Below are 47,022 nucleotides of genomic sequence, written 5' to 3'. Positions count from 1 at the left end.
ACCGCCAAAATGGCCACCCTGCTCACCTTCCAATCCAAACTCGACGCCACCCGCATCCAACGCGTCCCCGACCTCATGCTCGAGTTCGACGTCATCAAACAACCCATCGACGTCAAAAAGATGATCATCCCAACCGCACCGCTCAGCTGAGCGGCTGCGCAGACGGAACGACAACTGACCGGGCCGGTGGTCCCTTCCTTGACCAGGACGGAGCCACCGGTCCGTTCTTCAATAACGACCGGGGGAAGCCGATGAAGGTTCTCATCGCGGGTGCGGGCATAGGTGGTCTCACCACCGCGCTGCGGCTGCACCACGAAGGAATCGACTGCGCGGTATACGAGCAGGCCGACCAGATCAGGGAACTGGGCGTCGGCATCAACCTCCTACCGCAAGCGGTCGCCGAGCTCGCGGAGCTCGGCCTGCTCGAAGAGCTGGCCGACGCCGGGATCCGCACGCACGAGCTGATCTACGCCCACCGGCTGGGCGCGGAGATCAGCCGCATGCCGTGTGGCACGGCCGCGGGCTTCACGATGCCGCAGATCAGCGTGCACCGCGGGCGCCTGCAAGGTCTGCTGTACCGGGCGGTGGAGGCGCGGCTCGGCGCGGGCACGGTGCGCACCGGGCGCCGGCTCACGGAGTTCGACCAGGACGGAGACGGCGTGTGTGCCGTGTTCGGTGGCGAGTCCGTGCTCGGCGAGGTGCTCGTCGGCGCGGACGGCATACACTCCGCCGTCCGCGAGACGTTCTTCCCCGCCGAGGGTCCGCCGCGGTGGAACGGCGTGATGCTGTGGCGGGGCGTCACCGACTGGCCGGAGTTCGGCACCGGCCGGAGCGAGATCATCGCCGGCGGCCTGCTGAAGCTGGTGATCTACCCGATCGCGGCGGGTCGCATGCCGGGCACGAAGCTGACCAACTGGGCGATGTGCATCACGTCCGGAGACGCGGGCGGCCCGCCGCCGGTCCGTCAGGAGTGGGCGAAGCTCGCGAACCCCGCCGACCTGCGGCAGTACTTCGACCACTTCCACGTGCCGGACGTCGACCACCGCGAGCTGATCCTGGCAACCGAGCAGATCTTCGAGTTCCCGATGTGCGATCGGGACCCGGCACCGTACTGGACGCGGCACCGGGTGACCCTGCTCGGCGACGCCGCGCACCCGATGTACCCGATGGGCAGCAACGGCGCGGGCCAGGCGATCCTCGACGCGCGGAGCCTCGCCGACCACCTCGCCCGGCACGCGGACCCCGCGTCGGCGTTGCGCGCGTACGAGCTCGAACGGCTGCCGGCCACGAGCGAGGTGGTCCTCCGCAACCGCGTCGGCGGCCCGGAGCAGGTCATCGACGTGGTCGAGGACCTGGCTCCGGACGGGTTCGACCGGCTTGAGGACGTCGTCGACCCGGCGCGGCTGGAGGAGATCGTCGCCGAGTACCTCTCGTTGTCGGGCGCGAACCGGGCACGCTGAGCACCGCACGTCGGTCACATCCCCTCGTCGCGAGCCGTCATCGTCAATGACGGGCCCACCGCGACCGAGGTGACGAGGAGGAGCCATGGCGCCCATTGTGTCCACAATCGACATCGCCCGGCCGCCGGCCGAGGTGTTCGCGTACGTCACCGACCCGGCACGCTTCCCCGAGTGGCAGCGGGATGTCGTGCGCGTCGACGTGGCCGGGGACGGCCGCTTCACGACGATCCGCCGGTTCGCCCGCGCGGAGCGGACCACGACGCAGGTCGTGTCGTCGAACGATCCACCGCGATCGTGGTCGGCCCGCGGCGTGGACGGCCCGATCCGGCCCAGCGCGTCGGTCACCGTGGCACCGGCTGAGGGCGGGTCACGGGTGACGTTCGCGCTGGACTTCGAGGCGCACGGGCTCGGGGTAGCGCTCTTGCCCCTCGTCCGGCGGCAGGCCCGGCTCGGCGCACCGGTGAGCTACCGGAACCTCAAGCGCCTGCTGGAAGGTTCCCGCCAGGCCGACTGAGGTCAGGCGATCGTTGCCGTGATCGGGGTGCCGCGTTCGACCGTGCGGCTCACCGTGCAGAGCTTGTCGTGGGACAAGGCCACCGTGCGGGGTAGGACGGCTCGGGCCGCGTCGCCGGCGTCGCCTTCCGGGAAGAGGATCTCGAAGGTCACGGCGAGGTTTTCGATTCGGTTGCCGGTGTCGCGGTCGGAAACCTTGTCGCCGGTGACCGTGACCGTGAAGGAGGCCGGCTCGACGCGGCGGCTCGTCACCACGTCCGTGTCCGTCGCGGTGCAGGTGCCGATCGCCGCCAGCAGCAGCTCCACCGGCGTGAACGCGTCGCCGCCCACCGGCAGCGTGCCGCCCCGCGCGTTGTGCACGGTGTACTGCCCGACCGCGGTCCGCTCGATCCGTACCGATCTCTTCGTGTCCTCCGCCATGCCCGCCACGGTAGTCACGGCTCGATCACCGTGATGCCCGCCCCGGCGGCCGGCCGGTCCATGGCCGACAGCGCGTCCGGCGCCTCGGCCAGGCCGATCACCGAGCTCACCAGCCGGTCCGGCCGCAGGGCACCGGACGCGACGAGGCCGAGCATCGGCGGGTAGTCGCGCGCCGCCATCCCGTGCGTGCCGTGGATCGACAGCTCCCGCGCGACGACGAGGTCCATCGGCAGCGGCGGGGTCGACTCCGCGCCGAGCAGCAGCCCCGCCTGCACGTGCCGGCCGCGCCGGCGCAGGCAGCGCACCGACGCCACGGCGACAGCCGGCACACCGACCGCGTCGAGCGACACGTGCGCGCCACCGGAAGTCAACGACGGGATCGCCGCGGGATCGTCCACGGCGACAGCGCCCAGCGAGCGGGCCCGCGCGAGCGCCGCCGGCGCGACGTCGACCGCCACCACCCGGGCACCCAGCGCCACGCCGATCATCACCGCCGACAGGCCGAGACCGCCGCATCCGTGCACCGCGAGCCAGTCGCCGGGACGCAGCCCGCCGTGGGCGGTCAGCGCGCGGTACGCCGTCGCGAACCGGCAGCCGAGCGACGCGGCGGTCACGAAGTCGACCTCGGCCGGCAGCGCGACCAGGTTGAAGTCCGCCGCGTGGATCGCGACCCGCTCGGCGAACGAGCCGGGCCCGGTGAAGCCCGGCTGCGTCTGATGTGGACAGACCTGCGCGTCGCCGGCGCGGCAGAACGGGCATCGCCCGCAGCCGCACACGAACGGCACGGTCACCCGGTCCCCGGGGTGCCACCGCGTCACGCCCGCACCGACCGACGCGACGACACCGGCGAGCTCGTGCCCGGGCACGTGCGGCAGCGGCACCTGCTCGTGCCCGCGCCACGCATGCCAGTCCGACCGGCACACCCCCGTCGCGCGGACCTCGAGCACGGCGCCGCCCGACGGGCAGGCGGGCGCCGGCACGTCGGCGACGACCGGTGGCTCGCCGTAGTCCGCGTAGACGACGGCCCTCACCTGTCGATCACCAGGTCACGGTATGCCGGTGAGGTGCCGTGAGCGCTGGTCGACGCCGGGGCCGCCGTACGGGTAGTCGGCCACCAGCGGGGCGCTCGCGTCGGTGAGGAACTCCGTTTCCTTGGCGGTCAGGTGCAGGTCCGCGGCGCCGAGGTTGTCGTCGAGCTGCTCGAGGGTGCGGGCGCCGAGGATGACCGACGTGACGGCCGGGCGGCCGGCGACCCACGCGAGCGCAACCTGCGACATCGGCACGCCGCGGTCGTCCGCGACGTGGCGGACCGCGTCGATGATCCGCCACGTCCGCTCCTGCGCGTTGCGCGGGCCGTAGGCCTCCATGCCCCGCGCCGGGTCCTCGCCCAGCCGCGTCGCGCCGGACGGGGTCTCGTCACGGGTGTACTTGCCGGTCAGCCAGCCGCCGGCGAGCGGGGACCACGGCAGGATGCCGATGCCCTCGTTGACGCACACGTCCACGAGCTCGAACTCGATGTCGCGCACGAGCAGATTGTACTGCGGCTGCAGCGTCACGATCGGCGCCGCGCCGCCGGCGAGCAGCGCCGCCTTCTGCAGCTGCCAGCCGGTGAAGTTGCTGACGCCCGCGTAGCGGATCTTGCCGGTGCGCACGGCGTCGTCGAGGAAGCCGAGCGTCTCCTCGAGCGGGGTCAGCGGGTCCCACGCGTGCGCCTGGTACAGGTCGACGTGGTCCACGCCGAGGCGGCGCAGGCTCGCGTCGAGCGCGCGGCCGAGGTGGGTGCGCGACAGGCCCGCGTCGTTCGGCCCGTCGCCCATCGGGAAGCGGCCCTTGGTGGCGAGGACGACCTGGTCGCGCGCGCCCGGGCGGCCCGCGAACCACCGCCCGACGATCTCCTCGGAGCGCCCGGCCGAGTACACGTCCGCGGTGTCGACGAAGTTGCCGCCGCGTTCGAGGTACCGGTCGAGCTGCGCGTGCGCGACGGCCTCGTCGCTCTCCTTGCCGAACGTCATCGTGCCGAGGCACTGCGCGGACACGACCGTGCCGGTGCTGCCGAGGGTGCGGTACTCCATGACAGCGAAACTACCCGCAGGCGATGCCGTCCTTGTCCGGGTCGAGGTTGTAGACGTCCTCGCCGACCACCCGGATCGGCCCGGTCACGAACACGGGGCCGGTGCCCTCGCCGGCACAGTCCACATCGTCCGCGCGCGGCACGCAGGCGCCGCGGTAGTTCGGGTCGCACATGCGCGCCGTCAGCGGGTCCGTCGTGGACGAGGACGTCGCGGTCACCGACACGCCGCCGTCCGTCCGCGGCGTCCTGTTCGCGTCGAGCACCGCGAGCAGGGATGCCATCGCGACGACCACCACCGCGGCCGCCGCGAACCACGCCAGCCCGGAGCCACGCCGGCGCCGCTCGGCCGGCGGTGCGGCGGGCGGCGTCCACCGGGGCAGCTGCAGCATCACCCCGAGCCCGGCCGGCGTCTGCTGGACGACCGCCACGCAGCCTGGGCGCCCGCCGGTCTGGCTCACGCCCCGCAGCAACGACGCGTACCGCTGCGAGATCAGCTCGGTGAGCTCGCCGATCCGGCGGCCGTCGAGCCGGACCTCGATCACGCGGTGGCCGGAGTGATTGACGCACCACGCCAGCTCGACGGCGATGTGCCGCCGTTCGCCGGGGTCCACGTGGTAGCGGGCCAGCGCGTACTGGTGGTGTTTCTCGTGGCTGACGGCGACGAACACCTCGCCAGGCAGCATGGCGAGGCCGGCCGCCGAGTTCTCGACTGACACTTCGTCCCCCGATCCCCGAACTACTCGCAGGCGACGCCGTCGCCATCCCGGTCGAGGTCGTACACATCGGTGCCGACCACCTCGACCGGACCGTCCACATAGGCGGGACCGTTGCCGCTTCCGCCCGCGCAGTCGACGTCGCTGGCCACGGGGACACAGCCCGTGTAGTTCGGGTTGCAGTTGGGTTGCGGAGCAGGTTTCGGCGTCGCCGGCGGGGGCACGACCGGCTTCGGAGTGGTCACCTGCGGCTTGGGCTTCGGTTTCGGTTTCGGTTTCGGTTTCGGCGCGACGGTCGTGGTGGTCGTCGTGGTGGTGGTCGTCGGCGCATGCTCGGTGGTCGGCACCGGCTCGGTCGTGGTGACCTGGGTGGATCCGCTCGTCGCGGCCGGATCGTCGATGTTGCTGCCGATGATCCCGAGCACGACGATCACGGCCGCCACGCTCGCCGTGATCCAGGCGAACCGGTGGCCGCGCTTGGGCTGCTGCCCGGGCGGCACCGGCGCGGCGGGTGCCATGACGAACGTCTGCGCGTCCGCGCGGGGCAGGCGGAGCACGATCTCCAGGCCCTTGGCGGAGCGCCGGACGTACGCCTCGCAGCCGGGCCGGCCGGTGACCTGCCGCAGCAACGGGGCGTACCGCTGGGACATCGCGTAGGTCAGCTCGCCGACCCGCCGCCCGTCGAGGCGGACCTCGATCACGCGCTCGCCGCGGTACTTGCCGGACGGCACGGTGGACCAGCCGAGCTCGACGGCGACGTGCCGCTGCTGACCAGGCGCGACGTCGTACCGGGCGAGCGTGACCTGGTGCTGCTCCTCCCGGGTGACCGTCACGGTGACATCGCCGGGGAACATGCTCAGACCCGCAGCCGAGTTCTCGATCACGACGCACTCCCCAGAACGGCGAACGATGCCACCGCCTCAATCGGCGTGCCGAGAATTCCGTTACTTCTACTTCACCCCGGCCACCCGCCGGGGCCAGCTCGCCGCGCGAGCGGACGCCGAGCGCGGTGAAGAAATCGCGCAGGTGGTGGTCGACGGTGCGGCGGCTGATGACCACGGCGCGGGAGGCGCGGAGGTAGCCGCTCAGGCGGCGGACCTCGCCGGTCAGCAGTAGGGCTTGGGACGGGTCCGCCGGGTGTGCGGCGGCGTCGTCAGCTCGTGGGTGGCCACCGACGGTTCGCCGTCTCGCAGTTCCATCTCACCGTGCGGCAGGGCCACCTCGCCCGGGTCGGCGCCGGACGCCCGCGACGGCAGGGCCCGGGCCCAGCCCGGGCGTCCCGCCTGCCACGCCTGGCGGGCGGCGACGAGCAGACGGGACACCCGGAGTCCTGTATGGATGGTCAGCGCCGCGGCGCGTTCGAGGATCGCCGCCGCGGTCAGCTGGTCGGCGGCCGGCGATGCGGCGAGCTCGTCGGCCAGGGTGGCGCTCGAGCCGGGCAGCAGGCCGATGCCGGGAAGCAGGGTGTCCAGCGAGCGCCTCGAAGCCGGTCTTGTCCAAGGCGTCCAGCAGCGCCGTCTCGCCCATCCCGGCCTCGCCGTGGACCACCACGCAGCCGCCCGAACCGGCCCGGGCGGCGGACAGCAGTGAGCGCGGCCGGCGAAGCTCGGCGCCCCGGCCGTGCGGCACCGCACCGCCGGTCACGACAACCGGCTCCGCAGCTCGCGCTTGAGGATCTTGCCGGCGGCCGACACCGGGATCGAGTCCACCAGGTACACGTCCCGCAGCTGCTTGTACGGCACGACCTGGTCGTTCACCGCCGACATCAGGGCCGACGCGGACACCGACGGGCCGGCCGGCACGACGAACGCCACCGGCAGCTCGCCCACCGACTCGTCCGGCTTGCCCACCACCGCCGCCACCACGACGCCGGACTGCGCGGCCAGCAGCTCCTCCAGCTCGCGCGGATACACGTTGTACCCCTTGTACAGCAGCATGTCCTTCATGCGATCCACAATGGACAGATAGCCGTCCTCATCGAGGACGCCGATGTCGCCCGTGTGCAGCCAGCCGTCGACGAGCACCTCGGCCGTCGCGTCCGGACGGTTGTGGTAGCCGGCCATCACCTGCGGGCCGCGCACGCACACCTCGCCGCGCTCCCCCGGCGCCGACGCCCCGTCGATGCGCACCTCGGTGTCGAACACCGGCACGCCGACGGTCCCGACCTTCCGCACGCCGGACCGGTGCGCCGGCCCGGCGGTCGCGCCCATCGTGACCTCGGTCAGCCCGTAGCCCTCGCTCACGGTCGCGTCCGGCGCCAGCGCCTTGAGCCGCTTGATCATCTCCAACGGCATCGGCGCCGCTCCCGAGGAGATCGCGCGCACCGACGACAGGTCGCGCGTGTGTACGTCCGGACACGCCAGCAGCGCCGCGAAGAGCGCGGGCGCACCACCGATCGACGTGACGCGCAGCCGTTCGGCGTCCGCCAGGTACGCCGCCGGGTCGAGGCGGTCGTGCAGATGTGCCGTGAACCCGGCGAGCACCAGCGCGTTCAGGCCGGCGATCGTGCCCATGGCGTGGAACCACGGCGTCAGGTTGATCGCGACCGCCGTGCCCAGCCGGGTCGGCCACTCCGCCTCGCTGCCGACCTGGTCGATGACGAGGCCGCCCTCGCCGTCCAGCGCGGGCAGCGCACCCGCGCCCCAGCATGCGTATTGCAACGAGTTGATCACGACGTTGCGATGCGGGAGGCGCACGCCCTTCGACTCGCCGGTCGTCCCGCCGGTGTACGCGAGGTGCGCGAGGTTCGTCTCGAGGTCCAGGTCGACCGCGGGCGGCACGACCGGCTGCCCGGCGCAGATGCCCGGCACGTCGGCGGCGGTCACGGTCAGCACCGCGCCGGCGTCGGCGACCTGCCGGGCGGCGACCGGCTCCGGCAGCAACGGGTTGACGGGCACGAACACCGCGCCGGCGAGCAGCGTGCCGTAGTAGGCCACCGGGTACTCGAGGCAGTTCGGCATCCGCAGCGCCACGCGGTCCCCTGTGGACAGTCCGCGGGCGAGCAGGCCGTGCGCGAACTGGGCCGCACGCTCGCCCAGCTCGGCGTAGGTCATCGATTCCGCGCCCCGCGCGAAGGCCACCCGGTCGCCGTACCGGCGCGCCGAGCCGGCGATGATCGCGCCTGCCGGAACCTGGGGGTAGTCGAGGGAGTCGGGCAGGCCCGGGGGCCAGTTCCCGGCGGTGCGAACCGACATCGGGCCTCCTCAGTGAGCGCCCTGTCGATGGAACACCACCGCGAAGTGTTTCACAAGAGCTGCTGCTCGTGCGCGGGCACGCGTCCTTCCACGAGGGCCGCGAGCAGCGTCGAGGCCGCGGCCAGGTCCGGTGCGCGAGAAGCGAGAACGTCGGAGTAAAGGAACGCCTCGCCGAGTCTCACGATCGCGTAACAGAGACTGTCCAGGCTGACGGCCGGGACGAACCCGCCGTCGTCCACGTCGCGGCGCAGCAGCTCGATGTGCGCGGCCATGACCCGCGGCTGCACGCGGCCGTGCGGGTCGGTGAGCACCCGGATCGCGAGCGTCGGCTCGTCGTCGAGCAGCCGCCGGAACCCCTCGTTGCCGGCGATGGCCTCCCGGTACTGGCGCATCACCGCGAGGCAGCGCAGCTCGCCGGCGGGGTCGCGGACGGCGTCGCCGTGCGCGGCGGCCCAGTCGCGGATGGCGGCGGCCATCGTGCGGTCGGCCATGTACCAGAGCGCGTCGCCCATCAGGTCCTCGCGGTTGCCGACCCGGCGGAACAGCGTGCTGCGGGAGATCCCCACCTCGGCGGCCAGCGTGCGGGTGTCCAGGCGGATGCCGCGGCCGATCCAGTGCGCGGCGGTCCGCACGATCTCCTCGGGGGTTGGACTCACAAAGCCAGAGCGTACGTCCGCAACGCCCGGCTCGGGCTCCCCGCGCGGCTCGAGACCGGCGATTCCACCGATGCGCGAGCACCGCCACACTGAGCCGATGGACGGGCAGAACATCGTCGTCGGGTGGCCCCTGGCCGTCGTGCTCGTGCTGCTCGCCGCCGTCGGCACGCTCGTCGTCCGGCTCGGGCGCATCGACGGTTGGCGGCCGGTGGCCACGGCGGCCGTCCGCGCGGCGGTGCAGCTCGCGGTGGTGTCGCTGCTGATCACGGCCGTGCTCGCCTCCGGGTGGCGTACCGCGGGATTCGTGCTGCTGATGTTCGCCATCGCCGCGTTCACCTCCGCCGGGCGGATCGCGCGGGCCGGGCTGCGCGCCACGATCCGGCACATGCCGGGGCCGGCCGCCTCGATCGCCGCCGGGGTGGCGCCGGTGCTTGCCATGCTGCTCGGTGCCGGGATCGTCCCCGCGAAGCCCGTCGCGGTCATTCCGATCGCCGGGATCCTCATCGGGGGCGCCATGTCCGCCACCTCGCTCGCCGGCCGCCGCGCCCGCGACGAGCTGCACGCCCGCCGCGGCGAGTACGAGGCCGCGCTCGCCCTCGGGTTCCCCACCCGCGACGCCGCACTGCTGGTCACCCGGCCGTCGGCGAACCAGGCGCTCGTCCCCGTGCTCGACCAGACCCGCACGGTCGGGCTCGTCACGCTGCCCGGCGCGTTCGTGGGTGTCCTGCTCGGCGGCGGCGACCCCGTCCAGGCCGGCGTCACCCAGCTCGTCGTCCTCGTCTCGCTCCTCGCCATCGAGGCCGTCGCCGTCCTGGTGACCATCGAGCTCGTCGCACGCACACCTTGATTGGTCCAGACCTTGTGGTGCCCGCTGGTCTAGACCACACTGCTCCTAGCGAGGTGGATGTTCACGGGGACCCTGCAACCCTGCGCGAGGAGACCGATGTCCACGATCCGAAGACGCGTACCCGTACTGCTGATCGCGCTCGCCACGGCGATCCTCGGCCTGAGCGTGGTGCCGGCGGCCGCCGCGCCAGGGCTGACCGCGACCTTCACGAAGGTGTCCGACTGGGGCACCGGCTTCGAGGGCAAGGTCACCGTCGCCAACGCCTCGTCCACCGCGCTCAACGGGTGGACCGTCGAGTTCGACATGCCGTCCGGGTTCGCCGTCGGCACCTTCTGGGACGCCCAGCACACGGCATCCGGCCAGCACCACACGTTCCGCAACCCGAGCTGGGCGCCGGCCCTGGCCGCCGGCGCGTCGACGACGTTCGGCTTCAACGGCAGCCCCGGCAACTTCCCGGGCATCCAGAACTGCCGGTTCAACGGCGACCCGTGCGACGGGACCGGCGGGAACCCGGGCGCACCCGCTACGCCGGCGAACCTCCACGTCACCGGGACGACGAACGCGTCGATCTCGCTGGCGTGGAACGCCTCGGGCGGCACGGTCACCGGCTACCGCGTGTACGAGGGCTCGACCGTGCGCGCCACGGTCACCGGCACCAGCGCGACGGTCGGCGGGCTCGGCAGCTGCACCTCGCACAGCTACACGGTCGCCGCGTACAACGGCAACGGCGAGTCCGGCCGCAGCGGGGCGGTCTCCGCGACGACGACCGGCTGCACCCAGCCGTCCGGCGGCCGCGGCGCGCCGTACCTGTACCTCGGCTGGGGTAACCCACCCGCGCCGGGCACGGTGATGTCCGCGACCGGCATCCGCTGGTTCACGATGGCGTTCGTGCTCTCCGGCGGCGGCTGCTCGCCGGCGTGGGACTCGGCCCGGCCGCTCACCGGCGGTGTCGACCAGCAGACGATCAACGCGATCCGGGCGGCCGGCGGTGACGTCGTGCCGTCGTTCGGCGGCTGGCAGGGCAACAAGCTCGGCCCGAACTGCTCGACCCCGCAGGCGCTCGCCGGCGCGTACCAGCAGGTGATCAACGCCTACGGGCTCCGGGCGATCGACATCGACATCGAGAACACCGACGAGTTCGAGAACGACACCGTGCGGAACCGGATCCTCGACGCGCTGAAGATCGTCAAGCAGAACAACCCCGGCCTCCAGACGATCGTCACCTTCGGCACGACCACGACCGGGCCGAACTTCTACGGCAACCAGCTGATCGACCGGGCTGCGGCGATCGGGGCCAACATCGACGTGTTCACGATCATGCCGTTCGACTTCGGCAGCTCGAACGTCTACAACGACACGGTCAACGCGTCGGAGGCGCTCAAGAACAAGCTGAAGTCCGCGTTCGGCTGGTCCGACGCGACGGCCTACCAGCACATGGGCATCTCCGGCATGAACGGCCTGTCCGACCAGCAGGAGCTGACCAGCACGGCGACCTGGACACAGATCCGCGACTGGGCCAAGAGCCACGGCCTCGCGCGGCTCGCGTTCTGGTCGGTGAACCGCGACCGCGGCTGCCCGGGCGGCGGCGTGGTGTCCAACTGCAGCGGGATCGCCCAGTCCGACTGGGATTTCACCCGCATCACCGCCGGCTTCTGAGCCGGCCGGACGAGCCCGGGGCGGCCTTCCCTGCGGGTCGCCCCGGCGCTTGTCCATTGAGGACCGTATGCGGAACACCGCATCCTTCCAAAGCAGTTACATGTTGTCAATGGTCAGCTACAAGTGGTAATTCACCAACCTTTCGACCCTACGAAAGTTGGTGCCGTCGCGCCCGTGAGCCCTCCTAACGTCGCCTTCGAGCCCATCACTCTGGGCTTTCCTGCAATTACTCGTGAGGGCGAAGGAGTGCTTGATGTTGAAGAAGACATTCCTGTCCGTCGCCGTCGGGGCCGCGATGATCTTTGCGCCGCTGACTGCCGGGCAGGCCGCCGCCGAAACCAGTAGCGCCGGCGACGTCCACGCCGCCGCGACGACGGTCTGCTACGAGACCTCCGGAGCGCCGAGCTTCGTGAGCGCCATCAACCAGGGCGCGGCGAACTGGAACGCCTCGGTCAGCAACGTGCGGCTCGTGAACAACCCGTCGTGTGCGACGCTGTCGTACTACGAGGGCAACGACCCCCAGGGTTCGTACGCCTACACCGACGGCCACGGCAGCGGCTACATCTTCATCGACTACACGCAGGCCCAGCAGTACTACATCGTGCGGATCACCGCGCACGAGACCGGTCACGCGCTCGGCCTGCCGGACCACTACTCCGGGCCGTGCTCGGAGCTGATGTCGGGTGGCGGCCCCGGCCCGTCGTGCACCAACGCGTACCCGAACGGCGACGAGATCGGGCGCGTCAACAGCCTGTGGGCCAACGGCTTCAAGGCGGCGCGTGGCGAGATGAAGAAGGTCTACTGATTCACTGAGCGGACGAACGGCGGTCGCCTCCGGGCGGCCGCCGTTCCTTCGGTCCCATTGACAAAATCTGTTTTTACGTACAAAAATGTTCTCTCGTGAAGGACGTGCTCTACCTCGACGACATCGAGCAGGCCGAGGCCCTGCTCAAGCCGGCGCGCGTCGACGTGCTGCGCAGGCTCGCCGAGCCACGGTCGTGCACCGAGGTCGCCACCGAGCTCGACCAGACCCCGCAGCGGGTCTACTACCACGTGAAACGGCTGGTGGACGCCGGTCTCGTGGAGCAGGTGTCGGAACGGCGGATCCGCGGCATCAACGAGGGCCTCTACCAGGCCACCGCGCACGCTTACTGGCTCTCGCCCCGCCTCGTCGGCCGCATCGGCACGCGGCAGACGCGAGACCAGCTCAGCCTCGGCTACCTGCTCGACCTCATGGAGGAGGTGCAGGGCGAGGTGGCCGCACTCGACGAGACGGCGGGCACGGGGCTCGCCGGCGACCTGCCTTCGATCGGGGTGTCCGGCGAGATCCGGGTCGCCCCGCGACGTCGCCAGGAGTTCCTCGACGACCTGCGCGACACGCTCCAGAACCTGTTCGCCCGCTACGGCGGGGACGAGGGTGACGCCTTCCGCGTCGCGCTCGCCTGCTACCCGACCTACCCGAAGGAGACACCATGACCGAGCCACTGCGCCTGCGGGCCCGCGTCGACGCGCCGCTCGACGAGGTGCGCCGCGCGCTCACCGACGCCGCCGCGCTGCGGGTCTGGCTCGCCGAGCACGCCGAGACGGACCTGCCCGACCGCTACGAGTTCTGGGGCCGGTACACGCCCGACGGCGCGGCGCCGCACCAGCGCGTGCTGCACGCCGACGACCGCACCATCCGTCTGGAGTGGACGGTCAACGGGACGGCCACCACGGCGGAGCTCGCGATCGAGCCGGAGACCGACACCAGCACGCTGATCTCGGTGTCGCAGAGCCATGTCGACTGGCGCGAGGCCGTCCAGGAGACCGGGCTCGCGGTGCTCAGCACGTTCTGGTCGCTCGCGATCGCGAACCTCGTCGCCTACCTCGAAGGCCGCGAGCTGCCGCCGCGGTGCGACTACTCCACACGGGAGATGGACGCACACATCGACATCGCCGCCACACCCGCGCGGGTGTGGGAGGCGCTGATGGACCCGGACATCTTCCAGCGCTGGTTCGGCGCGCGCATGGAAGTCGAGCCACACGTCGGCGGGCGGTGGGCCATGGGTGGCTTCGACAGCGGCGCGGAGCACGCGAAGATCGTCGAGCTGACGCCGGAACGCCGGGTGACCATGGAGTTTCACGACATGGTGTCCACCTGGGAGCTCGAGGGCGCCGCGGGAAAGACCCGGCTGACGTTCGTGCAGAGCGGGTTCGACGAGCCGCCGTACGCGGGCTGGGCCGGCTGGCTGGGCGGCGTCGCGGAGCTGCGCCGCTTCCTCGAGATGCCGGACTGGCGGCCGATGTGGCTGCACGTCGAGATGCCCGGCGTCCCCGCCGACATGATCACCATCGAACGAGGGCCGGAACACTAGCGCGCCGCGCGGCGCGGTCCGCGCCGGACCGCGCCGTGCCGGCGTTCGCGTGCCGCGATGACTCAGCTGACTCATTGGCTGAGCACATCGCCCGCGGCCGTGCGCCGGGTCCGCCACAATGGCCGGATGATCCGCCCGGCGCGCCCCGACGACCTGCCCGAGTTGCAAGACGTGGAGCGCGCCGCGGGCCTGCCGTTCCGCGGCATCGGCATGGACGCGGTGGCGGAGGACGACCCGCCGGCGGTCGACGAGCTGGCGGCATACCAGGCGGCCGGCCGCGCGTGGGTGTTCGCGGACCCGGATGACCGCCCGGTGGCGTACCTGCTGGTGGCAATCGTGGACGGGCACGCGCACATCGAGCAGGTGTCGGTCCGCCCCGAACACGCACGACGCGGCATCGGCCGGCAGCTCGTCGAGGTCGCGCGCGAGTGGGCGCAGGCGCGGGACCTGCCGTCGCTGAGCCTGACCACGTACGCCGACGTCCCGTGGAACGGCCCGTACTACGAGCGCCTCGGCTTCTCGGTCGTCCCCGAGGACGAGCTGTCCCCGGGGCTGCGCGCGATCCGAGCCGCGGAAGCGGCCAAGGGCCTCGACGCGTGGCCCCGGGTCGTCATGCGGCTGCGCCTAGGATCCGGCGCATGAGCTGCCGAATCACCGAACTGGTGCTCGAGTGCGTGGACGTGGAGAAGCAGGCCGCCTTCTGGGCGGCGGTGCTCGGCTACGTCGAGGTCGATCGCGAGGAAGGCGCCATCGAGATCGGGCCGCCCGGGATCGGCTTCGGAGGGCCGCAGCCGACCATCATCCTCAGTCCCAATTCCGAGCCCAAGCACGCGAAGCCGCGGCTGCACATCGACGTGAACGCGACCGACCGCGACCAGGACGCGGAGCTCGCGCGGCTCCTCGAGCTGGGCGCGCGGCCGGCCGACGTGGGACAGACGGGCGAGGAGAGCTGGCACGTGCTCGCGGACCCGGAGGGCAACGAGTTCTGCCTGCTGCGCCGCCGCGTGGATCCGGTCTAAGCGGCGGCCTCCGTCCAGGCGCGGGTCAGGGCCGCGCCGAAGATCTCCACCGACTGCGCGCCCGACACCAGATACCGGCCGACGAAGACGAACGCGGGCACCGCGCGGATGCCGAGCTGCCGGGCGAGCGCCTCGTCCTCGCGGACCTCCGCCGCGAAGTCGTCGCGGGCGAGCAGGCCCGCGACGGCGTCCGGGGCGAGGCCCGCGTCGGCGGCGAGATCCAGCAGGACCTCGGGGTCCGACAGGTCCGCCGCCTCCGACGTGTACGCGCGCATCAGGCCCTCGCGCATGGCGTCGCCCGCGTCGATGCTGTCCGCGAGGTGCATCAGGCGGTGCACGTCGAACGTGTTGACCGGCCGGGCCTCGGCGAGCCGGTAGGCCAGGCCGTCGGCCGCGGCGAGCGACGTGACGTGCTCGAGCGACTCCTCGACTTGTGCCTCGGAGAGCCCCATCTTGGCGCGCAACATGTCGGGCACGAGCACGTCGCTGCGCGCGGGAGTGCCCGGATCGAGCTCGAAGCTGCGCCAGCGGACGCGAACCGCGTCCCGGTGGTCGAACTTCGCGAGCGCCACCTCGAACCGCCGCTTGCCGAGGTAGCACCAGGGGCAGACGACATCGGACCAGATGTCGACGGCGATCTCGTTCACGCTTCAACAATAAGGCAGCGTCTCCCCCGCGGGGGTGGGATCCGCCGCTTCGTGTTTGGGTGCTGTGACCTGTGGCTATCCAGATCTTGAGCGGTATCGGCCGTCTCGCGTTTGAAGGGTGCGCTCAAGTGGTATCTCCGTGGCCATGTGGCTTCTGACGTGCATGTCCAACGGCAAGGCGGTGAGACGGTGAGTGCTGCTGCTCGTGCGGAGAGTGCGGTACCGGAAGGGTTCTCGGTGCAGGCCGAGGACGTCGGCGACGCGGTCGTGTTGAGCGTGATCGGTGAGGTCGACATGGGGACCGCGCCCGTGCTGGAGGAGTCGATCAAGGAAGCGCTCAAGCGTGACCCGGGAGTGCTGGTCGTGGACCTGAGCAGGGTCGACTTCCTGGCGTCGGCGGGGATGAGCGTGCTCATCGGCGGCAATCAGCAGGCCGGCGAGGCGACGAGCTTCCGACTGGTGGCGGCCGGCAGTGCGACGCTGCGCCCGATGGAGCTCACCGGCATCGCCTCGGAGTTCGCCATCCATCCCACCCGCGACCAGGCTCTCGCCGGGGGATGAGTCGTGAACCAGGGGCGGACACAACTCGACGACGTTCAGGAGGGCGATTTGCACATCCGTGTACCGGCCGTCGCCGGCCGGCTCACGGGACTGCGGCACGCGCTCGCCGAGTGGGCCGAGCGGTGCGGGCTCGCACCGGAGGACCGTGAGGCGTTGACGCTCGCCAGCTACGAGGCCATGGCCAACTCCGTCGAGCACGCCTATGCGGGGCAACTGCAGGGCGTGCTCGACCTTCGTGCGGAACGCGATCCCGCGGAGCGGCGCGTGATCGTCACCGTCACGGACTACGGGCAGTGGAAGCCGCCGCCGAGCGACCCGGGCACCCGCGGGCGCGGGCTCCCGCTCATCCGCGGGCTGACTCCGGACTCGGCGATCCGGCCGTCCGCGAACGGCACCACGGTCAGCCTGTCCTGGCCGCTGCCGGGCGACTGAGTCCGGTTCGCCGCGCCGTCGCCGGGTAACCGGGCGGCATGGCTGAGACCGAGCAACCACCGCAGACCCAGGAACCGCCGGGCCGTACCGGTGAGATGGCACCCGAGCCGCACGACGAGATGGCCGGCTACGAGGGCCGTGACCTGCTCAAGCACCGCCGTGCGCTGATCACCGGCGGTGACTCCGGCATCGGCCGAGCGGTCGCGATCGCGTTCGCCAAGGAAGGCGCGGACGTCGCGGTGGCCTACCTCGAAGAGCACGACGACGCCAAGCACACCGCCGAGCTCGTACGTGCCGAGGGCCGGATGTGCGAGCTGATCCCCGGCGACCTCGCCGACCGCGCCCACTGCGCGGAGGTCGTCGAGCGGGCCGTCGCCGCGCTCGGCGGCCTCGACATCCTCGTCAACAACGTCGCCACCCAGCAGCCGGTCGACTCGCCCGGCGACCTCACCGAGGAGCAGTGGACGCACACGTTCGACGTCAATATCCACAGCTACTTCCGGGTCACCGCGGCCGCCCTCCCGCACCTGTCCGAGGGCGACGTCATCGTCAACACCGGCTCGGTCAACGGGCTGCGCGGCAACAAGACGCTGATCGACTACTCGGCCGCCAAGGGCGCGGTGCACGCCTGGACCTACTCGATGGCCCAGGCCCTCGTCGACCGCGGGATCCGGGTCAACTGCGTCGCGCCGGGTCCGGTGTGGACACCGCTCATCCCGGCCACGTTCCCGCCCGAGAAGGTCGCGAAGTTCGGCGAGAGCGTGCCCTACGGCCGCCCGGCGCACCCGGACGAGATCGCGCCGTCCTATGTGTTCTTCGCGGCGAACCAGCTTTCGTCGTACTACACCGGCGAGGTGCTGGCCCCGCTCGGCGGCGAGACGACCCCCGGCTGAGCGGAGGCAGCAGATGACCACCACGACGAGAACGGCACAGCTGCTCGAGGTCTACCTCAACGACCACCTGGCCGGCGCCACGGCCGGGGCCGGGCTCGCGCGGCGGCTCGCGGACTCGGAGTCCGGCTGGGCGCCCGGGCTCGGCCGGATCGCCGGCGAGATCCACGACGACCGCTCGGCACTGCTGGAGCTCATGCGGCTCCTGGACGTGCGGCTGCAGCGCTACAAGTCGGCGATCGCGTGGGTCGGCGAGAAGGCCGGGCGGTTCAAGCCCAACCGGCACCTGTTCACCCGCTCGCCGCTCAGCCGGGTCATCGAGCTGGAGATGCTGCGGCTCGGCGTCGAGGGCAAGGCGGCCGCGTGGCGCACGCTGCGCGAGGTCGCGGAGACCGAGCCTCGGCTGCCGGTCGCGCGGCTGGAGGCGCTGGACGCGCGGGCACGAGCGCAGATCGAGGAGCTGGAGGCACTGCGGGTGCGGGCGGTCGCCGAGGCGCTGGCTCCCTGAGCCGGCCCCGGCAGCCGCACGATCACCTCAGTCGTCGGGCCACTCGCCGGTCACCTTCTTGTAGCCGGTCGCGCCGCCGCGGTCGACGGCCGCCTTGACCAACCCGAAGATGGCCCCTTGCACGGTCGCGGCGAGGAGGACCTGACCCCAGCTGCGGTTGCGGTCGGTCGGGTCCGGTGCCTCCTTCTCGCCGGAGACGAGCGTCCAGACCTTGCGGAACACCGCCGTGGCGGCGACCCCACCCAGCGCGCCGACGAGCATGCCGACGGGCTTGTAGACCACCTTGTTGACGTTCATGAGCTCCTCCGATCCTTGTCCGGAAAGTACCCGCCCCCGGTGCGCGCAACCCACGTTTCGCCGTTTCGCGGTCCGGGTAGGCAGCCCACATGAGCGCACCGGACGACGACGAGCTGTGGCAGGACTTTCACCGGGTCGTGAACATGACCTCGCGTGAGCTGGCGGACTGGCTGCGTACCCGCGATGCCGGCGAGGACACCGAGGCGATGCCGGACCAGGCCGGGCAGCCGACCGGCCGGCAGGTGCTGCACGTGCTCGGCAAGCGCCACGTCGACCTCACCGACGACGACCGGCGGATCATGCGCAAGGTCGTGGACCGCGTGCGCGCCGAGCGGCGGGAGGACCTGGAGCCGGTCGCGGGGCAGGCGAACTGGCGGCACCGGCTCATGTCGATGGGGCACGACCCGCTGAAGCCGGCCTGACGCTCTCAGCGCGATGCGGGCAACCGGGACGCGGACCTGATCGTGGACCGGATCGGGGTCAGCTCGCCCGCGGCCGCGGTGAGCCGGGGGGTGGCGCGCAGGCGCAGCATCGTGGCGAGCCGCTCGGGGTCGCCGACCGTCGAGACGAGTTCGGCCGTCACCTCGTAGGCGGTGCGCTCGACCGGTCTCGCGCCGCTCGCCGGGCTGCCGGGCGCACACCGCGTCGACCGTGGCGGCCATGACCGCCACGACGACGTCCGGCGGCACGGCCCTCGTCCTCGCGTCGTGGCGCATGTCCGCCCCTCCGTACCGATTCAGAGTACCGACCGCAACGCCCCGACACCACCCGTGACCAGCGGTTTTCACCTTTTCGGCCCGCTACTCTCCGCAGCCGGGCCACGCCGGGTCCGGAGCCCACTCGCGCCCGCGCGCCACGCGGTTCTCGTCGCGAGGTCGGGGTAGCGTCCGGAATATCGCGGGCCCATGCGAATGCGGTTGCCGCGGAATGGCTTTTCGCGCGGTGAACATCATTTCCAACAGGCGTCCTATCCGGACCGTCGCATGGCTCCGTTCGGCCGATTCGCAGAGGCCATAGCGGGGAGTAGGGTCGACCGCCGAGCGGGTTTGGCCAGAAAGGTGCGGGCTATGGGCGACCGGGGCGAGGACAAAGCCTTGCGGGTAAATCTTTACCCAATTCTCTGAAGCAAATTTTCTCGAACAGTATGACAGGGGTTTCCCCCTGCGCTCATTCGTTTCCGATCGGCTTAGGACAGTCGTGAACCCGACAGCGCCGGACGACGTGTTCTTCTTCCCCACCTCCTCGGGCCAGCGCAGGCTCTGGCTGCAGGAGCAGCTCATGCCGCCCAGCTCCGCGTTCAACAACGCCTGGCGGGTACGCCTGAGCGGGCCGCTCGACCCCGGGCGCCTCGCCGAGTCGCTGCGCGTGGTGGTCGGCCGGCACGAGGCGCTGCGCACCCGGTTCGCCGAGGCGGACGGGCTGCCGACCCAGGTCGTCGCGACGCGGGCGCGGCTGCCGCTCGTCGCCGTCCGCGCGTCCGATGTGGACAAGCTGGTGCGCGCGCCGTTCGACCTCGCCAAGGGACCGTTGCTGCGCGCGGGCCTGCTCCGCCGCTCCCCCGACGAACACATCCTCGTGCTCGTCGTGCACCAGGCGGTCGCCGACTCGTGGTCGTGCGCGGTGCTCTTCGACGAGCTGGCCCGGCTCTACGGCGGCGAACGGCTGCCACCGCCGGAGGTGCAGTACCCGGACTACGCGGTGTGGCAACGGGAACAGGCCGATGCGAACAGCTTCCTCGAGGCGCGCAACTTCTGGACCGAGACGCTCGCCGGCATCCCGACCGTGCTGTCGCTGCCCACCGACCGGCCGCACGTGGCCGCCCGCGGGCGGGGTGCCGAGCACATCGGCGAGCTGGACCCGTTGCCCCGCGCGTCCTTCGGCACGCTGCTCGCGGTGTACCAGTCGGTGCTGCACCGGCTGTCCGGGCAGGCCGACTTCCTCGTCGGCACGCTGGTGCCCGGGCGCACCGGACCGGGCACCGAACGGCTCGTCGGGTTCCTCGCCAACACGCTCGCGCTGCCCGCGCGCATCGCGCCGGAGACCGTGTTCGCCGAGCTGGCCGCGCGCAACGAGGACGCCGTCGAGGGCGCGCTCGCCCACCAGGACCTGCCGTTCGACCAACTCGTCGGGCTGCTCGCGCCGCGGCGGACGATGGCACACGGGCCGGTGGTGCAGACGATGTTCGTCGTGGACCCGCCGATCGAACCGACCACTGTGGACGGCGTGACGTTCGCGCCGGAGCCGATCAGCGCGGGCGGCGCGCCCGCCGAGCTCATGCTCACGGTCGTGCCCGGCCGAGACCGCTGGCTCGCCCGGTGGAGCTACGACACCGACCTCTTCGACCGCGCGACCGTGGCCGGCTTCGCCGACATCTTCGCGGTGGCGCTGCGATCCGCGATGGCCGAGCCGGGCCGCCCGATCGCCGAGCTGGCGTTGACCACCGCCATGCCGCCGGCCTCCCCGGCCCGGCCGGGACGGGTGCGCCTGCCGGACCTGCGGCGGTTCGGCGACGCGCCCGCGGTGGCCGGCCCCGGGAGCACGCTGACCTACCGGGAGCTCGACGCCGCGGCGAACCGGCTCGCGCACCTGCTGCGCGAGTGCGGCGTCGGCCCGGACGTGCCGGTCGCGCTGTGCCTGGCGCGCGGCCCGGCCGTGGTCGTCGGCATCCTCGCGGCGTGGCGCGCGGGCGGCGGGTACGTGCCGCTCGACCCGGGCTGGCCGGCCGAGCGGCTCGCCACGATGGCCGCGGACTCGGGCGCGCCGGTGCTCGTCACGCACGGCGCGGCCGGGGTGGACCTACCCGGCGACTGGCAGGTGATCGACCTCGACCGGACGAGCCTCGCGCAGTGGCCGTCGACCCCGCCGGACGTGCCCCCGCCCGACCCGGGCTCGCTCGCGTACCTGCTCTACACGTCCGGCTCCACGGGCCGGCCGAAGGGGGTGGCGATCACCCACGGGAACGTCGGGAACCTGCTGTCCCACATGGACTCCCTGCTGCGGCTCCGCGCGGCCGACCGGGTGGCGGCGGTCAGCAGCCCGTCGTTCGACATGTCGATCGTCGAGCTGCTCGTGCCCCTGCTGCGCGGTGCGACCGTGGTCGTCGTGCCTGGCGCGGAGGTCGCCGACGGGCACCGGCTGCGGGAGCGGCTGTCCCGGCTCCGGGCGACGGTCGTGCAGGCGACCCCGTCGGTGTGGCGCACGCTGGTCGCGGCCGGCGGCGTGCCGGTGTCGGTGCGGCTGCGGATCTCCGGCGGCGAGGAGCTGACCCGCGACCTCGCGGACGCGTTGCTGACCGGCGGCGCGCGGTTGATCAACGGGTACGGGCCGACGGAGACGACCGTGTACTCGACGGCCGGCGAGGTGTTCGCCGGCCCGATCCGGCTGGGCGAGCCGGTCGCCGGTACGACGCTGCATGTGCTCGACCCGGCGATGCGGCCGGTGCCCGACGGCGTGGTCGGCGAGCTGTACGTCGGTGGTGCCGGGGTGGCGCGCGGGTACCACAACCGGTCCGTGCCGACGTCCGAGCGGTTCCGGCCCGATCCGTTCAGCGCCGACGAGGGCGCGCGCCTGTACGCGACCGGCGACCTGGTCCGGCGACGGCGGGACGGGCTGGAGTTCCTGGGGCGTGCCGACCTGCAGGTGAAGGTGCGCGGGTTCCGCATCGAGCTGGGCGAGATCGAGGCGGTGCTGCGCGCGCACGAGTCCATCCGGAACGCCGCGGTGGCCGTGTGGCGGGTGCGGAGCACGGACGTGCGGCTGGTCGCCTACCTGGTGCCGCGGCGGCGGATCGCGATGGCGGAGCTGCGGCCGTGGCTCGCCGCGCGGCTGCCGGACTACATGCAGCCGAACCGGTTCGTCACGCTGAACACGCTGCCGGTCACGCCGACCGGGAAGCTCGACCGAGCGGCGTTGCCGGAACCCGTGTGGAGCCGCCGGAAGGCGACGACGGTCGCGCCGCGCACGGACGTCGAGCGCCGGCTGGCCGCGATCTGGCGCGAGGTGCTGCACATCCCGGCGGAGGTGCCGCTGGGCGTGCACGACGACTTCTTCGCGCTGGGCGGCCACTCGCTGACCGCGACGCAGCTCATCTCCCGCATCCGCGGCGGCCTGGCGGCCGAGGTGTCACTGTCCACTGTGATCGCCACCCCGACGATCGCGGGCCTGGCGGCGTCCCTGTTCCCCGTTCCGGACCACCGAACGGTGACGATCCAGGTGGACGACGGCCCGGGCGGCCTGCTGCCCCGCGCACCGAACGGCGACGACGCCAAGGCCTGACCAGGGCACGCCCCACCCCAACGATTCGTCGCCCCGTGGATGGCGGCCCCACCCTCTCCGGGGGCACCCCTCAGGACCAAGTCTATCGAGGATGTGGGCTGGACAAAGGGGTCGCGCGGGCTTGTGGACAGGTTGGGCGAGCGAACGGAAGATTCGGACCGAGTGGAGCGCCGAGGCGCTGCGCGGCCGGGTCCCGAGTGCACAATCGGCCTGTGCGAGCTGAGCGGTTGGTGACCCTGCTGTTCCTGTTGCAGCAGCGGCGGCGGGCCACGGCGGCCGAGTTGGCGGAGGCGCTCGCGGTGTCCGAGCGCACGGTCTACCGCGACGTCGCCTCGCTCGAGGCGGCCGGGGTTCCACTGTGGACTGAACAGGGCCGCGCGGGTGGCATCCGGTTGATGGACGGCTGGCGGACGCGCCTGGACGGGTTGACGGGCAAGGAGGCCGCGGCGATCTTCGCGCTCGGGGTGCCCGAGGTGCTCGGCGAGCTCGGGCTCGGCGCGGCGCTCACCGGGGCGCGGGCGAAGGTGCTCGCGACCTTGCCGGCCGGGCTGCGGGAGTACGCGTCCCGCGTGAGCGACCGGTTCCACCTCGACGCGCCGGGCTGGTTCCACCGGCCCGAGGAGGTCACGCAGCTCGCGACGGTCGCGGCGGCGGTGGCCGCCACCCGACGGCTCGCGGTGCGCTACGGCCGGCGGGACCGGACCGTCGAGCGCACGCTGGAGCCGCTCGGTCTCGTGGTGAAGGCCGGCGTCTGGTACCTGATCGCGCAACCCGTGCCCGGCGACGGGCCACGGACGTACCGGGTGGCGCGGATCGAGTACGCCGAGGCCGGCGACGAGTTCGAGCGGCCGCCGTTCGACCTCGTGTCGTGGTGGTCGCAGACCTCGGCCCGCTTCGAACGTTCCCTGCTGCGGGAATCCGTCCGGCTGCGATTGAGCCCGCGGGCCCAGCGCGCGCTGCCGGAGGTCACCGACCGCGAAGCGGCCGCCGAGGCACTCGCGTCGGGCGGGCCGCCGGACGGCGACGGGTGGCGGGAGGTCACGCTCGACGTGGAGAGCGAGCGGGTGGCGCTGACTCAGCTCACGGCCTTGGGCGTCGGCGTGGAGATCCTCTCCCCCGCGTCCTTGCGTGCCGCGATGGCCGAGGTCGGCGAGACGATCGCCGCCAACCACGCCGCTCAGCGGTAGCCGGTCGCGTCCGCCGGCTTGCCCTGGCTCTCGACCTCCGCGATGTAGCGCCACGCGTCCGGGCGGCTGCCGTCCACGTCCGTGAAGTCGTAGACGTTCGCGAGCTGACCGGACGACAGGGACCGGCCCGACCACCGCGCCACGTCCGGGTCCGCGGCCAGTGCCGCCGCCGCGCGGCCGACGTAGACCGGGGACTCCGAGATGACGAAGTGCGGCTGGAACTTCGTCGCGTCGCGCCAGTTGGCCTCCGTGACACCGAACGCCTCCAGCATCGCCTCCGAGCGAAGCCAGCCCGGGGTCAGCGCGACCGCCGTGCCGCCGTATTCGCGCAGCTCCTCCGATTGAGCGAGCGCCATGCGCAACACCGACGACTTCACCAGGTCGTAGAAGTACCCCGCCTCCTTGCGGTAGTCGACGTTGTACTCCGCCGTCCCGTCCGTCATCTCGATCACCAGGCCACCCGGGCGCCGGATCAGCAGCGGCAGCGCGAAATGGCTGGTGATCGCGTGCGTTTCGATGCCGAGGCGCAGCATCCGCAGCCCGCCGGACAGGTCGTGCTCCCACAGCTTCCTGCCGAACGTCAGGTAGACGTCGCCGCCCCAGACGTCGTTCACCAGCACGTCCAGCCGGCCCTGCTCGTCGTCGATCCGCGATACGAGCGCGGCGACCTCGGACGGCTCGAGGTGGTCGACGCGGACCGCGATCCCCGTGCCACCGGCCGCGTCGACCAGCTCGGCCGTCTCCTCGATCGTCTCCGGCCGGTTCATCTCCGACCGCTGCCCGCGAGTCGTCCGGCCCGTCACGTAGACGGTCATCCCCAGCCGGCCCAGCTCGACGGCCACCGCGCGGCCCGCCGCCCGCGAGCCACCGGCGACCAGCGCCACCTTCTCGTTGTTCATGCCGCCACCATGCCGGGCAAACCTGACAGCCGCCGACCGGATTCACGGTCCGACTTCGGCGTGCCCGCGCGCCCATCCTTTGCCGTGCTGACAACGACTTCCGCGGAAATCAAGGGCCTAAGGTTACTTTCTTCCCGGCCGATCGCAACTACGCTTGGTTATCCCGTTCGGCCATTTGGGTGGACACGCGCTACGGCCGTGATCTCCCGCTGTGGTGGCTCTAATGTCACATTTACAGGTCGTGCGGGGCACGGCCTGTTGGTGTCGGGAGCGAGGCGGGCGATGGGGCGTCGGACAGGGTTTCGCGAGGTGCTCGCCGTGCGGGAGTTCCGCGCGCTCTGGGCCGCCGAACTACTGTCCGTCGCCGGCGACCAGCTCGCCCGCATCGGCCTCGCCGTCCTCGTCTACACGCGGACCGGGTCGGCCGGCTGGACCGCGCTGACCTACGCCCTGACCTTCCTGCCGGCGCTGGTCGGCGGCGCGCTGCTCGGCGGGCTCGCCGACCGGTACCCGCGGCGCGAGCTGATGATCGTCGTCGACGTGCTGCGCGCGGTGCTCGCCGGGCTGATGGCGGTACCGGCCCTGCCGCTGCCAGTGCTCCTCGTTCTCGTCTTCCTGCTGACCCTCGGCGGAGCGCCGGTCAAGGCCGCGCAGCAGGCACTGCTGCCGACCGTCCTGCACGGCGACCGGTACGTCTCGGGCCTCGCGCTGCGCACGGTCACCAACCAGCTCGCGCAGGTCGCCGGCTTCCTCGGCGGCGGCGCGCTGCTCGTCGTGCTCCAACCGCACGTCGCGCTCGGGCTGAACGCGGTGAGCTTCCTGCTGGGTGCCGCCGTTCTGCGGCTCGGCGTCGCCAGGCGGCCGGCCGCGCACGAGGGCCACCCACCGCGCACGACCGGCGCCGCGCGGCTGATCTGGCGCGACCGCCGGCTCCGGGCGCTCGTCGCCCTGTCCTGGCTGGTCGGCCTGTTCGTCGTGCCCGAGGCGCTGGCCGCGCCGTACGCGGCCGGGCTCGGCGCGACGGCCGTCGTCGTCGGCGTCCTGATGGCCGCGGACCCGGTGGGCAGCATCGCGGGCGCATGGCTCGTGGCCCGCATCCCGCCGCTTCGCCGGGAAGCGGCGATGACCGCGTTCGCGGTCGGGGCCGGCGTGCCGCTCCTGCTGTGCCTGGTGAACCCGCCGCTGGCCGTGGTCGTCGTGTTGTGGGCGCTCTCCGGGGCGTGCTCGACCAGCTACCTCATCCTCGCCCAGGCGTCGTTCATCCTGGGCATCCCGGATCACCACCGGGGCGCCGCGTCCGGTCTGGCGGCAGCCGGAGTGCTGTCCTCGCAGGGTGTCGCGGTCCTCTGTGCAGGCGTGCTTGCCGACTTGACCAGCCCGGTGATCGCAGTCGCCACCGGCGGTGCGGCCGGTGTCCTACTCACCGGTGTGGTGGGAACGTCGTGGCTTCGCGCCCGCTCCCGGCAGGTACGCGTGCGGACCGTGGCGGGCGGACGCGAAGACGACGACGATTATGACGATTCGATCACCAGTCCTTGTTCGACATGGTGGTTTCCTCCTCCCATGGCGCTCGCCGCCGAGCACGGCGTCGGAGCTGTCGGCCGATTGGGTGCGATAGCCGGTCCACCTCTTCGGCTGGTGTCCTCCACCAATGGGTTCGGGGCCGGGAACAGCGTTGGCGAAGTCGGGAAAAACGGCGCGAGCCTCACCAGTCCTTATTCGTCATCACTGGCACCTCCTCCCGGTGCTGCTGCCGACGAGCACGGCGATAAGGATGCTGATCAGGTGGTTTTCGCCCGATCAGCGCAACCAGGATCCCTTTCGACTGATCAGCGGTCCAGGGCACCGCTACGCTGGGCGCTCTGGCGGGAACCGCGCGCCGTGCTCTCCCTGATCCTCACCGTGGAGGCGGCCGCCGTCGCGGCGACGGTGCTGATCGCCTGGCAGCGGCCGGTCCGGCCGCACGATCTGCTCGTGCTCGGCGTCGTCCTGGGGCTCGGCCTCGCGATGGGTGAGGCGACCCGCCACGTGGAGCGAGTGCGGCGGCGGTTCAACGACACCCCGCACGTCAACCTCACCTCGGTGTGGACGTTCTCCGCCGCGCTGGTGCTGCCGCCGGCACTGACCCCGATCGTGGTCGTCGTGCTCTACGTGCACCTCTTCTGGCGCAGCTGGTACCGGGTGCGTGGCGTGCACGCCTACCGGCTCGTCTTCACCGCGTCGACGGTCGTGCTCGCGGCGTACACCGCGTGGGCCGTCCTCGGCCTGTTCGCGCCGGTGCGCTGGGACCAGCTCACGATGGTCGTCGCCGTGGCCCTGTCCGTACTCGCGTACTCGGCTGTGAACTCGGGTCTGGTGGCGGCCGCGATCACGGTCCACGAGCGTCGGCTGGACCTGCGCAGGGCGCTGGGCACCGGCAAGGAGAACGCACTCGAGTACGGCACCCTCGGCCTGGGCGCGATCACGGCGCTGCTGATCTCGATCAACCCGGGCTGGGCGCTGATGATCGTGCCGGCGCTGCTCGTGCTGCACCGCAGCGTGCTGATGCGCCAACTCGAGGAGGCGGCCTCGACCGACCAGAAGACCGGTCTGGCGAACGCGACGGCGTGGACGAACATCGCGAGCGCGGAGATCCAGCGCGCCCGCCACGACGACACGCAGGTCGGCGTCCTGATGGTCGACCTGGACCACTTCAAACAGGTCAACGACGCGCACGGGCACCTCGTCGGCGACCAGGTACTGCAGGCGGTCGCGGACGTGCTGACCGCCTGCGCGCGGCGCTACGACGTGGTCGGCCGCTGGGGCGGCGAGGAGTTCGTGATGCTGTGCCCGGAGGTGTCGGCCGAGACGCTGCGGCAGATCGGCGAGTGCGTCTGCCAGCGGGTGCGCGACCTGCGGGTGCCGCTGGACGCCGGGCCGGGTGCGGTGGACGGCCTCTCGGTGTCGGTCGGCGTGGCCCTGTTCCCGGAGTTCGGCCCGGAGCTGCAGGACGTCCTGCTGGCCGCGGACGACGCCCTCTTCGTGGCCAAGGACTCGGGCCGCAACCAGGTGCAGACGATCATCGCCGCGATCGGCGACCTGGGCCTGCCCAAATCCCCCAGCCAGAGCTCCTGATCGAGACCGGTCCGGCCACCCGCCGAACCAGCACTCCTCCCGCGGCCGGCGGGCGGTGGGCGGAGCCGACGAGTCAGTCGTCGGTCTGCGCGGCCTGGTACGCGGCGCGCGCGGCGCTGAGCTCGCCGCGGTGGTCCTCGGCCCACTTGGCGAGCGGCAGCAGCGCGCGCAGGAGCGAGCGGCCCATCGGGGTGAGCTGGTACCAGGTCGAGCCGAAGCGGCTGGGCCGCTCGATCTTGACGACCAGGCCGTCGCGCTGCATCCGGTGCAGCGTGTCGGTGAGGACCTTCTGGCGCAGCGGGCGCTCGTGGGTGACCCAGCCGAGCCGCTCCTCGGTCCGGTTGATGTGCTCGAGCAGCTTCGAGTAGGTCATGGGGCGAGCGGTCAGCGAAGCCAGCACGGCGGTCACCCACTGACCGGACAAGGCGCCCATCGCTTCGTGGATGCCATGCCGGTACGGCAGGCTCTCCTCACTCATGCTCACCCCCAACCGTCCTCTGAGAACACCAGTGTGCCCGATCGGCGACGGTCCGTGTTCGGCTGGGAGCCTATGAAAAAGGTTACTCCGAACGAGTGAAAGCGTCCGGGGAATCGCAGGTCGCCGCCCGCGCACCGGCGGGTTGACCGGCTACGCACCTTGCAGTGTGCCGAGGGCGGCGGTGTACGAAAAACGAGCCGCGGCGGTTTGGCTGCGGGTCGGGGAGCCGGGGCGACGGTGACACCGATGAATCCGAGCCGCGGGTGACCATCCTCTCCCGCGTTGTCGGTGTCACCGTCGACCTGTCCTCCTGTCCCAGGCGGCGGCCAACCGTGGTCGGCGGGTGCCAGGCGGCCCGGATGAGGGGTGCCGTCGGGAGCGCCCGCCGACCACCCGGCCGCGCGCCGGGACACCGCCGGTGATCGTGCTCGAGGGGGGTCACCGGCGGCCACTCCTATCCTCTTCTGTCCACTTCGGACGTTCCACCCGGGTCTAGGGTGTGCGCATGGCAGCCAGAACCCCCGACGAGGTGACGAACCTCAACCGCTACGGCGACGTGGCGCTGGACTGGAACCGGGCCCGCGAGGCCCTGACGGCCGGGCCGGCCAGCGGCACGTACTTCCTGGGCACCACCGGCCCGGACGGCCGCCCGCACGCGGCGGGCGTCGGCGCCGTGTGGGTCGACGACGCGTTGTACCTCGTCAGCGGTCCCGGTACCCGCAAGTCACGGAACCTGGCGGCGAACCCGGCCTGCACGGTCTCGGCCAGCCTGGCCGGGATCGACCTGGTCATCGAGGGCGTGGCGACCCGGGTCACCGACCCGGCGACCCTCGAGCGCCTGGCGGCGCACCTCCGCGCGGGTGGCTGGCCGGCGGAGGTGGCGGGAGACGCGTTCACGGCCCCGTACAGCGCCCCGAGCGCCGGCCCGCCACCGTGGTACCTCTACGGGGTCGACTACCACACGATCTTCGGCGTGGCGAGCGAAGAACCCCACGGCGCGACCCGATGGCGCTTCACCAGCTGACAGCCTCTCCCGCTCGGGCGCGACCGACCGGAGATCACGGCCGTGCTGGTCGTACGCTCGGGCGAGCGGACCGACATGTGGTCGCTGGTCGGCTGCGACCTGTCCAGCGGTTCAGTCGCCCGTCGCGAGACCCCCGGCGACCTTCTCCGCGATCAGCTCGAACGAGCGGATTCGGTCGTGTACGTCGTAGACCATCGTCGTCAGCATCAGCTCGTTGGCCGACGTTCGCTCCAGCAGGTCCGTCAGCCGCCGGTGGACCGTGGCCGGCGACCCGACCGCCTGGTCGGCGAAGCGGTCTGCCGCGAAGGCGCGCTCCTGCTCCGTGTACGGGTACGCCGCCGCCTCCTCGGGGGTGACCAGCGGCTCCGGCCGGCCCTGCCGCAGCTTCAGGAAGGCCAACGACGCCGGCCCGGCCAGGAACTGCGCCTGCTCGTCGGTGTCCGCGCAGATGGCGTTCACCGCGACCTTCGCGTACGGCTCCGACAGCCACCGCGACGGCTGGAACGACGAGCGGTACAGCGACAGCGCCGGCACCGTGTTCGCCGAGCTGAAGTGGTGCGCGAACGAGAACGGCAACCCCAGCAGACCGGCCAGCTGAGCCGAGAACCCGCTCGACCCCAGCAACTACACGGCCGGCTCGTTCCCCCGGCCTGGCACCGCCGTGATCGGACCTGGCTCGGAGAAGTACGCGATCAGGTCCGACAGCTCGGACGGGAAGTTCTCCGCCGACAGCCCGGTCATCGACCGGCGCAGCGCGAGCGCGGTCCGCTGGTCGGTTCCCGGCGCCCGCCCGATGCCCAGGTCGATCCGCCCCGGATGCAATGCCTCGAGCGTGCCGAACTGCTCGGCGACCACCAGCGGCGGGTGGTTGGGCAGCATGACCCCGCCCGACCCGACCCGGATCGTCGAGGTCGACGCGGCCAGGTGGGCGACCAGCACGGCCGGCGACGAGCTCGCGATCGAGGGCATGTTGTGGTGCTCGGCCACCCAGATCCGCTTGTACCCGAGCTCCTCCACCCGCCGCGCGAGCGACGTGGTCGCACGGAGGGCTTCGGTCGCGCTCGCGTCGCGGGCGAGTGGGGCCAGGTCGAGGACGGAAAGCGGCACATCGATCACATTCCCGCCAACCCCGCGCGGCCGTACTTTTGTTCCCAGCGAAGGAGGCGCCGTGTGGGATCCGCACGCCCTGCTCACGCTGGTCCTCGTCGGCGCCCGCGGTGCCGCGGTCGGTGCCCCACCGCGACGAGCTGATCATCGTGACGTTCGGGGTCATCCTCGGGCGGGACCACCACGTCATCAGCGACACCGTGCTGCCGCGGCCGCCGGTCCGGCTCGACGCCGAGCGGAACCGGATCAATCCACCCTCGACGGTGGCGTAACCGGTTTCTTGTTGACGACCGGAATGCGCTGGTTGGCCGACGCAGAATGTCGGTGCCAGCGGCTAGGGTCTGCGCGCAGCCGCATCACTGGAGGACACCCATGTCACTGCGTCGCGCCGCCGTGGCGCTTCTCGTGCCGCTCGTCGTCGCCGGGCTGGCGACGACGCCCGCGGCCGCCGATCGGGGGCACGAACACGGACCGGAGGCGCTGCACTCGCTGCGCGGGCCGGTCACCGACGAGAACTTCTACTTCGTGATGGCGGACCGGTTCGCCAACGGTGACACGGCGAACGACCAGGGCGGGCTGGGCAGCGACCCGCTGGTGTCCGGCTTCGACCCGACGAAGAAGGGCTTCTACAACGGCGGCGACCTCAAGGGGTTGCGCGGCAAGCTCGACTACATCCAGGGCCTGGGCACCACGTCGATCTGGCTGACGCCGAGCTTCAAGAACAAGGCCGTGCAGCTCGAGGACGGGCCGAGCGCCGGCTACCACGGCTACTGGATCACCGACTTCACCCAGATCGACCCGCACCTGGGCACGAACGAGGACCTGGCGGCGCTGATCCGCGACGCGCACAAGCGCGGCATGAAGGTCTACTTCGACATCATCACCAACCACACCGCGGACGTCATCGGCTACTCCGAGGGCGGGCGCAAGGCGTACACGTCCAAGGACGTCTCGCCGTACAAGACCGCGGCGGGCCAGCCGTTCGACGACCGCGACTACGCGGGTGGCGGCAGCTTCCCGGCGCTCGACCCGGCGACGTCCTTCCCGTACCACCCGGTGCTCGACCCGGCCGAGCAGAACCTCAAGGTGCCGGCCTGGCTCAACGACACGACGCTGTACCACAACCGCGGCGACACGACGTTCACCGGCGAGGACTCGCAGTACGGCGACTTCTTCGGCCTCGACGACCTGTTCACCGAGAACCCGCGGGTCGTCAACGGCATGATCGACATCTACGAGCGCTGGATCGCCGACTTCGGCGTGGACGGCTTCCGCATCGACACGATGAAGCACGTCAACGACGAGTTCTGGCAGCAGTTCGGGCCGCGGGTGCTGAAGTTCGCCCGCGAGCACGGCAAGCGCGACTTCTTCATGTTCGGCGAGGTCTTCGACACGACGAAGAGCTACACGTCGCACTTCACCACGACCGACACCATGCAGTCGGTGCTGGACTTCCCGTTCCAGGACGCGGCGCGCAAGTTCGCCTCCGGCGGGGTGCCGACCGATCGGCTGGCGTCCTTCTTCGCCGACGACGACTGGTACACCGACGCCGACTCGAACGTCTACGAGTTACCGACCTTCCTCGGCAACCATGACATGGGCCGGTTCGGCAGCTTCGTGGTGGCGGACAACCCGGGCGCGGGCGACGCGGAGTGGGTCTCGCGCGACCGGCTCGGGCACGAGCTGATGTACTTCGCGCGCGGCAACCCGGTGATCTACTACGGCGACGAGCAGGGCTTCACCGGCCCGGGCGGCGACCAGGACGCGCGGCAGACGCTGTTCGCGTCGCGGGTGCCGGAGTACCTGGACGACGACCTGCTGGGCACGGCGGCGACGCACGCGACGGACAACTACGTCACGACGCATCCGCTGTACTCGTCGATCGCGAAGCTGGCTGCCGTGACGCGGGCGAACCCAGCGCTGCGGGACGGCACGCAGCAGAGCCGCCTGTCCTCTTCGGACGCCGGGATCTACGCGTTCTCCCGGATCGACCGGCGGGCGCAGCGCGAGTACGTGGTGGCGCTGAACAACAGCGAAGCGCCGGCCACCGCGGCGATCCCGACGTACACGGCTCGTCAGGGGTACACGCGGGTGTACGGCGCCGGCCCGTCGAAGGTCACCTCGGGCTCGGACGGCAAGCTGACGCTCACGGTGCCCGCGCTGTCCACTGTGGTCTACCGGCTGAACGGCAAGATCCCGCGCTCGCACGCCGCGCCGCGCATCTCGCTGTCCGCTCCCCAGCCGGCCGCCGCGTCGCGCGGGCGGATGGAGGTCACCGCGTCGGTCGACGGCTCGTCGCTGAACGAGGTGACGTTCGAGGCGCGGGTGGCCGGTGGCCGCTGGCATCCGGTCGGGACGGACGACAACGCGCCGTACCGGGTCTTCCACGACGTCTCGGGCCTGAACCCCGGCACGCCGGTGGAGTACCGGGCGGTCGTGCTGGACAACGCCGGGCATACCCGGTCGGCGTCGGCAGTGCGGGCGCAGGTGCCGCAGCCGCGGCTGACGATAGAGGTGCCGGCCGAGGGTGGCGGCGTGCGTGGCACGGTCCAGGTACGCGCGGTTGCCGACCCGGAGAAGCCGACGCACGTGGTGACGTTCCAGCGCAGCGTGGACGGTGGCCCGTGGACTGTCGTGGGGTCGGATGACTCCTCGCCGGCGTACACGGTGTTCGACGACCTGGGCGCGTTGAACCTGGCGGCCGGGACGCCGGTGTCGTACCGCGCGACGCTGCCGTCGGGCGCGGTGAGCGCCACGCGGACCGTGCGCTACGCGGGCCCGCCGCTGGAGAAGGCGGAGCTGCGGTACTTCCGCCCGGCGGGCGACTACCCGAACTGGGGCCTGCACATGTGGGGCGACGCCGTCGATCCCGCGGTGCTGGCGCAGATCGCGTGGGACAAGCCGTGGCCGCTGACGCGGGTGGAGGACGGCTGGGCGGTGTACGAGATCCCGCTGGTGGACGACACCAAGCCGGTGAACTTCATCATGCACCTGCCAGCGGGCGACACGGTCCCGGACACCCGCGAACCAGGCGGCGACCGCTCCTTCCTCCCGATCGACCACCCGACGGTGTGGATCAAGCAGGGCGACCCGACGGTGTACACCTCACAACCGGCCACCTAGGTCCGTCGCGGGAGCGCCACCGCGGGTTGGTGAGGCATCATCAACGCCGCGGCGGCGCCCCTCGTGCGAGTCCCGGTGCGATCGAAGATGTGCTCCAGGTGCTTGCGCACTGTGCTGACGGAGACGAACAGCTCACGCGCGATGTCCCGGTTGCCGTAGCCCTGGCCGGCGAGCCGGAGCACCTCCCACTCGCGCGCGGTCAGCTTCGGAACGCGCCCGAGCCTGCGCTGCGAGTCGAGGAAGAGCTCCCAGATGTGCGGACGCAGCAACTGAACGACGAGCCGGTCCCGCTCGGTGAAGTCCGGCCCGCCGGCGCGCCAGAAAGTGATCTTGCGGAAGTGACCCGGCAGGGCCGGTAACGAAGCGTGCAGGGCGTGCGTCGTGCCGTCGTGCGCGAAGAAGAAATCGGCGTACGCCGGCTGTTCGCGCAGCTCGGCGCTCGAATAGAAGTCGGACCACCGCACGACCGTGGTGAAGTCGCCGGTGCGCTCTGCGTAGGTGCAAGGCAGAAACACCCGGTTGGCGGCCCAAAACTCCGGTTCCGGGTCGTCGGCGTCGTCGAGTTCGAGCCCACGACCGTCGGCATCGAGCCATTGGTTGAGCAACCCCCGCTCGGCGACGAGATCCGCCTCCGGGAACGCCACACAGTCACACCGCACAAGGCGGGCGAGCTCGTCGAGGGTGGCCCACGGGAGACCCTCGGTAGGCGCGTCGCGCCGGCCCTCCTCGACCACCCCGAGCAATGCGCGTAGGTCGTGCTCGGTGAGTGTTTCGGACATCGGGCACCTTCCGCCGTGCCCTCGTACCGAGAACGGTACGCGCCCGCCGAGGTCACCGAAATACGCCTGAAGGCGAATACCAGTGCCGCGGCCGCGCACGCACGATCACCTTCTACCGCAAGGAATGAGGTGATCGCCGTGCATCGCACGTTCGTCCTCGTCGCCACGGTGCTGATCGCCGCGCCGTTCGTCGCCGTCTTCCTGGTCGTCGGCGGCGCCACCGACCAACCGGGGCGGTTGGTCGCGGGAGCACCGCTCCCGGCTGCCGCGCCGACCGTGTGCCGGGCGGAGCCCGAGTCCGCGTGCCCGCAGGCCTTCCGGCGTCCGCTGGAGTGCTGACCGGATAGGTTTGCCGGCGTGGCGGGTAAGGGAACGCCGGCGACCGCGCTGCTGGCGAAGCAGAAGGTGCCGCACCAGGTGCACGAGTACGCGCACGACCCCAGGTCGGCGTCGTACGGGACCGAGGCCAGCGAGTTGCTCGGGCTGCCCGCGGAGCGGGTCTTCAAGACGCTCGTCGCCGAGGTCGACGGGACGCTGACGGTCGGCGTAGTGCCCGTGGCCGGGCAGCTGGATCTCAAGGCGCTCGCGGCCGCGGCCGGTGGGAAGAAAGCGAAGATGGCCGACGTCGCCGCGGCGGAGCGGGCCACCGGGTACGTCGCCGGCGGGATCTCGCCGCTCGGCCACCGCAAGCGTTTGCCTGTCGTGCTCGACAGTTCGGCCGACGACCACGAGACGATCTTCTGCAGCGGCGGCCGCCGTGGCCTGGAGATCGAGCTCGCGCCGGCCGAGCTGGTCCGGCTCGCCAACGCGACCGTCGCTCCCATCGCCACCCACTGATCTGCGGGAACCTCCCCGCCGGGTGAGGATGGCCCGGCACCACGAGGAGGTCACATGGCCTGGTTCCCCCGCGCCCTCGGCGTCGCCACCGCCGCCTACGGGGCCGCGATCACCGCACGCCCCGCGCTGCTGCTCAAGCCATCCGGCCTGCTCCGCGGCGGCAGACCCGAGCCCGAGCAGGAGACGTTCGTCCGCACGCTCGGCGTCCGCGACCTCGCGTCCGGGCTCGCCATGGCCTTCGCACCGGGGCGCCGGGCGATGCGGACCGCGATCGCCGTTCGCGTCGCCTCGGACCTCGGCGATCTCGTCGTGCTCGGGCGCGCGCTCGAAGGCAAACCCGAGCGCACCACGGTGCTGGCCGCGGCCGGCGGCTGGGCGGCCGTCTGCGCGCTGTCGGCCCTCGCGACGAGGTGACGACCACCATCGCCGTGCTCACCCGCGGCCCCGCGGGTGCACGACGACGCGTGACCGAGCTGTCGCATGTGGACGGCGAGGGCGTGCACCAGCAGGCGGCTGGAGAAGGGGGCCGCAGCGCAGTGCAGCTCGCGCCGGGAGCGGTCGGCGAGCCGCACGAACGCCGCCTCGTCGCCGGCCCGGGCCGCGGTCACGACCTCGGACTGCTCGCGAGTGTCCACGACGCCCCTGGAGTCCGGTCCATCCTGCGCCACGTGTGACGGCCCGTGCGGGAGCACTCATCGCCGCCCTGGCCGGGGCAGAATCGACGGCGTGGGGAACGTGGTCGCGATCGAAGGCGACGAGGAGGCGTTCGGCCGGCTCGCCGAGCGGCATCGCCATGAGCTGCACGTCCACTGCTACCGCATGCTCGGCAACTTCGAGGACGCGGAGGACGCCGCGCAGGAGACGCTGGTGCGCGCATGGCGGGCGCGCGACGGCTTCACCGGCAGCGGGTTCCGCGCGTGGCTGTACAAGATCGCGACGAACACCGCGCTCGACGCGATCCGCCGCAAGAAGCGGCGGGTGCCGAGCGCGGACTCGTTCGCCGAGGTGCCGTGGCTGCAGCCCTACCCCGACCGGCTGCTCGACCTGGCCGCGCCGCCAGACGCCCAGCCGGACGCGATGGCGGTGGCACGGGAGACGATCGAGCTGGCGTTCCTCGCGGCGATGCAGCTCCTGCCGCCCCAGCAGCGGGCGGTCGTGATCCTGCGCGACGTGCTCGAGTGGTCGGCGAAGGAGACCGCGGAGCTGCTCGACACCAGCGTGGCCGGCGTGAACAGCGCGCTGCAGCGGGGCCGCGCGACGCTGCGCGACAAGCTGCCCGCCCGCGACTCACACTCGCCGGGCGAGCCGACGTCGGTCGAGCGTTCGCTGCTCGCGCGGTACATCGAGGCGCACCAGGCGGGCGACGTGGCCGGGCTGACCGCGCTGGTGCGTGAGGACATCCGGGTCACGATGCCGCCGCGGCCGTGGGTGTACGACGGCGTCCCGTCGCTCGCGCCGCTGTTCCAGGCCGCGTTCGGCGGCTCGCACGGCGACTGGCTGCTGGTGCCGACGCGCGCGAACCGCCAGCTCGCCGCGGCGAACTACCTGCGCTCGCCCGGCGAAGCCGGGTACCGCGCGTTCAAGATCGACGTCATGCGCTTCGCGGGCGGGCGGATCGCGGAGATCACGACGTTCGACAACACGCTGTTCGCGGCGTTCGGTCTGCCCGTCACGTGGGAGGAAACGTGAAGTTCATGCTGATGCTCTGCGCCGACACGTCGGTCGAGCAGTCCTACGATCTGCCCGGCTGCGAGGAGTGGTCGAAGGAGATGGCCGACCGCGGCGTGCTCGTCGACGCCATGGGCCTGCACCCGCCGGACACCGCGAGCACGGTGCGGTTCCGTGCCGGCGAGGTGCTGTTCACGGACGGCCCGTTCGCGGAGACGAAGGAGCAGATGGGCGGCGTGACGCTGATCGAGTGCGCGTCGCGGGCGGAGGCGCTGCAGGTCGCGTCAACCCACCCCTGGGCCGCGGTCGGCATGATCGAGGTCCGCCAGGTGCTCGGCTAGCCGCTCCAGAAAGGCGCGCTGCCCACCGACGATCTTCTCCGCCGCCTGATGCAGCCCGAACCACGCGACCCGGTCCAGCTCGGGGAAGGTCTGCCGCTTCCCCGACCGTGGCGGCCACTCCATCTCGAACGTCCCGGGCACGATCGCGGCCGGGTCGAGCTCGCCGGCCACGGCCCACACGGTGACGGTCTTGCCGCCCGACTGCCGCACCTCGCCGAGTCCTGTGTACTCGCCTTGGGGCGCGGGCAGGCCGAGCTCCTCGGTGAACTCCCGGCGCGCGGCGGCCTCGGGCTCCTCGGGCGGTTCGTACTCGCCCTTCACCACCGTCCAGGCCTTGTCGTCCTTCTTGGCCCAGAAGGGACCGCCCATGTGGCCCAAGAGGACCTCGACCCCGGCGGAGGTCTGGCGGAACAACAGAATCCCGGCGCTGCGCTTCCCTGGCACGCCGCCCAGTCTGGCACCACGGCGCACGCACCGGGGCGCCGACGGCCTCCGCCCCCCGATCTCCAGCCCGGAGATCGACACCGACGGAAACGGGTCTCCTCGGGCGCCTGTGGACAACGAACCCGATTGAACGGTCCATTCAATCGGCCCCCAGGGGGTCCCCCGAAATCAACGCTACCGACGACCACCGACACCGGCGGCGCGGCTGGCTGAGAAGCCGCTGAGGGCGGCCGGCCGTCGACACCACCGACAAATAAATTTGTCTTGACAGATAGAGTTGTCGGAGCGCAGACTTCTCGCATGTTCGACGTAGCAGTGATCGAGGACCCGGCCACGGCCGAGGTCTCGCTGGACCCCACGCGCGCCCGGCTGCTGGCCGAGCTGGCCGAACCCGGCTCGGCGACCACGTTGGCCGCGCGGGTGGGCCTCCCCCGGCAGAAGGTCAACTACCACCTGCGCGCCCTGGAGAAGCACGGCCTCGTCGAGCTCGTCGAGGAACGACGCAAGGGCAACGTGACCGAGCGGGTCCTGCGGGCCACGGCGTCCTCGTACGTGATCTCGCCGACCGCGCTCTCCGCCGTCGCGCCCGACCCCGAGCGGGCGCCCGACCGGCTCTCCGCGCGCTGGCTGCTCGCGCTCGCCTCGCGGTTGGTGCGGGACGTCGGCACGCTGCTGACCGGCGCGGCCAAGGCACAGAAGAAGGTCGCGACCTTCGCGCTCGACGGGGAGATCCGGTTCGCCTCCGCCGCGGACCGGGCGGCGTTCGCGGAGGAGCTGGCGGCCACGGTCACCACGCTGATCGGCCGGTACCACGACGAGAAGGCCGAGGGCGGCCGCGCCCACCGGCTCATCGTGGCGATCCATCCGAAGGTGAGGAGCGAGTGATGGGCCGCGAGTTCGAACGGACCGACAGCGCCGAGGTCGAGGCCACGCCGGAGGACATCTGGACGGCCATCGCGACCGGGCCGGGCATCGACTCCTGGTTCATGGGGCGCAACGACGTCGACGCCGAGGCCGGAAAGGTCCGGCAGTCCTTCGGCGGCTACGAGCCCGAGCACCGAGTCACCGCGTGGGAACCCATGCACCGCTTCGCCTACCGCACCGACGAGGCCCCTGACGGCCGGTTCGTCGCCTTCGATTTCCTCATCGAGGGCCGCGAGGGCGCGAGCACCGTCCTGCGCATGGCGACCAATGGCTTCCTTCCCGGCGACGACTGGGCCGCCGAGTACGAGGCGATGGCCAAGGGCAACGACCTGTTCTTCGCCACGCTCACCACCTACCTGCGCCACTTCGCCGGCCGCACCGCCGTGCCGGTCACCGCGTTCGGGCCGGTGAGCACGGACTGGCCCACCACGCGGGCCACCCTGCTGACCGCGCTCGGCCTGCCCGCCGACCCCAAGCCGGGCGACGCCGCGCACGCCGAGCCGGACGGGATCGGCCCGATCGACGGCGAGGTCTACCACGCCAACGAGCACACCCTCGGCCTGCGCGGCCGCGACGCGCTCTACCGCTTCATGAAGGGCTTCCACGGCCCGATCGTCGCCGGACACCACCTGTTCGGCGAAACCGACGCCGGCGCCGCCGAGCGCGCCTGGCAGTCCTGGCTCAACACCACCTTCGCCTGAGAGGCAAGATCATGACGTACACGTTCACCTCCGCCGACGGCACGAGAATCGCCTACGACCGCACCGGTGACGGCCCGCCACTGATCATTGTGGACGGTGCGATGTGCTACCGCGGCCAAGGCCCGTCCGGCCCCCTCGCGGCCGAACTGGCCGGCGAGTTCACGGTGTTCACCTACGACCGGCGCGGCCGCGGCGAGTCCGGCGAGTCCCGCGAGGTCGCGCTCGAGCGGGAGGTCGAGGACATCGAGGCGCTGGCCAAGGAGGCCGGCGGCGCGCCGCACCTGTTCGGCGCCTCGTCGGGTGCGGTGCTCGCGCTCGAGGCGGCCAACCACGGTGTCGGCGTGAGCAGGCTCGGGATGTACGAGCCGCCGCTGATCGTCGACGACACCCACCGGCCGCTGCCCGACGACTGGGAGACGCGGCTCGACGCGATGATCGCCGAGGGCCGAACCGGCGACGCGGTCAAGGCGTTCATGCGGTTCGTCGACGTGCCCGGCTTCGGCGTCGCGATCATGCGCCTGCTGCCGGTGTGGTCGAAGCTCAAGGGCGTGGCGCCGTCGCTGCGCCACGACTTCGCGTTCATGGCCGAGCTCCAGCGCGGCCGCCCACTGCCCGAGACCCGCTGGTCGACGGTCACGCAACCGGCACTCGTGGCCGACGGCGGCAAGAGCCCGGACTGGATGCACCACGGCTGCCGCGCGCTGTCCGAGGTCCTGCCGAACGCTACATACCGCACCGTGCCGGGCCAGACCCACATCGTGAAGGCGAAGGCGCTCGCCCCGGTACTGAGGGAGTTCTTCGCCGCCTGAGGCCCCCTTACCCCAGCTACGGCCGGTAAGGCCACCCCTCAGGGCTCCGGGTAAGGGACGGGACGGCCAGGTATGGGTGATCGTCCGATGCCCGGCCCCCGGCCTCAGGACGAATCTTCACCTTGCCAGCAAAGAGCACCGGCAAGGAGACGAAGATGAACACCACTCCCGAGGTCGTGAAGGCGGAGATGGAGTACCGGCTCGAGCGCGCCCGTGGCGACGTGCGGGACGGGACGACTCTGGAGCACCTGCGCGCGGCGCGCGCCGGCCACCCGTCCTGGTGGCGGCGGATGCGCGTGCAGCACCGCTCGACCGACAACGCGGCATGAACCGCGCCGGCCCCGTGCGGGCCAGCGCCGAACGAACGACGCCTTCGCGAGGATCTCCGCGAAGGCGTCGTTTCGTTGTGCGGCCCGACGCGCGGGACGGCCGAGCAGGTCTCGCGGGAGAGGCGTCGTCCTCATTCGGTGTGTGCGATCAGCTCCTGGAGAACCACGGGCCAGTTCTCGCGGGGGAACTCGTGGCCGGTGCGTGGCAGCACCACCAGGCGCGCGTTCGGGATCTCGCGGGCCAGGGCCTCCCCGTGGGGTAGCGGGAAGGCCGGGTCCTCGTCGCCGTGCAGGACCAGCGTCGGTGTGGTGATGGTCGGGAGCCTCCCGCGCCAGGCCGACTCGCCGCCCTCCGCCGCGTAGTGGTTCGTCTCCGCCGACTCCGGCGAGGCGGTGCGAGCGATCGCGATGCGGGCCACCTCGCGCACGGCGGCCGCGTCGTACGGGCGGCTCGGCGAGGCGAGCGCCCGCTGGTACTCGACGAGCCACTCGACCACGGCCGCACGGTCGGCCCAGTCCGGCGCGGCGACCGCCGGCAGGTGGCCCGCCGGCAGGTCCTCGTCGCCCGGGCCGCCGCTGGTCGACATCAGCGTCAGACTGCGCAACCGGTCCGGCACGGTGAGGGCCAGCACCTGGGCGATCCCGCCACCCGCCGACATGCCGACCACGTGCGCCCGCTCGACGCCGAGCGCGTCCAGCACGCCCACCGCGTCCAGGTGGAGGCGGTCGGCGCGGTAGCCGGGCCGGCCCGGCGGGTAGCTCTCCGACTCGCCGGTGTCGCGGTGGTCGTAGCGGATCACGTGGCGGCCGGCCGCCGCCAGCCGCGTGCAGAACTCCGGCTCCCACCAGTCCATCGACGCGCCCGCGCCGGCGATCAGCAGCACCGCCGGGTCGCCGGCCGACCCGAACGTCTCCGCGGCGATCCGCACGCCGTCGACATCGAGCAGCATCAGGCCACCCGACCCAACTTGCCGAGCAGCGCCACGAACGGTGGCGCGTCCGGCGGGACCGGCACCGGGTCGGCGAACAGGCCGTCCACCTTCGGGCCGTCGGCGAACCGCCGCAGCAGCGCGACGGCGTCGGGGTTCGCGTCGTACGGCAAGCCGGTGGCGATCGCGAGGTCCCAGCCGTGCACGAGCGTCTCCGAGAGGCTGATCGTGGCGATCGAGCGGCCGGTCAGCCGCCCGTCGCCGAACGGATGCTCCGCGGCCAGCGCCGCCGGGTCGCCGAAGGCGTCGACGCACCGGCGGGTGGCGTCGTCGTACGCGTCGAGCAGGTCCGCCGGCCGGTCGGCCCGCGTCCCGGACACGGCCGCGGCGAAGAACCCGAGCCCGTCGACGAGGTGGTCGGCCACCTCCCGCACGGTCCATTCGCGGCACGGGCTGGAGCCGTCCCACCGGTCCGCCGGGATCGCGGCGAGCACGGCGCGGGTGTCGCGGTAGCAGGCGTCGAGCAGCTCGGGCTGGATGTCGATGTTCAGGCCGGTCGGCCGGGTCATGGTTCCTCCCTTGTCCGTTCTCGCCCAACCGACGAACGGCCGCGCCCGGAATCGACAGCGTCCGGCGAGGCGGTCGGTCAGGACGAGACTTCGGCGAGCCGGTCGGCCAGGTAGCGGCGTTCGGTGTCGCTGCCGGCCAGGTCCATGGCCTCGCGGTACGCCGAAGCCGCCTCGGGGAAGCGCGCCAGGCGCCGGAGCAGGTCCGCGCGGGTGGCCGGGAGCAGGTGGTAGCCGGCGAGCTCGCCACGGTTCGCCAGGTCGTCCACCAGCGCCAGGCCGGCCGCCGGGCCGTCGGCCATCGCGATCGCCACCGCGCGGTTCAGCTCCACCACCGGCGACGGGACGAACCGCACCAGCTCGCCGTACAGCGACGCGATCTGGGGCCAGTCCGTGTCAGCGGCCGTCGGGGCGGTCGCGTGGCAGGCCGCGATCGCCGCCTGGATCTGGTACGGGCCCGGCACACCACGGCGCAGCGCCCGCTCCAGCAACGCCACGCCCTCGTCGATCATCGACCGGTCCCAGCCCGACCGGTCCTGCTCCTCCAACGTCACCAGGTCGCCCGACGCCGACACCCGCGCGTCCCGGCGCGCGTCGTGCAGCAGCAGCAACGCGAGCAGGCCCTCGACCTCCGGCTCGCCCGGCATCAGCGACACCAGCACGCGCGCGAGCCGGACCGCCTCCCCGGTCAGCGACCGGCGCACCAGGTCCGCGCCGGCCGTCGCCGCGTAGCCCTCGTTGAAGAGCAGGTAGAGCACGCCCAGCACGGCGTTCGTCCGCTCCGGCAGCAGGTGCGCGGGCGGCACCCGGTACGGGATGCCGGCGTTGCGGATCTTCTTCTTCGCCCGCACCAGCCGCTGCGCCATCGTCTTCTCTTCCACCACGAACGCGCGCGCGATCTCCGACGTGGTGAGCCCCGCCAGCGTGCGCAGCGTGAGCGCCACCCGCGCCTCGAACGCGAGCGCCGGGTGGCAGCAGGTGAAGATCAACCGCAGCCGGTCGTCGCGGATCTCCTCCGGCGGCTCGGGCTCGGCGGGCTCGGCCAGCGCCGCCACCTCCCGCAGCTTCGCCGCCCCGACCGCCTCGCGGCGCAACCGGTCCACCGCGCGGTTCCGCGCGGTCGTCGTCAGCCACGCGCCCGGCTTGCGCGGCACGCCGTCGCGCGCCCACCGCTCCAGCGCCATGGCGAACGCGTCCTGGGCACACTCCTCCGCGAGGTCCCAGTCGCCGGTCACCCGGATCAGGGTGGCGACGACCTGGCCCCACTCCGTGCGGAACGCGGCCGCGACGGCCCCCTCGACACCGGTCACAGCAGCGGCCGCACCTCGACCATCCCGTAGCGCGCCACCGGATGCGCCGCGGCGACCTCGACCGCCTCGTCCAGATCCGCGCACTCGATCACGGTGACGCCGCCGATCTGCTCCTTTGTCTCGGCGAACGGCCCGTCCGCCAGCAGCACCTCGCCGGCGCGTACCCGCACGGTCCGCGCGGCCTCCGGCGGCTGCAGCACCTCACCGCTGACGAGCACGCCGCGCCGGGTCATCTCCGCCGCCCACGCGACCGCGTCGGCCGCCTCACAGATCTCCTTCGACGACCGGCCGTCCCCGACGCCCGCCTCGCCGCCGATCAGCAACAAGTAGCGCACGCCCTCATCGTCCCACCGGCGAAGGTCCCACTATCGGCCGTCTTACGAACGCGGCGGTCCCAAGTACTTTTCGTAGTGAACCGATGGTGTTGCGTGACGTCGCCGTCCAGCTGATCAGCGCGCCGGCCAACGCCGCGCGCGGCGCGCTGCCGCCCGCGGTGCTGATGTGGTGCCTCGGACGGCCGCGCCCCGCGGCGGCGACCGACAAGGAGGTCGTGCGGCGCGCGTGGTGGCCGGACGTCGTGGCGGGCGCGAAGCTCGTCTGGACCGACCGGCGGCTGCGCGCTTGTCGGGTTCGCCTGCCCGTCCGGGTTCTACATCGTCGGCGAGGCGCTCGCCGGCCTCGCCGCCGAACGCGTGGCGCCGCACGCCGTCGTCGGCGTCGCCGGGGCGGCGGGCGTCGCGTGGTCGTGGCAGAAGGCACAGGTCTGCGTGGTGGCCGCGGAGACCTGATACGTGGGTGAGGCCGATCGAGTGACCTGGACGGGTCGGGTAACACGTTCTGTTATCGCCGCGATCCACTCATTGGTCACGACTACTCCCAGTAGCCGTCCGGCTGATCATGCTTTCCGTGGCCCACCGTCCCTTTCGAGGAACCATGCGAAATCTGTACCCCGCGTTCCGGCACGTGCCGTCACTGACCGTGCTCGCCGGGATCGGCCTCTCCGGGTTGCTTCTCCCGTGGACGTGGGCGCACATCACCGCCGTCGCGCTCGTCGTGCTCATCGTGGCGTTCATGGCCGCGCGCAACGCGCTGCGCCGTGCGTCGCGCAAGATCGACGAGATCCTCGACGAGGAGATCAACCCGGAGGGCGACTTGGCGACCGGTGATCCGCAGGCCGCCGCCGACCGCTCAGCCGCCTAGCCAGGGAGACCACCGGCTCCTGCGTCTGCCACACCGCCGGCAGCGCCGGGCGGGCGGACTCCGCGACCCGCGTGCAGTCGCGCCCCGCGTCCTTCGCCTCGTACAGCGCCGCGTCCGCGGCCAGCAGCAACGCCGTCCGGTCCAGCCCGTGGTCGGGGAAGATCGCCACACCGACCGACGCCGTCAGCCCGCCGATCGTCCGCTCCGCCCCGTCCAGGTCGATCGTCGTGACGGTCACCGACGCGATCGCCGCCCGGATCCGCTCCGCGGTGTGCCGCACGTCGTCCACCCCGAGGCCCGGCAACACGACCGCGAACTCCTCGCCGCCGTACCGGCCGACCATGTCGTGCCCGCGGACGGCGTGCTTGATCGCGTCCGCCACCGCGCGCAGCACGGCGTCGCCCGCCATATGCCCGTGCTCGTCGTTGATCCGCTTGAACAGGTCGAGGTCCAGCAGCAGCACGCCGAGGCGGCCGCCCAGCCGGCGCGCGCGGTCGAGCTCGTCGGCGGCGAGCTCGGACCAGAACGTCGGGTCGCACAGGCCGGTCTTGGCGTCCGTCCGGCTGGCGTCGCGGAACTGCGGCAGCAGCAGCCCGGTGTGCAGCGCCAGCACGGTGATCACCAGCAGCGGCGCCCACCACGGCCGGGCGGTCAGCACGACCGCGAAGCCGGTGGCGAGCCCGACCGCGCCGGCGATCATCAGCTGGTCGCTCGCGTGCCCCAATGCCTTGCGCGCCGGGCGATCCGGGTTGGTGAGCAGGATGACGAGGACGACGAGCCCGTAGTTCACGAGCCGGTAGAGCCCGCCCGCGGCGACGACGGCGACGAGCCCGAGCGGGCCGTCCAGCTCGGTCGCGAACGGCGCGCCGTGTTCGGGATAGACCGCCGCGAGGACGGCGTAGGCGGCCGCGCAGCCGAGCACGACGGTCGCCATCGAGAAGGCCTTGCGGTGGGCGACCGCACGCCGGTGGTACACCCGTACCCACGAGTGGCAGTAACTCACCGCGAGCAACCCGGCGATCAGCGGCGGCGGCAACAGCAGCACCGCGGCGAAGAACCACACCGACTGCAGGTGCGTGTGGCCCGAGCCCTCCGACGAGACCTCGCGGATGCGCTCCATCCGGCGGGCCGCCTCGAGGTGCGCGACGGCCGCGGCGACGAGCAGCGCGAAGCGGATCCAGTCCTCGCGCTCGACGGGGGCGAGCGTTATGGTGCCCGCGACGGTGGCCAGCCCGGCCGCCTGCACGACAAGCACATAGGTCAAGGCTGGACGCGGTAGGGACCAGACACCCCAGCGGCGAACAGAGAGCCGCTTCCGCCCCCGCACGGGGTCGCGAGAATTCGCGCCGTGCACACCGTGTCCTTCCAACGGAGGTCCCCACTGTAATGGCCTGGCCACACAGTGTCCCGACTCCGTTCGAGTGAGCAGACGTGCGGCCGGGCACGCCGAAGGAGATGCCATGCCCGCAACAACTTCCACCGCCGGACCCGCCGCCGACTGGCGCACGGGGCGCCCGACCGACTGGCGGACCGGCCGGCCGACCGACTGGCGTTAGGCGAGACAGGCAGTTGACGTAACTTCGGAGCGTTCGACGCGTGGGGGCGCGCCGGAGGCCCCGGGCATCGTCAACCGATGCCCAGCCGCGCGAGCGGTTCGACCAGCTCACGCTCCTCATAGGACAGATGGGACAGCAGCGTGTCGGTCAGCAGGTCCACCGCCTCGCCGAGCTCCGCGATCCCCTTGGGGTCACTCACCGTGGCCACGAGCGCGGCGTCGACGCGGTTCAGCACGTCGTGGATCACGCGGTGCTCCTCGGACAGTCGGTCGAGCACCGGGCCGAGCCGCGGGTCCGCGCGGCGCAGCTGCGGGAAGAACGACGCGTCCTCGAGCGAGTGATGCATGGTCACGAAGCGGCAGTAGCTCTCGCAGAACGCGCCGAGCGTCCAGTTGTTCTGCCGCATGGTCATCTCGTTGATCTCCGAGCGCGCGGCGCCCACGTCGAGCGCGCCGTCGGTGACCTGGCGGACCAGCGTGCGCACCCGCTCGAGCTCGCCGCGCAGGTGGTCGTGGATCTCGACGAGGTGCTGGCCGGTCATCCGGCCGCGGGGGGTGTAGGTGGTGTCCGGGTCGACCGCGGGCCCGGTCGGCCGCGCCGACTCGTCCCACAACGTGACCGCGGACCGCCGCGTGCCGTCGTCCGGCGTCGGCGTCACGCCGAGCGCCTCGAAGTCCACTGTTGCTTCCGGCGGCCGCGCGCTCCCCGTGCGGCCGCTGGTCCGCTCCTGCGCCACGAGCTCGCGGACCGCGGGCGCGACCTCCTCGGCGAAGCGGCGCAGGTCGGTGTCGCCGTCGCGGTCGACCATGAGGACGAAGCCGCTGATGCCCTCGGCCAGCGCCAGCTCGGCGAGCTGCTCGACCCAGACCTTGACCGGACCGCGCAGGAACTCCGTACCGGGCCCGCGGAACGAGCCGGCGACGTTGTACAGCCGCCGGATGTCCGATGTGGACCGTCCGGCGGCCTCGGCGGCGGCGTCGATGATCTCGTTCATGCCGGCGAGCTCTTCCGGCGGCGCGTAGGGCGCGCTGGGCAGCCAGCCGTCGGCGAGGCGGCCGGTGAGGGCCAGCATCCGCTTGCGGTACGAGCCGACCCAGATGCCGATGTCGTGGAGGGGGAACGGCCCGGGGTGCGCGCCGGCGAGCCCGTAGAACTCGCCGGCCAGCCGCACACCGCGGCCGGGT

Annotated in this window: 53 protein-coding genes and 1 pseudogene; 32 read left to right on the top strand and 22 right to left on the bottom strand. The window is 72.1% G+C overall.

What is annotated here, in order from left to right:
* Positions 1 to 251 precede the first annotated feature (251 nt).
* On the top strand, positions 252 to 1,460 hold the full coding sequence (locus VH969_RS03960) for a flavin-dependent oxidoreductase (RefSeq protein WP_331970487.1): 1,209 nt from the start codon (positions 252 to 254) through the stop codon (positions 1,458 to 1,460).
* 85 nt (positions 1,461 to 1,545) lie between these two features.
* Positions 1,546 to 1,974: an SRPBCC family protein gene (locus VH969_RS03955; protein ID WP_331970484.1), complete on the top strand. Its 429-nt coding sequence runs from the start codon at positions 1,546 to 1,548 to the stop codon at positions 1,972 to 1,974.
* 2 nt (positions 1,975 to 1,976) lie between these two features.
* Here the strand turns inward: VH969_RS03955 and VH969_RS03950 are convergent, their stop codons facing one another.
* The 6 genes from VH969_RS03950 to VH969_RS03925 form a co-directional block, all read right to left on the bottom strand.
* Positions 1,977 to 2,393 (bottom strand): OsmC family protein, encoded by a 417-nt coding sequence (locus VH969_RS03950; RefSeq protein ID WP_331970481.1) that lies wholly within the window; start codon positions 2,391 to 2,393, stop codon positions 1,977 to 1,979.
* 14 nt (positions 2,394 to 2,407) lie between these two features.
* Positions 2,408 to 3,424, bottom strand: a complete 1,017-nt coding sequence (locus tag VH969_RS03945) for a zinc-dependent alcohol dehydrogenase family protein (protein WP_331970478.1) — start codon at positions 3,422 to 3,424, stop codon at positions 2,408 to 2,410.
* A 15-nt stretch (positions 3,425 to 3,439) separates the two neighbouring features.
* The gene (locus tag VH969_RS03940; protein ID WP_331970475.1) at positions 3,440 to 4,465 is read right to left on the bottom strand and encodes an aldo/keto reductase; all 1,026 of its coding nucleotides are present in this window, start codon (positions 4,463 to 4,465) and stop codon (positions 3,440 to 3,442) included.
* 10 nt (positions 4,466 to 4,475) lie between these two features.
* Positions 4,476 to 5,180: a hypothetical protein gene (locus VH969_RS03935; RefSeq protein ID WP_331970472.1), complete on the bottom strand. Its 705-nt coding sequence runs from the start codon at positions 5,178 to 5,180 to the stop codon at positions 4,476 to 4,478.
* 20 nt (positions 5,181 to 5,200) lie between these two features.
* Complete coding sequence (locus tag VH969_RS03930; protein WP_331970469.1) at positions 5,201 to 6,061, bottom strand: hypothetical protein; 861 nt, start codon at positions 6,059 to 6,061, stop codon at positions 5,201 to 5,203.
* Between the two features lie 222 nt (positions 6,062 to 6,283).
* On the bottom strand, positions 6,284 to 6,499 hold the full coding sequence (locus tag VH969_RS03925; RefSeq protein WP_331970466.1) for a hypothetical protein: 216 nt from the start codon (positions 6,497 to 6,499) through the stop codon (positions 6,284 to 6,286).
* A 16-nt stretch (positions 6,500 to 6,515) separates the two neighbouring features.
* On the opposite strand from VH969_RS03925, the gene VH969_RS34645 reads away from it, so the two are divergent.
* Positions 6,516 to 6,767, top strand: coding sequence for a hypothetical protein (locus VH969_RS34645; RefSeq protein ID WP_331970463.1), 252 nt, complete (start codon positions 6,516 to 6,518; stop codon positions 6,765 to 6,767).
* Positions 6,768 to 6,817: 50 nt separating this feature from the next.
* Here the strand turns inward: VH969_RS34645 and VH969_RS03915 are convergent, their stop codons facing one another.
* Positions 6,818 to 8,371 carry a class I adenylate-forming enzyme family protein gene (locus tag VH969_RS03915; RefSeq protein ID WP_331970460.1) on the bottom strand — a complete coding sequence of 518 codons (1,554 nt, stop codon included), beginning with the start codon at positions 8,369 to 8,371 and terminating at the stop codon, positions 6,818 to 6,820.
* A 50-nt stretch (positions 8,372 to 8,421) separates the two neighbouring features.
* A complete protein-coding gene (locus VH969_RS03910) occupies positions 8,422 to 9,027 on the bottom strand; it encodes a QsdR family transcriptional regulator (RefSeq protein ID WP_331970457.1) in 606 nt (201 codons plus the stop codon).
* A gap of 97 nt (positions 9,028 to 9,124) precedes the next feature.
* Here VH969_RS03910 and VH969_RS03905 point away from each other — a divergent pair, with 97 nt between their 5' ends.
* The 7 genes from VH969_RS03905 (at position 9,125) to VH969_RS03875 (ending at position 14,903) form a co-directional block, all read left to right on the top strand.
* Positions 9,125 to 9,874, top strand: a complete 750-nt coding sequence (locus tag VH969_RS03905) for an ABC transporter permease (protein ID WP_331970454.1) — start codon at positions 9,125 to 9,127, stop codon at positions 9,872 to 9,874.
* A gap of 96 nt (positions 9,875 to 9,970) precedes the next feature.
* A complete protein-coding gene (locus VH969_RS03900; protein ID WP_331970451.1) occupies positions 9,971 to 11,530 on the top strand; it encodes a cellulose binding domain-containing protein in 1,560 nt (519 codons plus the stop codon).
* A 253-nt stretch (positions 11,531 to 11,783) separates the two neighbouring features.
* Positions 11,784 to 12,335 (top strand): snapalysin family zinc-dependent metalloprotease, encoded by a 552-nt coding sequence (locus VH969_RS03895; RefSeq protein ID WP_331970448.1) that lies wholly within the window; start codon positions 11,784 to 11,786, stop codon positions 12,333 to 12,335.
* A 95-nt stretch (positions 12,336 to 12,430) separates the two neighbouring features.
* Positions 12,431 to 13,006 carry an ArsR/SmtB family transcription factor gene (locus VH969_RS03890; protein WP_331970445.1) on the top strand — a complete coding sequence of 192 codons (576 nt, stop codon included), beginning with the start codon at positions 12,431 to 12,433 and terminating at the stop codon, positions 13,004 to 13,006.
* A complete protein-coding gene (locus tag VH969_RS03885; protein ID WP_331970442.1) occupies positions 13,003 to 13,884 on the top strand; it encodes an SRPBCC family protein in 882 nt (293 codons plus the stop codon). The genes VH969_RS03890 and VH969_RS03885 overlap by 4 nt, the downstream gene beginning before the upstream one ends.
* A 126-nt stretch (positions 13,885 to 14,010) precedes the next feature.
* Positions 14,011 to 14,526, top strand: a complete 516-nt coding sequence (locus tag VH969_RS03880; RefSeq protein ID WP_331970439.1) for a GNAT family N-acetyltransferase — start codon at positions 14,011 to 14,013, stop codon at positions 14,524 to 14,526.
* Entirely contained in the window at positions 14,523 to 14,903 is a 381-nt protein-coding gene (locus VH969_RS03875; RefSeq protein WP_331970436.1) for a VOC family protein, read from the top strand. Before VH969_RS03880 ends, VH969_RS03875 begins: the two co-directional genes overlap by 4 nt.
* Here the strand turns inward: VH969_RS03875 and VH969_RS03870 are convergent.
* Entirely contained in the window at positions 14,900 to 15,550 is a 651-nt protein-coding gene (locus tag VH969_RS03870; protein WP_331970434.1) for a DsbA family oxidoreductase, read from the bottom strand. The two genes, VH969_RS03875 and VH969_RS03870, sit on opposite strands and share 4 nt — an antisense overlap.
* A 189-nt stretch (positions 15,551 to 15,739) precedes the next feature.
* Between VH969_RS03870 and VH969_RS03865 the strand changes: the two genes are divergently transcribed.
* From VH969_RS03865 to VH969_RS03850, 4 genes are read left to right on the top strand one after another with little or no spacing between them, the layout of a single operon-like run.
* Complete coding sequence (locus tag VH969_RS03865; RefSeq protein WP_331970431.1) at positions 15,740 to 16,111, top strand: STAS domain-containing protein; 372 nt, start codon at positions 15,740 to 15,742, stop codon at positions 16,109 to 16,111.
* A gap of 48 nt (positions 16,112 to 16,159) precedes the next feature.
* A complete protein-coding gene (locus tag VH969_RS03860; protein WP_331970428.1) occupies positions 16,160 to 16,543 on the top strand; it encodes an ATP-binding protein in 384 nt (127 codons plus the stop codon).
* 38 nt (positions 16,544 to 16,581) lie between these two features.
* Complete coding sequence (locus tag VH969_RS03855) at positions 16,582 to 17,436, top strand: SDR family oxidoreductase (RefSeq protein ID WP_331970425.1); 855 nt, start codon at positions 16,582 to 16,584, stop codon at positions 17,434 to 17,436.
* Between the two features lie 13 nt (positions 17,437 to 17,449).
* Positions 17,450 to 17,941, top strand: a complete 492-nt coding sequence (locus VH969_RS03850; protein ID WP_331970422.1) for a hypothetical protein — start codon at positions 17,450 to 17,452, stop codon at positions 17,939 to 17,941.
* Between the two features lie 27 nt (positions 17,942 to 17,968).
* On the opposite strand, the gene VH969_RS03845 is transcribed toward VH969_RS03850, so the two are convergent.
* The gene (locus VH969_RS03845) at positions 17,969 to 18,238 is read right to left on the bottom strand and encodes a DUF4235 domain-containing protein (RefSeq protein WP_331970419.1); all 270 of its coding nucleotides are present in this window, start codon (positions 18,236 to 18,238) and stop codon (positions 17,969 to 17,971) included.
* Positions 18,239 to 18,327: 89 nt separating this feature from the next.
* Between VH969_RS03845 and VH969_RS03840 the strand changes: the two genes are divergently transcribed.
* Positions 18,328 to 18,660, top strand: a complete 333-nt coding sequence (locus VH969_RS03840) for a DUF3140 domain-containing protein (protein ID WP_331970416.1) — start codon at positions 18,328 to 18,330, stop codon at positions 18,658 to 18,660.
* 5 nt (positions 18,661 to 18,665) lie between these two features.
* Here VH969_RS03840 and VH969_RS03835 read toward each other — a convergent pair whose 3' ends face one another.
* Positions 18,666 to 18,821, bottom strand: a complete 156-nt coding sequence (locus VH969_RS03835) for a hypothetical protein (RefSeq protein ID WP_331970413.1) — start codon at positions 18,819 to 18,821, stop codon at positions 18,666 to 18,668.
* A 614-nt stretch (positions 18,822 to 19,435) separates the two neighbouring features.
* Between VH969_RS03835 and VH969_RS03830 the strand changes: the two genes are divergently transcribed.
* Both VH969_RS03830 and VH969_RS03825 read left to right on the top strand, forming a co-directional pair.
* Positions 19,436 to 22,513 (top strand): non-ribosomal peptide synthetase, encoded by a 3,078-nt coding sequence (locus VH969_RS03830; protein ID WP_331970410.1) that lies wholly within the window; start codon positions 19,436 to 19,438, stop codon positions 22,511 to 22,513.
* 212 nt (positions 22,514 to 22,725) lie between these two features.
* Positions 22,726 to 23,700 (top strand): helix-turn-helix transcriptional regulator, encoded by a 975-nt coding sequence (locus tag VH969_RS03825; RefSeq protein ID WP_331970407.1) that lies wholly within the window; start codon positions 22,726 to 22,728, stop codon positions 23,698 to 23,700.
* On the opposite strand, the gene VH969_RS03820 is transcribed toward VH969_RS03825, so the two are convergent.
* The gene (locus tag VH969_RS03820; protein WP_331970404.1) at positions 23,691 to 24,599 is read right to left on the bottom strand and encodes an SDR family oxidoreductase; all 909 of its coding nucleotides are present in this window, start codon (positions 24,597 to 24,599) and stop codon (positions 23,691 to 23,693) included. The genes VH969_RS03825 and VH969_RS03820 overlap by 10 nt on opposite strands.
* A 282-nt stretch (positions 24,600 to 24,881) precedes the next feature.
* On the opposite strand from VH969_RS03820, the gene VH969_RS03815 reads away from it, so the two are divergent.
* Positions 24,882 to 27,713: an MFS transporter gene (locus VH969_RS03815; protein WP_331970401.1), complete on the top strand. Its 2,832-nt coding sequence runs from the start codon at positions 24,882 to 24,884 to the stop codon at positions 27,711 to 27,713.
* A 73-nt stretch (positions 27,714 to 27,786) separates the two neighbouring features.
* Here VH969_RS03815 and VH969_RS03810 read toward each other — a convergent pair whose 3' ends face one another.
* On the bottom strand, positions 27,787 to 28,191 hold the full coding sequence (locus tag VH969_RS03810) for a winged helix-turn-helix transcriptional regulator (protein WP_331970398.1): 405 nt from the start codon (positions 28,189 to 28,191) through the stop codon (positions 27,787 to 27,789).
* 505 nt (positions 28,192 to 28,696) lie between these two features.
* Here VH969_RS03810 and VH969_RS03805 point away from each other — a divergent pair.
* Positions 28,697 to 29,215, top strand: a complete 519-nt coding sequence (locus VH969_RS03805) for a pyridoxamine 5'-phosphate oxidase family protein (RefSeq protein WP_331970395.1) — start codon at positions 28,697 to 28,699, stop codon at positions 29,213 to 29,215.
* A gap of 111 nt (positions 29,216 to 29,326) precedes the next feature.
* Here VH969_RS03805 and VH969_RS03800 read toward each other — a convergent pair.
* Positions 29,327 to 30,322: pseudogene (locus VH969_RS03800) on the bottom strand (LLM class flavin-dependent oxidoreductase).
* 122 nt (positions 30,323 to 30,444) lie between these two features.
* Between VH969_RS03800 and VH969_RS03795 the strand changes: the two are divergent.
* Positions 30,445 to 30,594 carry a hypothetical protein gene (locus tag VH969_RS03795; RefSeq protein ID WP_331970392.1) on the top strand — a complete coding sequence of 50 codons (150 nt, stop codon included), beginning with the start codon at positions 30,445 to 30,447 and terminating at the stop codon, positions 30,592 to 30,594.
* Between the two features lie 100 nt (positions 30,595 to 30,694).
* The gene (locus tag VH969_RS03790) at positions 30,695 to 33,445 is read left to right on the top strand and encodes an alpha-amylase family glycosyl hydrolase (RefSeq protein WP_331970389.1); all 2,751 of its coding nucleotides are present in this window, start codon (positions 30,695 to 30,697) and stop codon (positions 33,443 to 33,445) included.
* Here the strand turns inward: VH969_RS03790 and VH969_RS03785 are convergent.
* Positions 33,442 to 34,323, bottom strand: coding sequence for a helix-turn-helix transcriptional regulator (locus VH969_RS03785; RefSeq protein WP_331970385.1), 882 nt, complete (start codon positions 34,321 to 34,323; stop codon positions 33,442 to 33,444). The two genes, VH969_RS03790 and VH969_RS03785, sit on opposite strands and share 4 nt — an antisense overlap.
* Before the next feature lie 39 nt (positions 34,324 to 34,362).
* Here VH969_RS03785 and VH969_RS03780 point away from each other — a divergent pair, with 39 nt between their 5' ends.
* Genes VH969_RS03780 through VH969_RS03755 form a run of 6 tightly spaced genes read left to right on the top strand, consistent with a single transcriptional unit; the run spans position 34,363 to position 37,070 of the window.
* A complete protein-coding gene (locus tag VH969_RS03780; protein ID WP_331970382.1) occupies positions 34,363 to 34,563 on the top strand; it encodes a hypothetical protein in 201 nt (66 codons plus the stop codon).
* Between the two features lie 18 nt (positions 34,564 to 34,581).
* The gene (gene ybaK, locus VH969_RS03775; RefSeq protein ID WP_331970379.1) at positions 34,582 to 35,061 is read left to right on the top strand and encodes a Cys-tRNA(Pro) deacylase; all 480 of its coding nucleotides are present in this window, start codon (positions 34,582 to 34,584) and stop codon (positions 35,059 to 35,061) included.
* Between the two features lie 54 nt (positions 35,062 to 35,115).
* Entirely contained in the window at positions 35,116 to 35,475 is a 360-nt protein-coding gene (locus tag VH969_RS03770; protein WP_331970376.1) for a hypothetical protein, read from the top strand.
* Entirely contained in the window at positions 35,472 to 35,735 is a 264-nt protein-coding gene (locus VH969_RS03765) for a hypothetical protein (protein ID WP_331970373.1), read from the top strand. Before VH969_RS03770 ends, VH969_RS03765 begins: the two co-directional genes overlap by 4 nt.
* 52 nt (positions 35,736 to 35,787) lie before the next feature.
* Positions 35,788 to 36,750: an RNA polymerase subunit sigma-70 gene (locus VH969_RS03760; protein ID WP_331970370.1), complete on the top strand. Its 963-nt coding sequence runs from the start codon at positions 35,788 to 35,790 to the stop codon at positions 36,748 to 36,750.
* 5 nt (positions 36,751 to 36,755) lie between these two features.
* Positions 36,756 to 37,070: a YciI family protein gene (locus tag VH969_RS03755; protein ID WP_331970493.1), complete on the top strand. Its 315-nt coding sequence runs from the start codon at positions 36,756 to 36,758 to the stop codon at positions 37,068 to 37,070.
* Here VH969_RS03755 and VH969_RS03750 read toward each other — a convergent pair.
* Positions 37,014 to 37,514: an NUDIX hydrolase gene (locus tag VH969_RS03750; RefSeq protein WP_331970367.1), complete on the bottom strand. Its 501-nt coding sequence runs from the start codon at positions 37,512 to 37,514 to the stop codon at positions 37,014 to 37,016. The genes VH969_RS03755 and VH969_RS03750 overlap by 57 nt on opposite strands.
* Before the next feature lie 300 nt (positions 37,515 to 37,814).
* Here VH969_RS03750 and VH969_RS03745 point away from each other — a divergent pair, with 300 nt between their 5' ends.
* The 4 genes from VH969_RS03745 to VH969_RS03730 all read left to right on the top strand — a co-directional run bounded on the left by VH969_RS03745 (position 37,815) and on the right by VH969_RS03730 (position 40,277).
* A complete protein-coding gene (locus tag VH969_RS03745; protein WP_331970364.1) occupies positions 37,815 to 38,399 on the top strand; it encodes an ArsR/SmtB family transcription factor in 585 nt (194 codons plus the stop codon).
* Positions 38,399 to 39,139: an SRPBCC family protein gene (locus VH969_RS03740; RefSeq protein ID WP_331970361.1), complete on the top strand. Its 741-nt coding sequence runs from the start codon at positions 38,399 to 38,401 to the stop codon at positions 39,137 to 39,139. The genes VH969_RS03745 and VH969_RS03740 overlap by 1 nt, the downstream gene beginning before the upstream one ends.
* 11 nt (positions 39,140 to 39,150) lie before the next feature.
* Positions 39,151 to 39,948 carry an alpha/beta fold hydrolase gene (locus VH969_RS03735; RefSeq protein ID WP_331970358.1) on the top strand — a complete coding sequence of 266 codons (798 nt, stop codon included), beginning with the start codon at positions 39,151 to 39,153 and terminating at the stop codon, positions 39,946 to 39,948.
* A 155-nt stretch (positions 39,949 to 40,103) separates the two neighbouring features.
* On the top strand, positions 40,104 to 40,277 hold the full coding sequence (locus VH969_RS03730; RefSeq protein WP_331970355.1) for a hypothetical protein: 174 nt from the start codon (positions 40,104 to 40,106) through the stop codon (positions 40,275 to 40,277).
* A 131-nt stretch (positions 40,278 to 40,408) separates the two neighbouring features.
* On the opposite strand, the gene VH969_RS03725 is transcribed toward VH969_RS03730, so the two are convergent.
* The 4 genes from VH969_RS03725 to VH969_RS03710 all read right to left on the bottom strand — a co-directional run bounded on the left by VH969_RS03725 (position 40,409) and on the right by VH969_RS03710 (position 43,417).
* Positions 40,409 to 41,227 carry an alpha/beta fold hydrolase gene (locus tag VH969_RS03725; RefSeq protein ID WP_331970352.1) on the bottom strand — a complete coding sequence of 273 codons (819 nt, stop codon included), beginning with the start codon at positions 41,225 to 41,227 and terminating at the stop codon, positions 40,409 to 40,411.
* Positions 41,227 to 41,775, bottom strand: coding sequence for a TIGR03086 family metal-binding protein (locus VH969_RS03720; protein ID WP_331970349.1), 549 nt, complete (start codon positions 41,773 to 41,775; stop codon positions 41,227 to 41,229). The genes VH969_RS03725 and VH969_RS03720 overlap by 1 nt, the downstream gene beginning before the upstream one ends.
* 77 nt (positions 41,776 to 41,852) lie before the next feature.
* Positions 41,853 to 43,082, bottom strand: a complete 1,230-nt coding sequence (locus VH969_RS03715) for an RNA polymerase sigma factor (RefSeq protein ID WP_331970346.1) — start codon at positions 43,080 to 43,082, stop codon at positions 41,853 to 41,855.
* A complete protein-coding gene (locus tag VH969_RS03710) occupies positions 43,079 to 43,417 on the bottom strand; it encodes a YciI family protein (RefSeq protein ID WP_331970343.1) in 339 nt (112 codons plus the stop codon). Before VH969_RS03710 ends, VH969_RS03715 begins: the two co-directional genes overlap by 4 nt.
* A 598-nt stretch (positions 43,418 to 44,015) precedes the next feature.
* Here VH969_RS03710 and VH969_RS03705 point away from each other — a divergent pair.
* Positions 44,016 to 44,282, top strand: coding sequence for a hypothetical protein (locus VH969_RS03705; protein WP_331970340.1), 267 nt, complete (start codon positions 44,016 to 44,018; stop codon positions 44,280 to 44,282).
* Here VH969_RS03705 and VH969_RS03700 read toward each other — a convergent pair.
* Together VH969_RS03700 and VH969_RS03695 are read right to left on the bottom strand one after the other, a co-directional pair.
* Positions 44,218 to 45,537, bottom strand: a complete 1,320-nt coding sequence (locus tag VH969_RS03700) for a GGDEF domain-containing protein (protein WP_331970490.1) — start codon at positions 45,535 to 45,537, stop codon at positions 44,218 to 44,220. The two genes, VH969_RS03705 and VH969_RS03700, sit on opposite strands and share 65 nt — an antisense overlap.
* A gap of 371 nt (positions 45,538 to 45,908) precedes the next feature.
* Positions 45,909 to 47,022, bottom strand: a 1,114-nt coding sequence (locus VH969_RS03695; RefSeq protein WP_331970337.1) for an LLM class flavin-dependent oxidoreductase, incomplete at its 5' end; no start/stop codon positions are given.

The organism is Actinophytocola sp. (assembly GCF_036555685.1).
Classification (GTDB): Bacteria; Actinomycetota; Actinomycetes; order Mycobacteriales; family Pseudonocardiaceae; genus Actinophytocola.
The sequence above is the reverse complement of the archived record's forward strand: the minus strand, read 5'-3'. Positions and strand labels throughout refer to the sequence as shown.

Excerpts from the sequence above, each read along its gene's own strand:
- VH969_RS03960 (WP_331970487.1), top strand. The coding sequence starts at position 252 with ATGAAGGTTCTCATCGCGGGTGCGGGCATAGGTGGTCTCACCACCGCG.
- VH969_RS03955 (WP_331970484.1), top strand. The coding sequence starts at position 1,546 with ATGGCGCCCATTGTGTCCACAATCGACATCGCCCGGCCGCCGGCCGAG.
- VH969_RS03950 (WP_331970481.1), bottom strand. The coding sequence starts at position 2,393 with ATGGCGGAGGACACGAAGAGATCGGTACGGATCGAGCGGACCGCGGTC.
- VH969_RS03940 (WP_331970475.1), bottom strand. The coding sequence starts at position 4,465 with ATGGAGTACCGCACCCTCGGCAGCACCGGCACGGTCGTGTCCGCGCAG.
- VH969_RS34645 (WP_331970463.1), top strand. The coding sequence starts at position 6,516 with ATGGTCAGCGCCGCGGCGCGTTCGAGGATCGCCGCCGCGGTCAGCTGG.
- VH969_RS03915 (WP_331970460.1), bottom strand. The coding sequence starts at position 8,371 with ATGTCGGTTCGCACCGCCGGGAACTGGCCCCCGGGCCTGCCCGACTCC.
- VH969_RS03905 (WP_331970454.1), top strand. The coding sequence starts at position 9,125 with ATGGACGGGCAGAACATCGTCGTCGGGTGGCCCCTGGCCGTCGTGCTC.
- VH969_RS03900 (WP_331970451.1), top strand. The coding sequence starts at position 9,971 with ATGTCCACGATCCGAAGACGCGTACCCGTACTGCTGATCGCGCTCGCC.
- VH969_RS03895 (WP_331970448.1), top strand. The coding sequence starts at position 11,784 with ATGTTGAAGAAGACATTCCTGTCCGTCGCCGTCGGGGCCGCGATGATC.
- VH969_RS03885 (WP_331970442.1), top strand. The coding sequence starts at position 13,003 with ATGACCGAGCCACTGCGCCTGCGGGCCCGCGTCGACGCGCCGCTCGAC.
- VH969_RS03880 (WP_331970439.1), top strand. The coding sequence starts at position 14,011 with ATGATCCGCCCGGCGCGCCCCGACGACCTGCCCGAGTTGCAAGACGTG.
- VH969_RS03875 (WP_331970436.1), top strand. The coding sequence starts at position 14,523 with ATGAGCTGCCGAATCACCGAACTGGTGCTCGAGTGCGTGGACGTGGAG.
- VH969_RS03855 (WP_331970425.1), top strand. The coding sequence starts at position 16,582 with ATGGCTGAGACCGAGCAACCACCGCAGACCCAGGAACCGCCGGGCCGT.
- VH969_RS03850 (WP_331970422.1), top strand. The coding sequence starts at position 17,450 with ATGACCACCACGACGAGAACGGCACAGCTGCTCGAGGTCTACCTCAAC.
- VH969_RS03845 (WP_331970419.1), bottom strand. The coding sequence starts at position 18,238 with ATGAACGTCAACAAGGTGGTCTACAAGCCCGTCGGCATGCTCGTCGGC.
- VH969_RS03840 (WP_331970416.1), top strand. The coding sequence starts at position 18,328 with ATGAGCGCACCGGACGACGACGAGCTGTGGCAGGACTTTCACCGGGTC.
- VH969_RS03820 (WP_331970404.1), bottom strand. The coding sequence starts at position 24,599 with ATGAACAACGAGAAGGTGGCGCTGGTCGCCGGTGGCTCGCGGGCGGCG.
- VH969_RS03815 (WP_331970401.1), top strand. The coding sequence starts at position 24,882 with ATGGGGCGTCGGACAGGGTTTCGCGAGGTGCTCGCCGTGCGGGAGTTC.
- VH969_RS03810 (WP_331970398.1), bottom strand. The coding sequence starts at position 28,191 with ATGAGTGAGGAGAGCCTGCCGTACCGGCATGGCATCCACGAAGCGATG.
- VH969_RS03805 (WP_331970395.1), top strand. The coding sequence starts at position 28,697 with ATGGCAGCCAGAACCCCCGACGAGGTGACGAACCTCAACCGCTACGGC.
- VH969_RS03790 (WP_331970389.1), top strand. The coding sequence starts at position 30,695 with ATGTCACTGCGTCGCGCCGCCGTGGCGCTTCTCGTGCCGCTCGTCGTC.
- VH969_RS03770 (WP_331970376.1), top strand. The coding sequence starts at position 35,116 with ATGGCCTGGTTCCCCCGCGCCCTCGGCGTCGCCACCGCCGCCTACGGG.
- VH969_RS03755 (WP_331970493.1), top strand. The coding sequence starts at position 36,756 with ATGCTGATGCTCTGCGCCGACACGTCGGTCGAGCAGTCCTACGATCTG.
- VH969_RS03745 (WP_331970364.1), top strand. The coding sequence starts at position 37,815 with ATGTTCGACGTAGCAGTGATCGAGGACCCGGCCACGGCCGAGGTCTCG.
- VH969_RS03740 (WP_331970361.1), top strand. The coding sequence starts at position 38,399 with ATGGGCCGCGAGTTCGAACGGACCGACAGCGCCGAGGTCGAGGCCACG.
- VH969_RS03735 (WP_331970358.1), top strand. The coding sequence starts at position 39,151 with ATGACGTACACGTTCACCTCCGCCGACGGCACGAGAATCGCCTACGAC.
- VH969_RS03730 (WP_331970355.1), top strand. The coding sequence starts at position 40,104 with ATGAACACCACTCCCGAGGTCGTGAAGGCGGAGATGGAGTACCGGCTC.
- VH969_RS03725 (WP_331970352.1), bottom strand. The coding sequence starts at position 41,227 with ATGCTGCTCGATGTCGACGGCGTGCGGATCGCCGCGGAGACGTTCGGG.
- VH969_RS03720 (WP_331970349.1), bottom strand. The coding sequence starts at position 41,775 with ATGACCCGGCCGACCGGCCTGAACATCGACATCCAGCCCGAGCTGCTC.
- VH969_RS03705 (WP_331970340.1), top strand. The coding sequence starts at position 44,016 with ATGCGAAATCTGTACCCCGCGTTCCGGCACGTGCCGTCACTGACCGTG.